This window comes from Streptomyces herbicida (genome assembly GCF_032656585.1).
In the GTDB taxonomy this organism is placed as follows: Bacteria; Actinomycetota; Actinomycetes; order Streptomycetales; family Streptomycetaceae; genus Streptomyces; species Streptomyces herbicida.
In genome coordinates this window covers 1-56,508 of sequence record NZ_JAUYWJ010000038.1, presented here as the reverse complement: position 1 = coordinate 56,508, position 56,508 = coordinate 1, and the positions used below count along the sequence as shown (strand labels likewise).

Genomic DNA, 56,508 nt, shown 5'->3' with positions numbered 1-56,508 from the left:
GGCGGCCGTCATGCCGCTGATCGGGCCGGCCCTCGCGCCGCCGCCCGCGGTGCCCTCGCGAGCACCGGGGGTGTGCGGTGTGACCCGTACCCCCGGGGTCCCGACCTTCGCGCTGTGACGTGCCCGGGGGCACCGGCCCCGGCGAGGGACGCCGCGTGATCACGCTTCCGGCAATACAGCCCAAGCCCCGGCGGGCTCTCGGGTGGATCACGACCGATCCAGTTGACCTGCAGGCAGGCGAACTGCAGGGGCGACATATGGCGGGGTCAGGGGAAGACCCGCATCCAGGCTCTCTTTGGCGGGCGACGGTGACGGTGAGGGTGGCGTCGGGGGCGGGCGGCAAGGCGTGTGCGAGGGCGGTCTTGCTCGGCGGGTCGATGGTGAGCTGGTAGCGCATCTTGTCGGCGGCCTTCCCTGCGCTGACATAGGGGACTGATGCAGAACTCTGGCCGAAAGCGCCTATCTCCGTGAGACCGCGGAAATCGGTAGGCACTGAAGGAGGCAGACATGCGCCGTACCACCGTGCAGAGGATCCTGAAGAGAAAAAGCCGCCGGACCCGCGAGGAAACCGACGAACGCCCCACCAGACGGCCCGAGGTGCGCAAGGACATCGCACGTACCTGGTGGCCCGACGGCTAACGCCCTGTTCTTCGACGGCAACGGCATCGCCTCCTGAAGGCGGCCTCCGCAACTGCCGGCGGGATCGACCAGGCGGTGTCGACTCCGGCGCAGTCTGCCGGCCTGCATGATCCCTGCGGGCGCGCTTTTCACCGCGGGTGCGCGGAGCAAGACGCTTTCGCGGGAATCTTGTGGCGGGCCGGGTAGCCGGGCTCCGTGGGGGTACGCGTCACAAACCGACCGAATCTCCGCAGGTCGGTGAGGTGGATTGCCGGCCTGGCACCTGGAGAGGGCAGGAGTGAGAGATGTCGAATCCGCAGAGTCCCTCGGCGCGCCGCAGCGGCAAGGGAGGGGCTACTCCGCAGCAGAGCCGCTCGCTGAAGGCCACTGAGCCCGGCCCGAAGGCTCCCAAGAAGGACCGGCCGCACGGCCAGGACCGTGGCAGCAAAGGTGGTGGCGAAGGTGGCGGCACGCCCCCTGAACAGCAGCCCGAGCATCCCTGAAGACGTACCCGTTCATGATGCCGACCAGCAGGCCGCCCGCGCGGCACTGACGGAGCAGGTCGAGGGGCTGCGGCGCGAGCTGGCCACAATCGGCTCGGCGATGTCGGCTCTGCACGAGGAGTGCGAGCGGGACGCGGCCGATGTCGGCGTGCAGGCGACCTCTCTGGAACTGCTCCGGCTCGAGCAGGACCGCGCCGGGGTGGCGCTGTCCCGGAGGCTGGCCGCACTCGGTCGCCTGGACGACCGCAGCTTCGGGCGGTGTCTGGACTGCGGCCGCCAGGTGGGCAGAAATCGCATGCTCGCCGTACCGCACGCGGAACGGTGTGTGCAGTGCGAGGAGACACGCTCCGGCCTGTGACGGCAAGCGATGCCAAGCCCGGTGGGTGGCCTTCGCTGCCCCAACGGTGCCCTGACTCCCGCAGTGTGGCCCATGCGCTCGTAGGGTCCGGGCGCTGGGAGGGCAGACGCCCTCGCGGCCGGACAAGCGGGCGGGTTCCGGGGTCTTCGGGAGCAACTGCCGTCAGTCTTCCCTGCAGGTGTCGGCGGCCCCGTGCCCCGGTCCTCGCGCCCCGGCCGTAGGACGAGCAGGAACGCTGCCGCCCGCAGCGCAGGACCTCCACCCGATGATCTCGGGTATGGCCCGGTGACCTCGGGATACTTATCTGTTATGAGGCTATTGGCGGGGTTGCGTGACGCTGACCGGTCGCTGACCAGGCAGGCGGCCTCCCGTATTCCGTCCCAGATGGGCTCCGTGCTGTCGGCTGTGGAGGAGGGTGCGGAGGGCGCGAAGCTGTGGTTGGGCGCGGCCACGGTGATGGGAACGCTGGGCGGAGGGCGGGGCCGCAGGGCCGCGGCGGAGGGGCTGGGCGCGGTGGTGTTGGCGCAGGTGGTCTTCGCAGGCCTGTGCAAGCGGCTGGTCGGCCGTCGTCGCCCGCCCAAGGAGTGGATCCCGCACGATGAGGTCGAGGACCCGTCGTTCCCGTCCGGGCACGCCGCCGCCGCGGTCGGCTTTACCGCCGCGGTGGCCCCGTCGTGGCCGCTGGCCGGCGCGCTGTGCGCGGTCCCGGCTGCCCTGGTGGCCGTCGAGCGCGTGCAGTCCGGCGCCCACTACCCCAGCGACGTCGCCGCCGGTGCCGCCATCGGACTGATCAGCGCCTGGCTCACCCGGCATGCGTCGCACCTGCTGCTGCGGCACCGGCTGCAATGACCGGGGTCCTGATCGCGGTGCGTCGTACAGCTGCCCGGTCTGCCGGGCGGCCATCGGCTCCAGGAACGCGCCGCGACCGGCGAGCCGCGTGGCGGGCAGCGGTCCGGGTCTTCGCGGGGCGGGGCCGGGATCGCTCGCGACGTTCTGCAGAACGGCCCCCTCAGTGGCTGATGTGGGGCGCGCCTGCATTGGCTGCGGTGGCGCGGGCCGCTCGCGGACCAGAGAGTTCACGGCGGTCTGGGGCCGGGCGACGCGATCGCCGGAGTGCCCAGCACCCAGCTGGCCCGAGGGTTCTGGCCTGACACACGGCGCGGCTGCCGTCCGTGACGTCGCTGCCGTATCAGCATGGGGTGACAGTCCTGACCTGCTGGTGGAGGTTGCTGTGCCGCGCTGGAGATGGACGGGCGTTGCGGTGTTCACCTGTGCCGTGGGTCTTGCCGGCTGCACCACGCTCGGCGAGCGGGAAGCGGCTGCGTCGACGGCGGCCCTGCGCTTCGAGGAGAGCGTCCGGCGGGCCGACGGAACGCGCGCGTGCGCGGCGCTGGCCCCTCAGACCCGGCAGGAACTCGAGCAGTCCGCCAAGGCCCCGTGCGCCGAAGCCCTGCCCGGGGAGCAGCTGACGTACGGGGGCTTGGTGCGCGAGGTCCAGGTCTACGGGCAACAGGCACAGGTGGTCCTCACCACCGACACCCTGTTCCTGTCGGTGTTTCCGTCCGGCTGGAAGGTCACCGCGGCAGGCTGTGCACCGCGCCCGCAGCAGCCCTACCAGTGCCAGATCAAGGGCGGGTGAGCGAAGAATGCGGACCCTTTTCACGCTCCTGCTGCTGACGGTCGGTGGCGGTCTGAGCTACTTCACCGCGATCGGGCTGATGCACCGATGAGCCGCCTGAGGCGGTTCGTGAAGCACAACAGCCTGACCCTGGCCTTCGGCACCGGCTTCCTGCTCACCCTCGCCGGCCAGGCCGTCTCCGGCCACGCCGACTTCAACAACCAGCTCGTCACCGACGGTCTCCAACCGATCGGTTTCCTGCCCTACCTTGCGACCTCCGACTTCGCCGTGGACGTCACCGAGAACTGGCAGTCGGAATACCTCCAGTTCTTCCTCTACATCTTCGGCACCGTCTGGCTGCTCCAACGCGGTTCGCCCGAGTCCAAGGAGCTCCACAAGGCAGGCGTGGAAAGCGACGCCGAGCAGAAGGTCGGCAACCACGCCGGCCCCGCCTCACCCCGCTGGGCAGCCGACACAGGATGGCGGCAGAAGCTGTACTCGCGCTCCCTGGGCACCGTCATGGCCGCCATCTTCGTGTGGTCGTGGCTGGCCCAGTCCATCACCGGCGCCGCCGCCTACAACGAGCAACACCTGCGCCAGCTCCAGGCACCCGTCTCCTGGCCGCAGTACCTGGGCTCCGCGGACTTCTGGAACCGCACGCTGCAGAACTGGCAGTCCGAACTTTTGGCCGTCGCCTCGATGGCCATCCTCTCGGTCTACCTGCGCCAGCGCGGATCCCCCGAATCCAAGCCCGTCGGCGCCGCCCACACCTCCACCGGAGTCGAGGGGTGAAGTGGCTCCACCGTCCATGCCCGCATGCTCGCACCGAGCTCGCGCCCATGCGCCGGTGAGCAGACCCTCGCGCGGTTTGCGCACGACGCCGGGGTGTCGACGAGCAGCGTCATGAGCTACCGGCACACCGCGGCCCACAGCCGCCGGAACACCGCGGCCCACAGCCGCCGGAACACCGGGTCAAGGAGGTGCCTCTCGACATCCACCGCATGGTGGCTGCCCAGGTCGCGGCCGACCTGCTGCGCCCCCCGGCGGTGCCGATCAGGTTCCCTTGCAGGCAAAGGTGGAGGCGATCCACGACCTGGCCCACGACGATCAGGCGGCCGCGGAGGCCTGGTGGCAGTGGAACGGTCCTGGTCGTGGATCATGAGGACCCGCCACTGCCGCGACCAACGAACGCCTGCCCGAGATGAGAGTCCCTGATCACCTGGGCTGCCATCACTCTGATGACCCGGCGGCTCACCCGTCGCAAGAACCGTCCGCCGAACGGCGCGACGCCACCCACGGCTACGTGGTACCGGAAGCCGCCTGATCACACGATCGATCCCGCCTCCCGTTTTACGTTGCCGGATCGTCGCCGGGGTGGGGCCGGTTGCGTGACGCGAACTTGGCTGCTCCGAATCTCGGCGAGATCGTTACTGGCTATGCCTCGGTCGCCAAGGGGCTGCCGGGTTCGTGGCGGAGTTCGTAAGGGCGTCGAGCTGGGCGGCGAGGTCGGGGTGGTCGGGGGTGAGGTGGGGGCGGGTGGCGTTGAGGGGGTGGATGAGGTCGGCCGGGTCGTCGTGGGCGAGGGACGCGTGGAGCTGACTGAGCGGGTGGCGGGCCGCGGCGGGCAGGTCGGTGAGGGCGGTGATCTGGCCGGCGATGCGGCGCAGGTCGGCGGCGTTGCGGCGGGCCCAGGTGGCGGTGGTGCGTTCGGCGGCGCGGCGTTCGCGGGTGGCCTGGACGCGCTGTTCGCCGGTGGTTCCGGCGGGGCCGGGACGGCCGCGCAGGTAGCGGCGTTCGGCGGCCTGGCGGCTGGCGACGCCGAGGGGGCGGGCGAGGTCGGCCCAGCTGGCGCCCGCCTGGCGGGCGGTTTCGATCAGGCCGGTTTCCCATCCGGCGAGCTGCTCGCGTACCTGCCGCAGCAGCAGGAGGGAGGCCAGGGCCTGTTCCGGGCCGACGTCGTGCGTCCCGGCCGTGCCGGGAGCCTCGTGCCGGGCGGCCTGCAGTGCGTCGTCTATGGCATGCAGGGCTGCCGCGGCGGCGAGGAACGACGCCGGGCTTGGTACGTCGGGGCTGGACGATGCCGGCTGGTCGGCCGGGGTCATGGGCACCTCCTCCATCGTCATCCTTTGGACGACACCATGTTTGTCATCCATTGGATGACATGTTACAACGGTGTCAGTGAGGCGCATTGGCAGCAACTGCCCGAACTTCCTGGAGGTGTTTTCCGATGTTGATGCGCACCGACCCCTTCCGTGAGCTGGACCGGCTGGCCCAGCAGCTGATGGGCCCGGGCACCTGGTCGAGGCCGTCCCCGATGCCGATGGACGCCTACCGCGAGGGCGACCAGTACGTGGTGGCCTTCGACATCCCCGGCGTCAGCGCGGACGCGATCGACATCGACGTCGAACGCAACATGCTGACCGTCAAGGCCGAGCGCCGGCCCGCGACGAAGGCCGACGACGTGCAGATGGAACTGTCGGAACGGCCGCTGGGTGTCTTCTCCCGCCAGATCGTGCTCGCCGACACGCTGGACACCGAGCACATCCAGGCCGACTACGACGCAGGTGTGCTCACCCTGCGCATCCCGATCACCGAGCGCGCCAAGCCCCGCAAGATCGCCATCGGCGTCGGATCCGGCCGCAAGGAGATCTCCGGCTGAGCCCGACAGATGAGGGTTGACCAGCGGCGGAGGACGGGTACCTGATCTCGCCCGGGCCTGTCCTCCGCGCCCCGTGGCGGCGCGTCTGCCGGAAGACTTCGCCCTGGTCCTGCTCAACCCGCTGCAGAGCGCCGAGCCGCTGCCCCTCGAGCGGTTCGTGCGCGCGACCGCGGCCTGGATCGAGGGCGCGACCGAACAGACCGCCGCCTGGGACGTCAGCGCCGTCCTGTACACCGTCGCCGACGCCGCCGACGACGATCCCCTCAAGGAGATCCTGCTCCAGCTCCCCGCGGGCTACGACCCTCTCTTCGGCCGCCCCCAGCGCACCTGACCACCCACCCCCGGTGACTGCACACCGGCCACCACGACCCTGGTGACAGAAAGGCAACCACCGCAGTGATGTCCGACCAGAGCGCACCACTCCAGCAGCCCTACGGCAGGGCGTACGAGCAGCTGCTGGAAAAGGTCCGCTACGACGGCGCCTATCCCACCCGCGAGAAGGCCGAGGAAGCCGTCCGCCTCGTCCTCGCCGGACTGGGCCGCCAGCTGACCGGCGACGAACGCGTCGACCTGGCCGCCCGCCTGCCCGTTGAAGCCGCACGCGTTCTCACCGCCCAGATACCCGACACCCAGCCACTGACAGGCTGGACCTTCGTCAAGGACCTCGCCGCCCGCACCGGCGCCTCCCTGGCCACCACCCGCTGGGACACCGGATCCGTCTTCTCCGCCGTCGCGGCCTACGCCGGCCCCGACCTCATCACTCGCATCCTGCGCCAGCTCCCCTCCGGCTACGCGCTGCTGTTCGGCCGCGCCGAACTCACCCAAGCCGCATAGGCAGGCCGCGCTTTTCCGGCGCCACAGCATGCCGGTGACCGTGACGCGTGCACGGGCTGCAAAGACTGCACAGCGCGTCGCGGTCACCGGCGCTGAGTGAGCCGACGCTGGCGCCCGCAGGCACGCACGCGCTGGCTGCGGCTGCTGCGGGAGGTGCATGGGCGAGGCGTGGCTCGACTGGGGCGGGCACAGCAGGGACAGGCAGGTGCCGCCATAGGTGTCGCCGGCTGTCCTGGGGGCAGTCGGAGGCCGGAAGACCGCGACGGCGCCCTACCGCTATGGGACGGCCTGAGCGGCACGGACAGGAGGCGGGCAGCGGTGCGCACCGTCGGAGTGGAGGAGGAGCTCCTTCTCGTCGATCCGGACACAGGACAGGCGAAGGCGCTGGCGGCCGCCGTCCTTGCCCGTGCCGCCCAGGACGATCCAGGGCAGGGCGTGTTCAAGAAGGAACTGTTCGGGCAGATGGTGGAGTTCGCCACGCATCCGCAGGCGGACATGGCGGCTCTCGCAGCGGAGATCGTGCGCTGCCGGAAGGAGGCGGCGCGCCTCGCCGGCGGAATCGGTTGCACGGTCGCCGCACTGGCCACCTCCCCCCTGCCGGTCAGCCCGTCGATCAGCGTGAACGAGCGCTACCGGTGGATGGCCGAGCAGTACGGGATCACCGCCCGCGAGCTGGCATGCGGCTGCCATGTCCATGTGAACGTGGCCTCCGACGAGGAGGGCGTGGCCGTGATCGACCGGCTGCGCCCGTGGCTCGCCGTCCTCTGCGCGCTCAGCGCCAACTCACCGTTCTGGCAGGGCCAAGACACCGGCTACGCCAGCTACCGCAGCCAGGTGTGTCCGCGCTGGCCGTCGGGCGGGCCGACGGAGCTGTTCGGCTCGGCAGAGCGGTACCACCGGCAAGTGGCGGACATGACAGCCACCGAGGTCATCCTCGACGAAGCCATGGCGTACTTCGATGCGCGCCTGTCCGCGCGCTATCCGACGGTGGAGATCCGGGTGGCGGACGTGTGCCTGCGCGCGGACACCGCCGTGCTTGTCGCCGCGCTGGCCCGCGCCCTGGTGGAAACGGCCGCACGCGAGTGGCGGGCCGGGCGTCCTCCGCTGGACCACAGTGTCAGCCTGCTGAGGCTGGCCGCCTGGAAGGCCGGCCGGTCGGGCCTGGACGAGGACCTGCTCGACCCGGCGACGATGCGGCCCCGGCCCGCCGCGAAGGTGCTGCGCCTGCTGCTGGAGCACATCCAGGACGCGCTCGCCGACAGTGGTGACGCGGCCTGCGTCGAAGCGGCGGTGACGCAGCTGCTGTGCCGGGGTAACGGCGCCCGCGAGCAGCGACTGCTGATGGAGCGCACCGGCAGCCTGCGGGATGTCGTCACCGCGTGCGTGCGGCACACCCAGCAGTGAGCCCGTCAGAGGATCAGGAGCGAGTGCGTCAGAGGATGAGGACGAGGGCGTACACCAGGAAGAAGGCGGCGACCAGGGCGACGAGGACGAGGATCAGCGCCAGCGGTGCCTTGGCCCAGCCCTTGGGCGGGTTGTGCGTCTCGCGGGGCCCGGCCTCGGGCAGGCTGCTCTCGGCGGGCGGGGTCTCGCCGGGCGGGACTCCGCCTCCGGGTTCCAGCCCGGTGGTCCGCTCGGGCTCCGGATCGGGGTTTACGAAACTCATGTGCTCCGAGTCCCCCGGACACGCGCGGATCATGGGCCGATCACGAACTTGCTTGTTCCAGCCGTCTTCGTACATGGCGAAGGCCGCCATCGGATGCGGTCATGACGCGGCCGGCCCGGGATGCAGGACGTTCTGCAGGCGAAGGCCCGCTGAGCCGGGAAGTGCCCGGGGCCAAGGCACGCACGGGCTTCCGCCTCATCAAGGCCCCCGAGAACGACGGCGGAGCGAAGGGTCCCGCTGGGGGCCGGTCCGTACGAAGCCGACCCGCGAATGCGTGTCGTGTTCGGGGGATGCGACGGAGGGCGGCTGGCGGTGGCGGGCCAGCAGGTCTGGCTGGTGGGGCGGCGTTGGGAAGGGGTACCCGGCCGCGTAGGACACATCGGACTGGGAGGTCAGATGATGATGGCGAAACAGCACCCTGATCCATCGCGGCGCGATGTGAGTCGGCACAAGGGAGCCCATCACGGCTGGGCATCGGACGTCGATGAGACCCGGCAGGAAGAAAATCCCAGTGCCCACCGCTCCTTCCACCCCGAGAAGCACGCTCCGGAGCGCGGCGAGGGCGGGGAGATGTCAAAGGAAGAACGCAAGGGCATCTCGGCAGACCCGGGTAGAAGTACCGGCCATCGCGGCGAGGACCGCGCGAAGAAGAGGTCCGAGAAAGGAACGCGGGACACGGGGCCCCGCGGGCGGTCGCAACGCCCGAGCGGCGCCAAAGACGCATCCGCCTACACCGGCGTAGACCCACAGGAGACCGAACGGCCGCCGGACTGAGCGCGACGGCCAGCACTCCCATAGCGGGCAGGACGCCCGCGATGACCAGAGGACGAGGAGGCAAGCAACTCCACGGCCGAGAGCCATGGCGTGCATGACTCCTGGCCCGGCCGAGAGACCGAGCCGCCCGGCCCGTGACCGTACGGCCCGGTCGTCGACGGCGACGGCAGGCCCGTCGGCGTTGTGTGCCTCGGCGGCCTGGCCGCTGAGGGGGACTCGCAGGCGTGGCATCCTCCTCGACTACGCCCGCCGGCTGAACCTGCGCGACCAGGACGACGCGACCAGGACGAAACCCCCTGGTGTCCTGGACGACCCCCGAGGACGCCTGGAGAGACTTCACCGACCTCACCCGCGGCCGCACCTGCGACCAGAGCGCCCTGACCTACGACCAGCTCCGCAACAGCGCCGGCATCCAGTGGCCCTGCACCGACGACGCTCCCCACGGCACCCAGTGGCTCTACACCGACCACACCTTCCCCACCAGCGCGGAGAACTGCGAGGACGACGGGCACGACCTGACCACTGACGCACAGAACGAAGCCGACGAAGACCGCGCCCACGACCCGGCCGGCCGCACCGTCCTCAAGGCCGCCCCCTCGGCTCGCACCCCGGCGACGGCTCGGAGCCAGCCGTCGATACTGACCTGGCTGTCAGGGTTGCAGGAGGGTCTTGACCATGCCGTCCTCCTTGGCCTGGAACATGGCGTATGCCTTGGGGCCGTCCTCCAGAGCCATGGCGTGCGTCTTGAAGGTGTCGACTCCGAGGGGGTCCTCGTCCGTGAGCAGGGGCATGATGTCCTCCACCCAGCGCCACACGTTCGCCTGCCCCATGCGCAGCTGGATCTGCTTGTCGAACATCGTCAGCAGGGGCAACGGGCTGACCGCTCCGCCGTAGACCCCGGAGACCGAGACCGTTCCGCCCCGGCGCACCAGGCCGATTGCCGCGTGCAGGGCGCCCAGCCTGTCCACACTCGCCTTCTCCATGAGCGGCTGGGCCACGACGTCGGGCAGGTGCCCCACGAGCCAGTGCGCCGCCTTGGCGAATGGGGCCCCGTGGGCCTCCATGCCGACGGCATCGATGACGGCGTCGGTGCCGCGCCCCTCGGTGAGTTCCCGGACGGCTTCGGTCAGGTCCTTGTCGTGCTGGCGCAGGTCGAGGCAGGTGACGCCCCGTGCGGCGGCGCGTGCCAGGCGTTCGTCGACGAGATCGATTCCGATGACCAGACGGGCTCCTCGGTGCTGGGCGATCCGGGTCGCCATGTCACCGATGGGGCCCAGGCCCAGGACGGCCACCGATCCGCCTGCGGGGATGTCCGCGTATTCGACGGCCTGCCAGGCGGTGGGCAGGACGTCGGACAGGTAGACATAGCGGTCGTCAGGGGCGCCGTGCGGCACTTTGATGGGCAGCCTGTTGCCGAACGGGACGCGCAGGAGTTCCGCCTGGCCGCCCGGCACGTGCCCGTACAGCTTGGTGTAGCCGAACAGCGAGGCCCCGGTACCGTACTCGTGGACCTGCGTCGTCTCACACTGGGAATACAGTCCCTGGTCGCACATGAAGCAGTCGCGGCAGCAGACGTTGAAGGGGATCACGACCCGGTCACCGGGCGTGAGGGCGTGAACCTGGGGACCGACCTCCTCGACGATGCCCATGGGTTCATGGCCGAGGATGTCGCCGGGCTCCAGAAACGGCCCGAAGATTTCGTACAGATGCAGGTCGGAGCCGCAGATCCCGCTGGACGTGATCTTCACGATGACGTCGTCAGGCTGCTCGATCTTCGGGTCGGGAACGGTTTCAATGCGTACGTCCCGCTTTCCCTGCCATGTCAGTGCGCGCATCGTCCACTCCTTGGCTCGCGGCGGTCGTTCGGGTCCGGTCCATGTGCGGGCCAGCCGGTGCCGAGTTCCCCGGCCGCTGCGCTCCGACACGGAATGGCGGGCCTGCACGGCCCGTGTTGAGCGTGGCGGCACTCCGGTCATGGCCTCTGCGTCCGTTGGCGGGAGTGGCGGGGGTGAGGTGACAGGCCGTGTGGAGGGGTACCCGGTCGCCGGGGGATGTCGGTCGGACCGTGAAAAGAGGGGGCTCGTTGTGGCCCAGCGTGTGCGTGACGTCATGACCAGTGTTCTGGTGACTGTGGAACCGGTGGCATCGGTGGCTGCCGTGGCGCGGCAGATGCGTGACCAGGACGTCGGCGTCGTTCTGGTGACCGAGCAGGGACATCTTCGGTGTCTGGTGAGTGACCGCGATCTGGTGGTGCGTGCCCTTGCGGAAGGCGTGGATCCCGAGCAGACGACGGTGGTCCAGGCGTGCAGCGAAGACCTGGTCACCATTGCCCCGGACGACAGTCTGGACCAGGCGGTCGCGTTGATGCGCGAGCACTCCGTCCGGCGGCTGCCGGTGGTCGAGGGTGACAGGCCGGTCGGCATCGTCTCTCTGGGGGACCTGGCGATCGAGCGGGGCGAGGGCTCGGTTCTGGGGGACATCAGCGCGGCCAAGCCCAACGTGTAGCCCGCCCTTCCCGCGCCGTCGGCCGCCGGATCCTCGGGATGCGCCGCGCGACCGGAGGCGGTGGGCGCTTCGGCCGGAGCGGACGACGCGCGTGAGGCCGGCCGACGTCTACGTTCGGGGTGTACCCGCCGCGGCTGCGGTTGAGGACTTTGCCGCGTTCGCTGTCTTCACTTGCGCGGCCGAGGTGGAGGAGCCGCACGGTTCGCGGGGACTATTTCTGCACACGCTGCCGGTCAGCGACGTCGCCCGGGCGGCTGAGGGGCTCGCCCTCAGCGGCCGTGGACGGGCATGGTCCTGGAGTCCGGCTGCGAACGGCCCCGAGGCGCGGCGGGCGGTCCGCGCCGCGTTCAGCCGACCTTGCGTCCTTGCATTGGTGCGGTGTCGGCACCCGCCCCGTGCTGCAGGCCGTCCAGGAACTCTTGCAGTACCTCGGTCGCGGTGCACTCTGCCCGCCAGCCCAGTTGGGCATGCGCGCGCGTGCAGTCCATCAGGGGGAGGCGCAGGACCGCGTCGAAGAGGTGAGGGGATGCGGGTAGCAGGTGGAGCCCCCAGGCGGCGGCGATCGCGGATCGGGCGCCGGTGCGTGGCAGCCGCACGCGGCGGGTGCCGAGCATCTCGCCGAGCAGGTCGGCGTCGACCGGAGGGTCGGCGGCGAGGTTGAAGGCGCCCCGGGCCCGGGGTGAGCGCAGTGCGAGGTGGTAGGCCCTGGCGGCGTCGTCGGTGTGCAGGGCCTGGACCCGCAGGCCGGGGATGTCGGGCAGGAAGGGAAGGAGGTCCGGTCGTGCCAGGGGGCCCGGGAGGAAACGGCCGCCGAAGATGCGGCGCTGTTCGCTTGCCGATTCCCGTTTGAAGAGGAAGGCCGGTCGCATGCGCACCACACGGGTCTCGGTGTGCTCGTGCTCGAAGGAGTCCAGGACCCGTTCCAGGTAGGCCTTCTCGCGGCAGTACGCGGCGTCCGGCCAGCCGTGTGTCGGCCAGGACTCGTCGACGGCCTGGTCCTTGTCCTTGGGCCCGGGTGAATATGCGCCGACCGACGAGGCATGTACCAGCACCGGCACCCGCGCGCGGGCCGCGGCCTCGAAGACCCGGATGCTGCCGAGGACGTTGGTCTGCCAGGTCCTCGCCGGATCGTGTGTCGGCTGGAACGCCCACGCCAGATGGACCACTGCGGTGGCGCCCTGGCACACCTCGCCCAGGTCGGTTTGTTCGGCCGCCACGTCGACGGCGTGCCACTCGGTCTTGGCGGGCGCCCAGCCATCGGGTGTGCGCCGGGCCACGCCTCGCACCCACTCGACTTCCGGGTCCGCGGAAAGGAGGCGTACCAGGCTCGTACCGACATTCCCGGTCGCCCCCGTGACCACGACCCTGCTGCCTGCTTCGCTGCTCACCTTCGCCTCCTCTTCGCGGCGGCTGTGGCCGGACGGCCGAGTACCCGGTCACCGGGGGCGGCACACGGCGAGGAGCGACGGGGAAGGGGAGCGTCCGCACGGCCGGGCAGCCGACGGGCTGAGCCCCGGGTCGCGGCAGGTCGGAGGACCACTGGCGGGCGGTGTTGCAGTCTGGCATGCGGCGAGACCACATGGCCCCGCCGCTCCGCCTACCGGCTGTTTCTGTGCGCCCGGCCCGGGTGCGGGGCGGCTTCCCATCGGTGAGGCTGGTGCCATGTCCGAGCGCCGCGTGATTGTCTACCCGCCGTCTGAAGCCGGTGGCCGCAGGGTGGGCATCGACGACCGCGTCCTCGGCGTGGCCTACAGCCTCCATGACCTGACCGTGTTCCTGCAGAACGCCGGCCTGACCGGCTGGGACGAGCTGGACGTCCTCGAGTCGGATCTCATCGAGTGGCATGAAGGCGGGCCAGAAGTGTGGACCCCCTGACCGCGCGGGCACTGAATCTCGGCATCTCGGCCGGGATGCGTCTGGCCGAGGGCTCGGGTGCAGGAAACGCCGACTGCCCCGGGGTGATGGCGGAAGTACCGGGTACTCGCCCGCCGCGCGGAAGACGTCTGAGCGTGACCCGTCTGAGGAGGCTGCTTCGTCCGCAGCCGACGAGGCGTTGAAGGAGTTCGAGGAGCAGGGCCGGAAGGACGATCCGACACGAGTACGCCCTCCAGTCAGGGCTCCGGCGACCCGGTCACCCCAAGCCCTCGGGCCAACGAGAAGACCGCGCAGGGACGGCCGTCCGCGCCTGGGGAATGAGGCGGGGAGGGACCTCCCTGTCCCTCGGAGGAACAGGCGTCGCCGCGCTGCTGCCTCGGGTACCCGGCGCCGGGCCCAGGCGGAAGGCCGGTAGGCCCGGCGCGATCGACCGCTAGTAAGGAGGAACGATGAGCACGGTCAGGGAAGCAGTGGATGTCGAGGTTCCGCTTCACACGGCCTACGACCAGTGGACCCAGTTCGAGGAGTTTCCGTACTTCATGGAGGGCGTCGAGGAGGTCAGGCAGCTCGACGACCGGCACAACCACTGGACCACCAAGATCGGCGGGGTGCGGCGCGAGTTCGACACGGAGATCGTCGACCAGTTGCCGGACGACCGGATCACCTGGCGGGCCATCGGCGGAGACACGCAGCAGCGGGGATCGGTCCGGTTCGAGCGCCTGGACGACACGCACACCCGGGTGGAGCTCACGATGGACGTCGAGCCCACAGGCGTCGCCGAGAAGGGCGCGGACATGCTGGGTGTGATCGACCGGCGGGTCAAGGGAGACCTGCGCCGTTTCAAGGACTACATCGAACACCGCGGCGGCGAGACCGGTGCCTGGCGCGGCCGCATCCGGCCCGAGGACCCCGGCTCGCCCCTCTGACGCCTGCACGTCGGCGCCCACGGGTGGCGAGACAGGACACAGGCAACGACCGTACGCGTCCACTGACCTCGATCGGCCGCGGATCAGCCCTCCGCGACCACCCGTACGGTGTTCAGCTGCTGGTCGGCGGCGTCGGGCAGGAACATGCCCGCCGTGACTCCCGTGGTCAGGTATTCCAGCACCGGCTCGGTCAGGCGTTCGCCGGGCAGGACGACGGGGATCCCGGGCGGGTACGGGGTGATCATCTCGGCGGCGATCCGGCCGCAGGCCTCGGCGACGGGAACTTCGGCGTGCTGCGCGAAGTAGGCGTCGCGAGGCAGCCGGACCTGGTTCATCCGCAGATCGGCGGGGGAGGGGACAACGACCTGCGGGGCATGACTCAGGTCGGTGGAACGGTCGGCCAGGTCGTGCAGGGCGGTGAGGAGACGAGCCGTGGTTTCTTCGTCGTCGGCGTGGGTGAGCTGGGCGCTGATGCGCCGGTGATCGAAGAGGTGGGCATCGATGTGATGGTGCTCGCGCAGCCAGTCGGCGGCCCGGTAGCCGGTGGTGCCCAGTTCGCGGATGTCCATGACGACCGGGAGGGGATCGAAGCCGGCGGCGAGGTCGGGACCGCAGAAGTCCGCCGCGTCGTTGACGTGGAAGCCGTCGATGGCCTCGATGGCGGTGCGGGTGCGTGCGGCCAGTTCCAGGGCCCGCCCGATGAGCTCGCGGCCGTGCTGGACCATCTGCCGGCGCCAGGCGTCGATGCCCGCGTACAGCAGGACGTTCGGGCTGGTCGTGCCCAGCAGGTCGGCGCGTGAGGCCAGTTCGGCGGGATCGATGAGGTCACCCTGGAGGTGGAACACCGAGCCCTGCTCCAGGCCGCTGCCCATCTTGTGGATGCTGGTCACGCAGATGTCGGCGCCCGCGTCCATGGCCCACGACGGCAGCTCGTCATGGAAGGGCAGATGCGCTCCCCACGCCTCGTCCACGATGAGCGGCTTGCCGCGGCGGTGACACACATCCGCGATGCCCGCGAGGTCGGCCGCCGATCCGTAGGGGGTGGGGCTGGTGACCAGGGCCCCGTCGGCATCGGGGTCCTCGGTGAACGCCTTGTCGTAGGCGGCCGCCGACGGGGGATGGGCGATGTGCCGCACAGCGTCCCACTGGGGCTCCACCCACACCGGCTCGACGCCGGAGAGGATGAGCCCGGCGATGACCGACTTGTGCGCGTCGCGTCCGACGACGAGCCGGTGGCCGGGGCAGGTCACCGCCAGCATGGCGGCCTTGACCGACAGGGAACTGCCGCAGGTCGAGAAGAATGTGTGGTCGGCGTGCACCGCGTCGGCCATGAGTTCCTCGGCCCGCTCCAGTACGCGGCCCCGGGTGAGCCGGTCGTCCAGCCCGCCGTTGGCCAGGACGTCGCCGAAGAAGACGGCATCTCCCAGCACCGCCCGTGCCCGGGGGTCCGCGCCACGTGCCTGCTTGTGACCGGGTGGCGTAAATCCCAGCTCGTCGGCGTCGTGATACCGGGCGAGTGCGTCGAGGACGGGCGCTTCATCGTGGTTCAGACCCATGGGTGGAGCGGTTCCCGAAAGCGCGGCGGGCATACCTATCAGGCCGTCCGTAACGCATGTGCCTGCCGCGCGCGTCGGGTGGCTTCCCGTGGGGAACTCGGTGCTGCGAACACAGACCGACGTGAAGGGCGCGCACGCTCACGGCAGGGACAAGGGCAACGAGGGCAGGGGAGAGAGCGATGGGGTGCCGCCGGATCAGCACCGACCATCCGTGAAACCGGACCGAGCGCCTTCACGGCACCGAGACGGGGATCTCCGTACTCAGGAAAGGAACAAGGACCATGCCGGCCGGATCCAGCTCCAAGCGGGAGCGGCAGTACGAACACATCAAGAAGAGCGCCGAGGACCGCGGCGAGTCGACCAAGCGGGCCAAGGAGATCGCCGCGCGGACCGTTAACAAGGAACGGGCCAGGTCCGGCGAGTCGAAGACCGCCGGCAAGACCTCCACGCGTGATTCCAAGTCGGCGTCGCAGCGCGGCGGTCAGCGCTCGCACAGCGGCGCGGAAGGACCCACCAGGGACCAGCTGTACGAGGAGGCCAAGAAGCGCGACATCCACGGCCGTTCCTCGATGACCAAGCGGCAGCTGCAGAACGCGCTCGGCCGCTGATACGAGATGCCTCCCGGCCCCGGCCACCAGGACCGTAGGGCGCCATCCGGGGCCGGGAGACGCCCTACGGTCCTGGTGGCCGGGCGAGGCAGGCGGACCTTCCAGCCGCAGTGCGTCGGCGAAGGCTGTGTGAGTGAGGTTGCCGCGCTCATGTCGTTGGCGAGGCCGAATTCGTCCGCGAACAGGCGTGAGGAACGGCTGGAGCTGCACGCGCCTGATGCAGCAATGCGCCTAGGTGCCAGGAAGCCCGAACCCCGCCCGCAGCGTGGGCCGCTGGCGATCAGGTAGACGTCCGACCGGGTGGACCACGCGCAGGACCGCGCACCGTCAACCCGGGAGGGGAATCACTGTGTGCTGGACAGCACGGAAAACGACCAACGAGAGGGATATGCGATGGGACATGGCGGAAATGTGCTTCAGGAGCTGATGGCCGACCACCGCGAGGTCGAGGAGATGTTCGGCCGGATCGAAGCGATGACCGGCGGCGGGCAGGAACTACGTGATCTCGTGGACGAGGTCACCATCGAGCTGGTGCGTCACTCGGTCGCCGAGGAGCAGTACCTGTATCCGGCGGTCCGCGAGTACGTCGAGGGCGGCGACCGGCTCGCGGACAAGGAGCTCGCTGATCACGGCCGGGTCGAGAAGATCCTCAAGCAGCTGGAGCGGACGGACACCGACGATGCCCAGATGAGCCCGCTGCTGCAGCAGCTCATGGACGAGGTGACCGCCCACGTCCAGGACGAGGAGAACAACCTCTTCCCGGCGCTGCGCCAGACCTGCACCCCCGAGATGCTGGACGATCTCGGGGACAAGATCCGCAGGGCCAAGGCCATGGCCCCGACCCGCCCGCACCCCGCCGCTCCCGACACCCCGCCGGCGAACAAGCTCCTCGCCCCGGGCGCCGGCCTGGTGGACCGGGCCCGCGACTTCGTCACCGGCCGCGGCAAACCCTGACCCACGGGCCGCCGGCGGGCGAAACGGAACAGTGGATCCGCTGGCCGCTTGCCGCTCCGCGCCGGGGGCGGCCGCTGCGCGCCGGGGGCGGCCGCTGCGGTATCCGTCCTGGCCGAGGACCACTTCGAGCGAGCGCGCCGATGTGCGTGCCGGGCCGGGCCGGACGCGCTGCGGCTGGGTGGCGGGGCGGCCGGCGGGCCCGTGCTCGACGCCGAGACCGGCGCCGTGCTCGGTGTGCCTACGCGCCGTCCTCCAGGCGGCGCCGGTCTTCCTCGTCCCACTTTCTGGTGTCGCGGGGCTCGGTGTAAGGCTCCGCGTCCGGCGGGTAGCCGCCCGCAACCGCCCGCTGGCGCAGGGTCTCCGCGTCGAATTCCAGGCCCAGCAGGATCGCCAGGTTGCTGATCCACAGCCACACGAGGAAGACGATGACACCGGCCATGGTGCCGTAGGTCTTGTTGTACGAGGCGAACTTCGCGACGTACAACGCGAAACCGGCGGAGGCGATCATCCAGATCAGCAGGGCAAGGAAGCTGCCCGGTGTGATCCAGCGGAACCCCTTCACCCGCGCGTTCGGGGTCGCCCAGTACAGGATCGCGATCATCACGGTGACCAGTACGACCAGGACGGGCCACTTGGCGACCGACCACGCCGTCAGCGCGGTGTCCCCGATCCCGAGGGCGGTGCCGGCCTGCCGGGCCAGGCCGCCGGTGAAGACCACGATCACCGCACTGGCGACGGCCAGCACCATCAGCACGACCGTCACCCCCAGGCGGACGGGCAGGATCTTCCACACCGGGCGTCCCTCGGGCACGTCGTAGACGGCGTTGGCCGCGCGGATGAACGCTGCCACATATCCGGACGCCGACCACACCGCCAGCGCGGCACCGACAATCGCCATGACCGACCCGATGCCGGCGCCGCCTTGGAGCTGCTTCACCGCCCCGGTGATGATGTTCCGGGCTGAGCTGGGAGCAAGTAGCTTGAGGTTGGCCAGCACCGTGTCGGTGGTCGACTTGCCGGTGACACCCAGCAGTGACACCAGAACCAGCAGTGCGGGGAACAGCGAGAGCACGCCGTAGTAGGTCAGCGCCGCTGCGCGGTCGGTCAGTTCATCGTCCTTGAACTCGCGCAGTGACCCCCTGAACACTGCCCCCCAGGCCCGCTTCGGCAGCTTCGTCGGCGCATCCGGCGCCCGCCGCTCCACCTCGGGCCCCGGCCCAGGTGCCGTCGCCGCCTCGTCACTGCGGTGGCGCGCATTGCGCCCCGGTAGATGCAACTTCGCCATACCTGCCGGGTAACCCTGACAGGGCCTCCTACGCGTTTCGTGGCGCGTGGTGGGACGTGGCTGGGGCAGCACATCACAGGCCTCGGGGGGGGCCAGGGTCAGCGGGGATGGCCCCGACCCCTCCACTTGCGGACAAACGTGGTGCCGCCTGCGTCTGCCAGCTCGGCGCGGATCTCTGGGGGCATGCCGCCGGTGCGTCCCCAGACGAGGATGAGGTCCGCGACGTTGCGCAGCTTGATGTTGGTGTGCTGGGAGACCTCCTTCAGCACCTGCCACCCCTGGTCCGGTGTCACGCGGCCCAGTGCGACGACCATCCCGATCGCCTGGTCCACGACGGCATGGGAGGCGACCGCCTCCTTCAGTTGCCGGACTTCTTCCTGCAGCTCGAAGATGCGATGGGCTTCGCCCGTGTCGCTCTCGCCCGTACGTCCATCGTGTCACACGACCTCAGCGGTGACACGGACCAGGCCCCTTCGGCACGCGCAGTCGTTGGGGCCTGCCGGATGCGTGCTGCGGGCGTGTCAAGGGCGCTCGGGCGCGTGGGTGTGGTGACATGGCGGACAGCGATCCCGGCCGCATGAGGGCCGGGATCGCTCACGACGGCGTTTCTGCGCCGCGGCCCGCGGCCGTGGCTGACACCTGCAGGCACAGGGCAGGCGCTGTTCAGCGGTGCAGGGAACCGTTCTGTGCCATGGCGGCAGCCAGTTGTCGGCGGGCTACATACAGGGCTGTGTCCAGCTGGCGGGTGCCGGTGAGCACGCACAGGGTGTAGGTGGCGTCCTCGAGCTGACGAGCGATCTGCGGGTCGCCGCCGGATGCCGCCTGCCGCCTGAGCGTCTCGCACCGTTCGACCAGATCCCGCAGGAGCGGAGGATACGCCGTCAGCATGGTGCCTGCCTCCGTCGCCGTCCGTCCGGACGATCCTTGCTCACTCATACGGTCGCAGCCGTCAGGACCTGGCGCACCTCGGGACTGGGAAGCCTTGGGAGCCGGACGGATGGGGCCGGGGGCGCACCTGCGGCCTGGTGGTGGCCGCTTCGTCACCAGCAAGTACTTCCGTGGTGCCGTCGGCACCCCGCAGTGCGAGGTCGGCCTCAAGCAGCTGATCGACCGCATCGTGAAGACGTACCGGAAGGCCGGTGAGGACTACAAGTACTTCGCCTCGCCCGCCGACGCCGAGATCTTCGAGCACGAGCTGGCGTACGCCGCGTCACCCGACTGACCGCCACCGCGAGCACTGCCGCCATCCGGGCTCCGGCCCGGCCGGCCAGAGCCAGCGCGAGGGCCAGCAACAGGTGGTGCAACAGCGGGGTTCTCCGCCCGTAGCGGATGGTCAGGCCCTCGACCTGCTCAACGAACGTACGGCGCGGGCATGTCGGCTGATCGCAGATGAAACGCCGCACCAATAAGTCGATGACCACCGGACGGCCGGCAAGACCGGTATCGGCGAGGTGCCGCTGATAGCGGCCGTGGACACGGTGCGCCGCCACGCCGCAACTGGGGCAGTCCACGGCACGGTTGTCCGGAGTCCGCGCGGTGACGTGCACCGTGCCACTCTCCACGAACACACGCTCCACCAGCACCGCCTTCAGGTGCGGAAACACGATGTCCAAGAGTTTCGTCACACATAGGTGACGATGCCAGGTAGATGACGCTCCGTCACGCTCCACAAGAACCTTGCCTGAACCGCTTTCACAGATCCACATCAGCGGCTACCCGGCACGCTGGAACAAGACCATCACCGACGTGGAACAGTGAAGCTGTGACCACTCCCCGGGCTGCTGCGCAGCGGCCCGGGGGCTGCGCCGGCCTCGACCGACCGAACCCTGAGGGCGAGGCACTGGGAACCGGCACGAGGCACTGGGAACCGGCCGAACTCAAGCGTCTGGTCCTGGAGTCTGACGACGCGCAATCGACCGGCAGTTCTTCGCCCAGCCCCGCCGAGGAGAGGCAGTCTGCCCGGGCCGCCGACGTCCCTCGGCCAGCAGCAGGACACATGATCGACCGCGCGAACTCGGCCAACGGGAAGATCTCCCGGGCGTGAAAGCCGCCCCGGGTGGCGCCCGGCCTGCGACACTGAGTCCTGCCCCGCCGCTCCCCCGTCGGCGGGGCATCTACACTGCAGCGCGGCCGGGACGACCGTACGTGAACGAAAGCGGCAGGACATCATCTCTCCGCCGCGGCACACCTCGAACGATGTGGGGCAGCAGGGGCTCTTGGCGGCCAGGCGGCGCCTGGGAGCGCCTCCTCTATGAACGGAGCGCACAGGCGACTTCGGTCAGCGGTGGGGTCCCCATCTGTCTGCTGCTGGTCCAGTGCTGTGCGGAGCGCCTCGCGGGCCTGAAGGAGCTCCCACACCATCTCCTGCCCTGCATTGGCGTTGCCTTGATGCTGGGTCACGGTCTGTGCCTTCCTCGGCGATGTGAGGCCCAACTACCCCGCAGCGGCCCGGTCACAGCAGACCGGAACCGCTGTCACCCGCGAAGCCCGCCCCGCCGCTTCCTCTTCGCCGCGCACGTCCCGCTGCTCGCGCATTGAACCGCGCCGCCAGCCCTCGCCGAGGGAAAACGGATGCCCGCCGACGGGGCCCCGGACTATGGTGCACCTCGTTCAGGTGCGCAGGCTCCGGTTCCTTCGATTTGGGTTCGCAGCAGATCCGGCGCCGACTTCGACCTCTGGACGCTCAGGCACGAGCCGCCCGCCACGGGGGAATCCGGCGGGCGGCTTCGTCGGCCTTTCGCGTCTCCTAGAAGCTGTGTCAGAACCTCCGCGACGTGGGCCGGGGCGCCGTAGATGCCTTCGAAAGCAAGGACGTCGTCCATGGCGCGAGTCGGGCCGCACTCCGTGATCAGAGGCGGTGCACGGGGGCCGTGCTGTCGACCCAGTGCCAATTCACCGGCTGCCACTGCCGCTTGAGGGTGGTGCGCTCCTTGGCGTAGGAGCGCAGCGCGTTTTCCACCACCTGGCCGAGGTCGTCGAGGGAGGCGGGGCACGGGATGCGGAGCATCAGGTGTTGTGTGCGGTGAACGAGGATCAGCTCGCCGACGGGAGTGCAGTCCGCGAGCGTGAAGTGTTTGAGTAGCTTGTACCGCTTGTCTTCCAGGTCGAGGCGTTGGGCGCGGATGCCCGTGGATGTCCAGGCGAACAGCCCGTACCGGTTGAGGTGGTAGATCCGCTCGCGTGCGGGGTCGGCGGCGATCTCGAAGCAGAAGCCGGTGAAGGGGCTGTCGCGGTACTGGTGCATGCCGCCGAGCTGGCCTACGATCTCGCCCTTGTCGCTGACCAGGACGAAGGCGAACCGCTGGCCGCGGCTGCCGCCGCGGGCGATGTGTCCGTAGACGGGGACGACGAACAGGTCCTCGCGGACCACCGCGGGCCGACCGAGCCGCGCGTTGTGCCAGTCCCACCCCGCAGCCTGTTCGAGCTCGGTGAGGTGTTCGGTCAGCGAGGGCCGCGGCCGGTGGTCCATGCCGACCGCCTCGCCGTTGAACAGGAGGTCCGGCCTCAGGTCGGCCTCGGTGTGCTTGACGGGGTCTGCCTCCATGGATGCCAGGGCCCGCAGCGTTGGCTTCGAGGCGGGGGTGAGGGCCTGGGCGGTGATCGAAACAATGTTGTTGATCAAGTTGGCGTAGTTGTAGACCCCGTACTCTCCGCTCGTGCACAGCAGGCGGCCGGCCGGGGTCGTGCTGATCCAGCTGGCGAGCGGGTCACGCGGGCCGTCGTCGTAGCTCATGTGGGGCATGCCGTGGTGCGCGGTCACCGCCGTGAGGTCTGCGGTGATCAGATGGGTGTGGTCTCCCGACCCGGTGGCCGCGAGTGTTCCGTCGGGCAGGACGCACAGTCCCTTGGCCCACCACAGGTCTTCGCCCAGCCCTCTCGTGGGGCCTCCGAGAGTCGTGTCCTGATGCAGGTACTCGCTCTGCCCCGAGAGCGCGGTGGCGAGCAGGGTGCCGTCAGGGGCGTACCTGGTCACCAGCGAGTAGCCGAAGTTCACCTTCGCCGGGTCGGCTTCGTCGTCCGCCACGCCGTAGGTGTGGCGGTGGACGCTGTAGAGGGCGTAGATCTCGCCGGAGGGCGCGGTGGCAACGTCGGCGACCGTCACGCCCCAGCCGTCGGTGTTTTTCGGCTCGAGGTCGACCGCATGGTGAGCGACGAGTGTGGACGGCAGCGACACGGGTATGGCGTGAGTCATCACGCCATTCTCACCGGCCCCACTGACAACACCCGTGCGTCTTGACCCTCAACTCAACCCCGCATTGCTGACGCGCCAGCGGCAGGCGTCCTCGGAATCCCAGGTTCATGCTGGCCCCGCCTGACGACTACCGCTCGCCGCCAGACCGATCGCGATGATGCTGGTGTGGCTCCTAGGCTGTGTGTTCTCGGGGCGTACTGCGGAGGTGGGTCATGCCCCGGACGATCTGGAGCGGCGCGATCAGCTTCGGTCTCGTGACCGTTCCCGTCGATGTGGTGTCCGCGACCGAGGATCACAGTGTGCGCTTTCACCAGTACCACGTTGAGGACATGGGGGGTGCGGGTGCGCAAGGTGTGTGAGCTGGAGGATCGTGAGGTCCGCCAGGACGAGATCGGCAAGGGTTACGAGCTGACCCGGACGCGGATCATCCCGGTCTTGGACGAGGAGCTGCGGAATCTTCCGTTGCCGTTGGCGAAGGCGATCGAGATCCAGGGGTTCGTGCCGTGGGAGTCCATCGATCCGATGGAGCGCGGGAGGTGGCGTGCTCGGCGCGTAGCGGGTCAGCAGGCTGCGCGGGACCCGGACGAACGTCTTGGACGCTTTCACGTCCCGCAGTTGCACGAGGTGCTCGGGGTCGGACTCCCGGTCGCCCTGCACGAGGATCTCGTCGGTGCCCTCGATCTCGTAGAGGGTGGGGCAGCCGCCATCGTCGCTGGTCGTGCCAAGGAATCTGAGCATCATCTCGACTCCGCGTCCTGGCGGTCGGGCGTCCAGAATGCGCGGGATGGCGCGCGACTGCCCGAGGATTGCGGCAGATTGCGCATTGAAGCCCCGTCGGGGCGGTTGCGCGCAACCGCGATCGGGCGCCTGTCCAGTCGGTCGTAAGGCCTCCGTGCAGGCACAGCGGGCAGTAGCCCCTGTGCGCATCCGATGCGCCCCGTGATTCGCCGCATCGCCTCGGGGATTCGCTGCATCGGCGCCAGGGATACGGCGTATCCGCCACGATGCGCACGGCGCGTTTTTCTCTGGACCACCGAACTCGGTCCAACGCGTCCCAACGGCGCGCGCCAGGTACGCAGGGCCGGGGCCGCGACGACCTGGACGACCCGTGTCGCCACCGGCCGCAAAGCGACTCGGGGCCCCTCGCTGTCGCCCAGAAGCAGGTGAACAAGCTGGTCAGCCGCGAGCGAGCGGCCAACAAGCATGGCTTCGCTCCCCTGGAGAACTGGCGGAGCCTCACCAAGGTCCGCATGAACGCCCGGCACGCGACCACGCTCCTGCGGATTCGCCTCGTGCTGACGAACGCCGAGAGCCGGCGCTGACGGATGATCACCTGCCGCCGATCACGACCCCGATCGGCACGAGCGCCGCAGCCCGACCTGTCAGCCCCCTGACTTGCAATTTCACGTTGAATCAAGCTCTATGCGGGCCAGAACTGGAGGACGTGTTCCTCTACCTCGTATGCAGCGATGAGGAGGCGACCCTTCCAGTGGTAGGGGGGTTCGAGGCCGGGTCGGTTGAACAGATGCTCTGGTGGCATGGGGTCTTGGAACATGTCGTCGGGGTCGGTGCCGGTGGTGAAGCTGGCCGGCGCATTGGTGGCGGTGCAGGTGAAGGTTTCGGTGTGGGTCCACTCTCCCGGCAGCGGCTCGGGTTCCTGGTCGTAGACGAGGAGGCTGATCTTGACCGGCTCCCACTCGCTGGATCCTGCGGTGATGGTGAGGCAGCTCTTGCTGTCGGTGGCGGTGATGCGGGAGTGGGAGGTCATGGAGGGCAGGGCGACGCCCTCGGGGTCTCCCATGTCGATGACGTAGAAGGCGTGGTTCAGGGTGGCCATTCCGGTGTACTCGTCTGTGGGCCGGATCTTTGTCATGGCCGGTTTCCTTCCGGGGGCGGGGCAGGCTCCCTCACATGTCGTGAGGGAGCCTGTAATTATGGACAGCCGTCGTTAACGGCCTGCCTGCACGTAGAACTTGTCGCCGGGCAGGATGTGGTAGCGGCCGAAGAAGGTGCGGAGGATGCCGCCCTGCTGGCGGTTCTCCTTCAACGGCACCCACTTGATAGACCGGTTCGGCGGGTTGTAGGTGGTGCCGCCCTGCGTGGTTTCAGCGAAGGGGTACTCGTCGCAGGAGGGCTTGGTGCCGTCGTCGTGGGGGTCAACGGTCCACCAGATGTCGCCCGGCTTGGGGTGGACGCTGGGCCCGCAGACGGCCCTGCGGTTGGCGTCGACCTGGTCCTTGGTGGCCCGGGTGAGCGGAACCGTGGAGCCGGGGTAGCCGATGTGGAGTCCGGCGTGCTGAACCTTGCGGATGTTGTCGCCGATCCCCGGCAGGTTTGCCATGTCGGACAGCTTGGTCCAGTCCTTCTCGACCGAGAGGGTGCCCGTGTAGACGCAGCCTGCGCCGTACTGGCGGTCCTCGTCATCGCATCGGTACTTGAATCCGACGTAGGGGAAGTCCCCGCTCGTGTAGCCCGGCTTCGTGAAGTCGAACTCGTACCGGGTTTGGCTGGTGCGCGGGTGGCCTGCGCTGACGGTGAAGGTGTGGTCCGCCGATCCGGTGTGGACGTGTCCGTTCAGGGTGAACGGGGAGGCAAGGCCGCCGCCCGCATGGACCTGGCAGCCGGATCCGCAGGAAGGGTGGAAGGTGGTGCTGATGCCGCCGGCGCTGCCGGTGAGGGTGGCCTTGCCGACGGTTATCTTCTCTGACCACTTGACGCGCTTGAGGTTCAGGTGGATCTCATGCCACACGGTGAACGAGGCAGTGCCGACAGTGCGGCCGTTCCTCTTCACGTTGACCTTGATGGGCATGTGGTAGCAGTTCATCGTGCGGTTGACCGCAGTGGTATAGGGGTTGGGGTACTTGCAGTACCCGGCGGGCTCGCCCGCCCGCGGAGTGGCCGCGTTGGTCTTGAAGGTGTCGGCGGTGAAGTCGGACTTCACCGCGCCGGTGGTGACGGTGATCTCGTTCTTTCCGCTCGTTTCGCTGTAGGGGGCGGAGGCGGCGATCGTGCCGCTGGCGGCGAGCAACATGGCCGCGGCCGTAGTGATCAGCTTGCTGCTGGTTTTCACTTGGTGGCGCACGAATCTCTCCCCGTGTTGGCCGATTCTGAGTGACGCCTGTGACAGGTCTGTCACTCGTGGTGATCACATCACAGATCGAAACGTTCATGACAGGCAGCCCTGAGACGAACTAGCGTTCGATATTGGCCAGTTGGCAGTGGGGCACGAGGTTTGTGATGCACGGCCGGTGGGGTGCCCGCGCCACGGGGGAGCGGATGTTCGCGTTATGGGTCGGCTCGTGGGGAACTCTGCCGGACGCGGCGGTCACGCTCCGGGAACGCGCTGAGGTCCGGGAGCTGGTCATGGCGGACTGGTCCTGAGTCGAGGGGTCCGGCAGACGCCGGGCCCCTCGGTGTTACCGCCTGCTCCTGCCGATGCGGCAGCCGGTCGGTGCGCGGTCTGGCGGCGGTCAGCACGCTTCGTCACCACCGACAGTGCGACGGAGTCGTTGAGTTGGCGCACGGCTCTCGATATGACGGAACGTCAAGAACCTTTCCCCACAGGCTTGGACAGATTCAGCCAGCCCCTGCGTGACGTGTGCCACGCCTGATTGACCACTGCGCTTGGTTGATCGTTTACTGTGCGGGACCATTTTTACAAATTTCATACGTGGGGGAGACTCCGTGAAGCCGGAGTGGGGATCCGTGGCGCCCGTGTGCAAGCCGCGAAGAGCGAAACGCAGACTCGTGGGGGGCGTGGCGGCTGCGCTGGTGCTGTCGGTGCTGCCCGTGTTGCCCACGGGGGTGCTGGCCCTGGCGGCGGCAGCCGAGGCGTCAGCCGGGCCGGGGGACGAGCCGACCGCTTCGGCTCAGGCACAGGCGTCCGGGGAGCCGGTGGAGGTGACGGCGGACCGCACCGAGTACTCCACGACCCTGGCGAATCCGGACGGCTCGTTCACGCTGACGCAGTCCACGACGCCCCAGCGGGTGAAGGAGAAGGACGGCGGTTGGGGCGCGGTCGATCCGGTCCTCGAGCGCCGCACGGACGGCCGGATCGCGCCTAAGGGTGCCGTGGTGGACCTGTCGTTCTCCGGCGGTGGTTCGGGCTCGGACATGATCCGTCTGGGCAAGGACGGACGGTCCGTCACCCTGGGCTGGGCCGGTGCACTGCCGCAACCGACTCTGGACGGCGCGACGGCAACCTACCCGAATGTGTTTGACGGGGTGGACCTGCAGCTGACGGCCACGGCCGAGGGCTACCGGGAGGTCCTGGTCGTCAGGACGCCAAAGGCTGCCCAGAACCCCGCCCTGGACCAGGTCAAGCTGGCCGCGTCCGGGGACGGTCTGTCCGTGGTGCCGGGCGCCGGAGGCGGCTTGCGGGCCATCGACGACGACGGCAACGCCGTCTTCCGCGGCCCGGCCGGACAGATGTGGGACTCTGCCGGTGACGGCTCGTCAGGCCCCCAGACGCAGCTGACGCGCACCGGCGCCGCAGCGTTGACGGTTGGCCATCCGCAGGATGATCCGTCGCAGCCCGGTAAGGGCGATTCCACTGCGGTGCTGCCGGTGAGGGTCGACGACGGCACGGTCGCTGTGCACCCGGATCTCGACCTGCTGCGCGGCAAGGACACCGTCTATCCCGTCTACATCGACCCGTCTGTGGGACTGGGTGTCTCGGAGCGTACGAAGCTGTCCTCCGACGGCGACAAGTTCTGGATGTTCGACGGCGACAAGGGTGTCGGTAAGTGCGGCACGGCAGACGGCTACTACTGCGGCGGCGGCTACGTCGACCGTATGTATTTCGAGTTCGCGCCGACCAAGCTGGCCGGCAAGCACGTCCTCGATGCCACCTTCCGCGCCCGTGAGACCTGGTCGTTCAACTGCGACAAGCATCCGGTCGATCTGGTGCGCACCGACAACATCTCGGAGGGCACCCGCTGGCCGGGTCCCAAGCAACTGGACCTGATGGGCGACCAGGACGTGTCAGCCGGTCGGGGTGATCTGTGCAGCCCGGATCAGCCCGACAAGTGGATCGAGTTCAACGACAACTCGAAGGAATCCGACGAGAACCTGACGAGCACGGTCCGTTCCTTCGCGGATGGCAAGTTCAGCCGACTCACGCTGATGCTGCGCGCCAAGGACGAGAGCGACCCGCGTGCCTGGAAGCGGTTCGACGACAACGCCGAGCTGTCGGTGGACTTCGCCTACAAGCCGGGCGTGCCCACGAACGTTGGCGTGATTCCGGGCGTGAGTGCCACGGCCTACTGCAACAAGTCCTCGTCGAACCCGCTCGTGGCGACGATCAAGACTCCGATGGTCCAGGCCAGTGTGCAGACGCTGGTTCAGCCGCACAAGGGCGACCCAGCAGCTGCGCTGCAGGCCGAGTTCGTTGTCGAGCGCGGTGATGACGCGGCCTGGCACCAGGTGTGGACCGGATACAGGCCGGACAAGGGCTGGGCTCCGGACGGGACGCTCGAAAGAATGGCCACCAGCGAACGCGCGGACGGGGGCCTGTACCGATACCGGGCTCGCACGCAGTCGCACTGGTCCTATGACGGCAAGAGCGGTGACCTGTGGTCGTCCTACAGCCCCTGGTGCTACTTCAAGATCGACTCGTCGGCGCCGAAGGCACCACGGATCACTACCGGCTCTCCGTACACGGAGTGCACAGCGAACCTCTGCGAGGGCAAGGGCGGTCCGGGCGATCCCGGCTCGTTCACGTTCCAGCCCAACACCGCCGACATCGACGCAGCCGGGCACACCGACATCACCGCCTACGAGTACAAGCTGTTGTCCACGCCCACAAAGACGGTCTCCGGGAGCCTCAAGGCCGACGTCAAGGATGTCAGGCCACCGCTGTCCGGCACGCAGGTGCTGTCGGTGCGGGCCAAGGACGTGCACAACCGGTGGGGCACACCCGCGGAGTTCGCCTTCAAGGTAGCCCCGGCCCCTGGCGCCGTGGGGCGCTGGCACTTCGACGACGCGGCACCCGGCTCCGGGGCGGCGCTGGCCAAGGACAGCGCGACGGAGGGCACCCGGCATGACGCCACGCTGCAGACGGCGGGTGCGGGATGGTCCTCCCTTGCCCGCCGCGGCGATGCCGACTACTCGTTGTGGCTCAATGACGGCTCGGACGACACCGTGCGCTCGGGCTATGCCGCCACTGCCACGCCGGCGGTGAACACGAAGGACTCCTTCACCGTCTCGGCCTGGGTGTACCTGACGGACGCCTCGCAGAACCACGTGGTCCTTTCAGCGCCAGGCACGTCCGGCTCGGCGTTCACGCTGTACTACTCCGCGTCCTACAAGAAGTGGGTCTTCAACCGCACTGCCGGAGACGTCAAGGACAACCCGGTGTATCTGCGGTCGATCGCCGACGCAGGACCTCCGCCGCTGAAGGTGTGGACACACCTGGCGGCCGTCTTCGACACCAAGAACGACGCCGACAAGACGAACGACACCATCCAACTGTTCGTCAACGGCCGCCCGCAGGGCAAACCGGTCGTGCTGAACACGCTGTCCACCGCCTACCAGCCGTGGACGTCGACGGCCGGTCTGCAGTTCGGCCGCTCGCTGGCCGGCGGTGATTGGGGCGAAAACTTCCGTGGCCGCATCGACGAGGTCACCACGTGGCAGTACGCGCTCAACCCTGAGCAGATCGTCGAGGATGCGCAGCTTGCACAGGACGGCGTAGCGGCCAACGAACTCGTCGCATACTGGGACGCCACCGCAGCCAAGGGCAGCGAGATCCCAGAGAGCACCGGCTACCCGGTGCCGTCGATGAAGCTGGCGCCCAGCGGGACCTCGGTGAACGAGGACGACAACGCCCTCTTCCTGGACGGCACCGGCCAGTACGCCGCATCCACGGGCCCGGTGGTCGACGAAACCGGATCATTCACCGTCTCCGCCGGCGTCCGTCTGGACTCGCAGGCCCTGAAGGCCAAACCGGTCGGCTACAAGGCCCAGGTCGCAGCACAGCGCATGGGCGGTGAATCGTCCTGGGCCCTGTGGGTGGTCAAGCCCGCCGACGACACCTACCAGTGGAAATTCACCCGCACCGCAGTGGACTCGACCGGCAAGGTGACCCAGAACGCGGAAGTACCCGCCGGGGACGTGGCCGTCACCGACTCATGGGTGCAGATCACCGGCGTGTTCGACGCCCAGGAGGGCTGGGAGTGGACCGACCCGTCCGACGCCACCAATACCGAGACCCGCTACGGCAAGCTCCACCTGTACGTCGGTGAAATCGACCAGCCGGCCGACAACGCGGCCACCCTCACCACACCGCAGCAGGGCAGCGGCGAGCTGAGCCTGGGACGCGGCACGACCGCCGGCACCACCGGCAACTACCTGCTCGGCGGCTTGCAGGAGCTGAGGATCTGGACGGGAGCCATGAACGCGGACCAAGTTCGCTCCCAGGTCCTGGGCAGCCCCGACAGCGCCTGAACAAACGCCACGACGAGTGGCCCGCTCACCGAGCGGGCCACCCGGGCGGCCGCGCCCCTGACCGGCTGCCTCGCGCTCTGCATTGTTCGTTCCCAACGGCACTCGCCCGGCCGGCACACCCCGGGCGCCTCGTAGGAAGACCCCTCATGAACCCCTTTGGCATACCCAGACCTCCAGCAGGTCGCGGGACCGGACCCGGAAAGCGCTGGTTGCGGCGTATCGCCGCAGCAACCGGCCTGGCACTTGTGCCGGGCCTGCTGACTCCCGTCGCTTTCGCCGCCGACACCGACCCACTGGGACGTCCGCACCTCAAGGCCCCGCACGCCACCAAAGTCAGCCCGTTCACCGCCACGGTGAACAAGAAGGCCGCGGCCGAGGTGAAGAAGGCCGCCGAGGCCGACCGGGTGGCAGCTGCCCGAGCCCGCCACGACCAGCAGCGCAAGGTCACCTGGCCCACAGCCGGCACAGCATCGGTCAGCGTCCCCCACAAGGGAACCCGCCAGGCCAAGCCGGGCTCGCTGCCCGTCACCCTCACCGCACCCGGCAAGGGTAAGACGGCCCAGTCCGTCGCAGTCCAGGTCCTGGACCAGAAGACGGCCGCCAAGCTCGGCGTCAACGGCGTGGTCCTCAAGCTCACCGGCCCCAGCGCCGGGGGCAAGGCCCGACTCGGCATCAACTACTCCGCCTTCGCCTCCGCCTACGGTGGTGACTGGGCCGGTCGCCTTCAACTGATGCGCCTGCCCGACTGCGCCGTGAAGGACCCGTCGGCCGCGAAGTGCCGTAAGCGCATTGCACTGGATTCGGTCAACAACCGCGAGAAGGACAGCATCGCGGCTCCCGTCAGCTTCGCCTCCGGCGGGCAGACGATGATGCTCGCCCTGGCCGCGGGTGCGAAGTCCGGCGCTGGCGACTACAAGGCAACACCGCTGTCCGCTTCCTCCACATGGGAGGCCGGCGGCTCTTCGGGATCGTTCACCTGGTCCTACCCGCTGCGTGTGCCACCCGCGGCGGCCGGCCCCCAGCCGGATTTGTCGATCTCGTACGACTCCGGTGCCGTCGACGGTCAGACGGCGAACTCGAACAACCAGGGCAGCCAGGTCGGCACGGGCTTCGATCTCACCTCGTCCTACGTCGAGCGCAAGTACGGCTCCTGTGACGACGACGGCCAGGACGGCAAGTACGACCTGTGCTGGAAGTACGACAACGCCTCCCTCGTCCTGAACGGCAAGGCCACTGAACTCGTCAAGGACGACACCACAGGCAAGTGGCGGCTGAAGGACGACGACGCCTCCACCGTCACTCACTCCACCGGCGCCGACAACGGCGATGAAGGCTCGACCGGCCTTGACGGTGACGGGGAGTACTGGACGGTCGTCACGGGGAATGGCACGAAGTACGTCTTCGGCCTGAACAAGCTCGACGGCGCCGGAGCCGGCGACCGCACCAACTCGGTATGGACGGTGCCCGTCTTCGGCGACGACCCGGCCGAGCCCGGCTTCACCGCCGGCGACACGTTTGCCGAACGATCCAAGAACCAGGCGTGGCGATGGAATCTCGACTACGTCGAGGACACCCACGGTAACGCCATGTCGTACTGGTACACGGCCGAGCACAACAACTACGACAAGCTCGGCGACGACAACACCGGCACCGACTACGTCCGCGGCGGCTACCTGAAGGAGATCCGCTACGGCCAGCGGGCCGACGCCCTGTTCTCGGGATCCCCGGCCGCATCCGACAAGGTGGTCTTCTCCTACGACGAGCGCTGCTTGGCCTCCGGCACCGGCTGCGACTCGCTGACCAAGGACACCCGGGACAACTGGCCGGACGTGCCGTTCGACGCGATCTGCAAGGACGGCGACAAGTGCACCGGCAACGTCGGCCCGTCGTTCTTCACCCGCAAGCGGCTGACGGCCATCACCACCTATGCGTGGAACGCGGCTGCCTCCACGCCTGCCTTCGAGGCGGTGGACACCTGGGCTCTCAAGCAGTTGTACCTCGACCCGGGCGACACGGGTGACTCGACGGACCAGTCGCTGTGGCTGGACGAGATCAAGCACACCGGCAAGCGGGGCACCGACCTTTCCCTGGACCCGGTCAAGTTCAGCCATGTGATGATGCCCAACCGCGTCGACGGCACGGCCGACGACATCCTGCCGCTGAACAAGCCGCGCCTGAAGACCGTCACGTCCGAGACCGGCGCGCAGACGATCGTCACCTACCTGGACGCCGACTGCACCGCAGCAGGTGCCAAGCCGAAGGTGGACGAGAACACCAAGCGCTGCTACCCGGTGTACTGGTCGCCCAATGGTGAGAAGGACCCGATCCTCGACTGGTTCCAGAAGTATCCGGTCAGCGCGGTGTCCACCACCGACCCCTTCGGTGGCTCGGAAGAGGTACAGCACAGCTACCAGTACACAGGCGGTGGCGCCTGGCACTACGACGAGGACCCGCTGACCCCGGCCAAGGAGCGCACCTGGTCCATCTGGCGCGGCTACCAGCAGGTCTCCCACGTCACCGGCGTCTCCGGGCAGACGCAGAGCAAGGAAGTCACCGTCTACCTGCGCGGCATGAACGGTGACCGCGTCCTCGGCTCGGACGGCAAGACCCTGGATCCGGACAAGCGTAAGAGCGTCGAGGTCACCGGTATCAAGGCCGACAAGATCACCGACTCAGAGCAGTACGCGGGCTACACCCGCGAGTCGGTGACCTACAACGGGGATGCGGAAGTCGGCGGCACGGTCAGCGACCCGTGGTCGAAGCGGACGGCGACCCAGCACAAGTCGTACGCGGACACCGAGGCGTACTACGTGCGCACCGCCGCCACCCACAACCGCACCAGCATCACCAGCAAGATCACGCCGTACGACCGCGTGCACACGGTGAAGACGACCTACGACGACTATGGCATGGCCGCAGCCGTCGAGGACGAGGGCGACGACGCGGTCAAGGACGACGAAAGGTGCACCCGCACCTGGTACGCCCGCAACGACGACAAGGGCATCAACTCCCTTGTCTCCCGTACCCGCACGGTAGCCGCCCCCTGCGCGACCGCGGATTCGGCGCTCGACCTGCCCGCCGACTCCAAGCGGGCCGGCGACGTCATCTCCGACACCGCGACCGTCTACGACGACACGACGGCCACGACCTGGTCGGCCTCGCAGAAGCCCAGCAAGGGCGACGCCAACTGGGCTGGCCGCGCCAAGGGGTACGGCAGCGGCGACGCTCCGCTCTGGCAGAAAGCGTCGACGACGACGTACGACGCCCTCGGCCGCCCCAAGATCGTGAAGAACACCAAGGACCTGACGGTCTCCTCCACCACCTACACGCCCACGACGGCCGGCCCGCTGACGTTGACGGCGGTCACCGACGCCAAGACGTACAAGACCACTACGGCCTTCGACTTCGCCACCGGTGCGACGCTGAAGGGCACGGACCCCAACAACAAGGTCACCGAGAGCGAGTACGACAGCCTCGGCCGCATCACCAAGCTGTGGCTGCCCAACCGCTCCAAGGCACTGGGCAAGACCCCGAACTACATCTACGACTACAAGGTCACCAGCTCGGACATGTCCTGGGTCTCCACCGGGACCCTCAAGAACGACGGCTCCGGCTACGACACCTCTTACGAGTTCTACGACTCGCTCCTGCGCTCGCGCCAGGTGCAGACGTCGACACCGCAGGGCGGCCGGCTCATCTCCCTGTCGCTCTACGACGCACGCGGCCTGGCAGTCAGCCAGCAGTCCGACATCTGGGACAGCACGTCACTGCCCAGCTCCAAGGCCGCGGAGATCTCCGGGGGCCAGGCACCCATCCAGACCGACACCACCTACGACGGGGCAGGCCGCGCCACCAAGGCGGTGACGAAGGTCCACGGCGTCACCCGCTGGACGACCGACACCAGCTACACCGGTGACACCGTCGCGACCACCGCGCCGACCGGCGGCCAGGCGACCGCCGTGGTCACCAATGCACTGGGTCAGACGACGCAGCGCCGCGAGTACGCCGGCCCGACGCCGACCGGCACGACCTACACCACGACCGACTACACCTACACCCCTGCCGGGCAGCAGGAGACGGTCACCGGCCCTGACCAGAGCAAGTGGTCATACACCTACGACCTGTTCGGCCGGCAGGCCACGGCGACCGACCCAGACAAGGGCAAGAGCAGCACCGAGTACAACGACCTGGACCAGGTCGTGAGTACCACGCCGAACGACGACGCCTCGAAGAAGCTGCTGTTCGAGTATGACGACCTCGGCCGCAAGACGGGCATGTGGCAGGTCGACAAGAGCGACGCCAACAAGCTCGCCGCCTGGGGCTTCGACGCGGTGGCGAAGGGACAGCAGGACACTGCCACCCGGTACGACGGCGGTGTGACCGGCAAGGCGTACACCGAGAAGGTCACAGCCTTCGACGCGATGTATCACGTGACCGGCAGTCAACTGGTCCTGCCTGACACGGAACCCCTGGTCTCGGGCGGGTACGTGCCGAAGACGCTGTCGTTCAGCACGGGCTACAACCTGGACGGCACAATCAGTCAGTACTCCGCACCGGCCGCGGGCGGCCTGGCCGCCGAAACGGTCTCCTACACCTTTGGCGCCCTGGGCCAGCAACTCACCGCGAAGGGCACCACCGGCTACCTGCAGGGCGCCGCATTCTCCCCACAGGGCGACCTGCGCCAGCTCACCGTGGGGACGGACGGCGCGTCCTCGGCGAAGAAGGCGTACCTCAACTGGGACTACGAGGAGGGCACCCGCCGCCTCACCCGCTCCTACGTCACCGATGACGTGCACGGCTACATGCCGCAGGAACTGAAGTTCACCCAGGACGACGCCGGCAACGTCACCTCCATCTTCGACGCCACCACCCAGGGCGGCACGGCCAAGGCCGACTACCAGTGCTTCGCCTACGACGGCAACCGCCGCATGACCGAGGCCTGGACCCCGAAGACCGCGGACTGTGCGGCCTCCGGCCGCACCGTCTCGAACCTCGACGGAGCCGCCCCGTACTGGACGTCGTACGCCTACAACGACGCGGGCCAGCGCAAGACGGAGACCCAGCACGCCACGTCCGGCGACAAGACCACGACATACACCTACGACGACACGACGGACAAGAAACCGCACACGCTGGACAAGACCACGGGTGCCCGCGCCAGCACCTACCGCTACGACAGCAGCGGCAACACCACCTCCCGCCCCGGCCCTACCGCCCAGCAGACCCTGGCCTGGAACACCGAAGGCGACCTGTCCAAGCTGACGGAAAACACGAAGGAGACCAGCTACCTCTACGACGCGGGCGGCGAACTCCTGATCCGTCGGGCCAAGGGCGACGGGGACACCATCCTCTACCTGGGCGCCGGCACGGAACTCCGCCTCACGACCAAGGGCACCACGAAGACCGCCTCCGGCACCCGCTACTACACCGCGAACGGCCAGACGATCGCGGTCCGCACGGCCACCTCCGGCGTCTCCGGCACGAAGCTCAGCTTCCTGGCCGCCGACCACGACGGCACCTCAAGCATCGCCCTGGACGCCAGCACCTACGCGGTCACCAAGCGCTACAGCACCCCATTCGGTGCTCCGCGCGGCGCCAAGACACCGTCATGGCCGGACGACAAGGCATTCCTGGGTAAGTCGGCCGACGACTCGACGAGCCTCACACAGGTGGGGGCACGTGAGTACGACCCGGTGAACGGGCAGTTCATCAGCGTCGACCCGGTACTTGCCACGGACGCACCGCAGTCGCTGAACGGATATTCGTACGCAAGCAACAGTCCGGTCACCAGTGCCGACCCGACCGGAATGTGCGCCGACATCGACTGCCCGACGCGCCCCGGACCCGACTACGAGAACACCACACCGGGCCACACTCCTGGGAAGAAGAGAAAGTCAGCCAACAAGCGCTACGCCGACAACAAGGAAAGCTACAACGCCGGAGGAACCGCAAGCACGGACAGCTCAGGGAACACGGACAGTGGCCCCTACTACGACTGCAGCGGGACGGGGCTCACAGAGGTCTGCAAGCCGATCACAGGTCCCGGGGACTCCAGTTCGAACGCGGGCAATTACCTGTCCAGCCTTGTGCACGACGGCGATTTCTGGTCTGGACTGGCGCAAACGGCGGGCGGCGCGCTCACTGACGTCTTCGGCACGGGGCTTTTTGCCTCCGGAGTCGTCGAGTGCGGCGTAGGGGTTCTGTGCGAGGCGGGTGTCCCGTCTATGGCAGCAGGCTCCGGAATGATTTACGTCGGAACGGGATGGTTCAACTCCGGTTCCGACAAGCTCGGACGGGCTTTCCGTGAAGCGGATGGCGCAGCAAGCGGAGGCGCAGCTCCTAAGCCGGGACCGCGCGGTCTTCCAGCAGGTGGAAAGATGAATCCTGCTAAGATTCGATACACTCAGGACAGCATCAAGGGATCATACAAAGATGGCCGCTCCCTGGACGAGACGATCGCGGAGTTGCAGTCTGGCGAGAAAAGCGCCGACGACATCCAGCCGATCCGTGTATTCGAGCGTGATGGAAACATATACTCACTGGACAACAGGCGTCTTTACGCGTTCAAGCAAGCTGATGTTCCCGTACGGTTCGTGAAAGCATCACCGCGCGAGGTTGAGCAGGAGTCATGGAAATTCACGACGAAAAATGACGGGGCGTCAATTCGAGTTAGGTAGAGTAATGAACTTCTGGCAAGAAGCTCACTCTGTGCATGATCGGCAGAGTTTGTCGGCGTTTCTCGCAGCGGTCTCTCGGGATTTTCAAGAAGATCCTGAGCGTTGGGAGAATAGAGAAATCTCAACATTCTTGGAGGCGATGGCGGCGTGGGTGATGGACTGCGATGAGATTTTCCGGAGGAATGGCGAGTCAATTCCTTCGAATGAAGCATGGGCGACCGTCGCGAAAGTAGTCGCCGCTGCCCGAATCTACGAGTAGCCCCGGAAGGGCGAGCCGGGCCGTAAATTCAACGCGGGCTGAGGGCGCTCAATGTACCCTCAGCCCGCGTTGTCGACGCCTCCGAGCTCACCCCCACTGAGAGCCTTGCTGCTCCGGGGATGCGGCTTTGCTGCGGATGCTGGGGTGCGCACATGAAGGGGGACCTCGTGTCTGTTTCCGTTTCTGTCGCCGTCCGTCGCCTGTCTGCCGCCGCTGCCGTTGCGGCCGCCTGCGTGGGGGCGGTGGCGCTGCCGACCACCACCCGGGGCGCGCCGACCGGGCCCAGATGATTATCAGTGCCGTGCAGTACGACTCCCCGGACCGGGACGACCGCTCCAACCGCTCCCTCAACAAGGAATGGATCGACCTCACCAACACCACCTGCCGGGCGGTGAACCTGGACGGCTGGACCCTGTCCGACGAGGACGGCCACACCTACACCTTTCACCACGTCCGCCTGGACGGGCGTGCCACCGTGCGTGTCCATACCGGCGTCGGCCGTGACAGCCGCACGGACGTGTACCAGGACCGCCGCACCCACGTGGCAGAGTGGCCGGGCCGACGTGGGGTGGAGCAGATCGGTAGCTCGCTGGGCTCATAACCCAGAGGTCGCAGGTTCAAATCCTGTCCCCGCTACGAGAGTCGAAGGGCCTGGCAGGCGCCGGGCCCTTCGACGTTCCCGCCCGCTGCGGCTTCGGCAGGAAGCCGGTCGTCTGTGCGGTCTGGTCCGGCGGTCACTCGTGTGGCCCGTCCGATGTGCCTGCCCGTCAGGTGGTCTCGTACGTTCGTGGTGCCCGGCTCTGACAGGACTGTAGGGTTCACGGCCCCGCGCCCGGTTCGCACGCCGCGTGGGGCCGTTCACCGTTCGGCGGGGAGCCCGATCGGGGGCCTGCCGGGGGCCGCCCAGAGAGCCGCTGTGCGGCAGTCTTGCGGGCTTCACCACACCCTGGACTTCATCCGGGGTGGTGTCTGGCCGGCCGCCAGCCGGGCGTACAGGTTCCGAGGCCCTGGCTCAGGTTGGGAGGGTCCGGCACGGCCGGCACCTGGCGGGCCACGGCAGCCTTCTCGGCAGGATGCGGAGTTCCTCGGGCTTTTCACGGTCGCGCTGTGCCCGCTCCAGCCGGGGCAAACGGCGTGCGGGGCGGCTCATGCCGCTGGACGGGAACACCCCGCACGCCGAGCAACTGGCCAAGTGCAAGTCCCGCCTCCCGCAGATCTCCGAGACGGACAGAGGGTTCCGGAACAGAGAACGGTCTTGGGAGGAAGTACGGCGGTGTGCCCGGCGCCCTGTACGAGAGGCGTGCACGTTGCCCGGCCGAAAGTCCGGCGCGGGACTGGCACCTGTGGAGGGCGCGTCTGAACTGTGAGGTGCCGGGTCGGGGGCGTGCGAGGGCGTCAGCCGTTTCCGCACGACGGGGTCTGTTTCACCGACAGGACACCGGGTGTGCCCTCGGTGACACCCGTGATTTCCAAGGTGGCGTCGCGACTGCCCACGCTCATCACGGTCCAGTCGTTGGACAAGCGGGAGAGCCCTTTGCCGTCCCGTTTCCAGATGACACCGTCCCGGTCGCGGAACGCCATCCAGCGGACGACGCCGGGTGGCCGGTCACTCGGCGCGTACGGCGGCCCCTGACCCGACTGTCCGGCCCACACTTCTTCCTTCATGACCGTTTCGGAGCACGGTGCCAGGACCGGGAGCTGGAGCACATGATCCGGACCTGCTTCTGCAGGCGACAGGAGCAGATCTGCTTCCGACACCGGATCCGGCGAACTGTTGATGACATGCAAGCGCTTGACGAAGGGCGTCGGGTATTCCGTCCAGTAGGACACGCGCAGGGCCTGGGCACGGGTTTCCTGATCGGCCGCCTGGTGCGCCTGTTCCAGTTCGCCCTGCGAGACGAGCGCGTCGTAGAGCGTGGACACGCCCGTGAGCAGCAGTCCCGCGAGAGCGGCAACGACCGCCGTGATGGTCCCGGCCCTGCCCCAGTCGATGCGGCGCCACCACTGCCGGAGTCCTGCCGGCCTGCGGGGCCGGGCTCGGGGCCGGACCCGGCCCGGTCCCGGCCGCCGCCGGGCCGGTCGTACCGTCCTCGCCCGTTGCCGGCCGCTGCCCACCATGCCACCCTCCCCCTTGCGTCCGTCGGAAAGTGAGGACGCACGGGCTCTCTGCCCGGATGCGCTGCGCCCTACAACACTGGGTGCTGGGTCGGGCCTGGTGGTCAGCAGGCGTTGTTCAAACTCGTCGTAGTGATCACGGGCACGTTGCGCCGAACCGCCGTGCTGCCGGTGTGGGATGCCAGATCGTTGACGAAGTCCCAGCCGGTGAGGGGGGGGGGCAGGGATCTAGGAGGTGAAGGTGACGGCATCTCTCACGGATGCGTGCCCGAGGTGTGCGTGGACTGCGGGGTTGGGTTCACTGACGACCGATGGAGGGCCAGCCCAGCACCGTGGTCGACCGGGGCTGCGGTGACAGCCACCCGCACTTGTGCGACGACTGCGGGATGCGGGCGGGCGTCGTGGCTCCTGCGGCGGCCTCCGCGCGGCCGCCGCAGTCATTGCTTTACCGCTCTGTCCGCCGCCTCGAACGGCGAATGCTGCTCCTCTGCGTCAGCGGCAGGGGTCGTCGACGTAGTAGTCGCTGCCCGCCCACCAGACCAGGTCTGACCATGTCTGCGGGCCGACGATGCCGTCGCGGGTGATGTAGTCGCAGTACTGGAAGCGCTTGACCGCGCTCAGCGTCGTCGGCCCGAAGCTGCCGTCAACGCTCACTTTGGTGTGCTTCAAGGACCTGTTCAGCAGGCACTGCAACGTGTACACCGCCTGGGCGTCCGAGGTCCACTCGCTGATCGTGGGCTCGTTGGTGGAGTGGCCGCCGCACGAGGCCGTCGCGGAGGGGCTGAGCACAGCATGGGCTGGCTGCGGCTGGGCCTGGGCAGCGGTGGCGGCCGGGGCGGCGGCGATCAGGCCGCCGCTGAGCAGGGCCGCGCCGGTGAGCACTGCGGTACGGGAGAGCAACGACATGTTTACCTCCGGTGGAAGGCGGCCGGACGCCTGAGATTGAGGCAGACGTCGGGGCCGGATGCGGGACATGGTCCGATGGGCGGCGCCGTCCCGCGTGAAGCTGTCCGGCGCCGACCGGGCATCAGGTTTCCGGGCCGGCGCGTTGTTGCGCACCCCCGTTCCATGGCGTGCAACAAATCTCCGAGACGCTTTTGCACCTGGGGATTGACCGGAAAACGCAGCTCAGAAAGGAAGCAGCTTGACGGCCATGCGTAGGTTGAGGCCCGCGACGTTGTACTGACCGGGAGAGGCGAGGCGGGAATGGGCCGTCGTGAACGCCAACTGGATCCGGCGGCGGGTCCGGTTCAGTCGTTCGCTTTCGAGCTGCGCAAGCTGCGTCAGGAAGCGGGGGCTCTGACTTATCGGGCCATGGCGCAGCGCACGGGCTATTCGATGGCGACGCTGTCACGGGCGGCGTCGGGGGAGCGGTTGCCGTCCCGCGGTGGTACTGGCGTATGCGGGAGCGTGCGGTGCGGATGCCTCAGAGTGGGAACAACGCTGGCATGCGGCGCCCCGGGGAGTGGCCGCCGAGTCGCAGGACGGCGACGATACGCAGGCCCCCTACCGTGGGCTGGCCCGCTTTGAACCTGCCGACGCGCAACTGTTCTTCGGCCGGGACGAGCTCGCCGCCCAGCTTGCCGAGCGGTACATCGCCCACCGTCTGGTCGCTGTCGTCGGGGCGTCCGGGAGCGGAAAGTCCTCCCTGCTACGGGCAGGACTGATCCCTCTCCTGCAAAGCAGGTGCCTTGCGCGTGCTCGCCAGGCGGCCGTAGTCGGTTCATTCAGTAGTTGGCCCGCGGTGCTGCCGACCATCTCGTCGTCGATGTGCAAGCCGGGAAGTCGCTAGAACCTCATCCAGATCATTACGGCTGCGCAAGGTGTCCGGATGGCTTGCACCCAAGACCCGCGTACGGGCCTCAAGGGTACGTCGGTGGAGGTCAGCCGCCTCCGCGTATTCCCCCATCTTGAACAGGGCATTGGCAAGACCACTGCGGGTACGCAGGGTGTTGGGATGGTCGGGACCGGAAATCCGCAGTCGGTCCTCCAGGGTCCTCCGATGCAGATCAGCCGCCTCCGCATACTCCCCCATCCCAAACAGGGCGGTAGCGAGGCTATTGTGGCTTCCCACAGTTTCGGGATGGTCGGGACCGGAAATCCGCAGTCGGTCCTCCAGGGTCCTCCGATGCAGATCAGCCGCCTCCGCATACTCCCCCATCCCAAACAGGGCATTGGCAAGACCACTGCGGCTACGCAGGGTGCTGGGATGGTCAGGGCCCAAGATCCGGAGCCGGTCCTCAAGTGTCGTTCGATGCAGATCAGCCGCCTCCGCATACTCCTCCATCTCTGCGAGCACCCAGGCTAAGTCCGCACGACTGACCAGGGTTTCGGGATGGTCGGGACCCAAGATCCGGAGCCGGTCCTCCAGAGTCCTCCGATGCAGATGAGCCGCTTGCGCGTACTCACCCATCTTCTGCAAAGCCCAAGCCAGGTTGTTTCGACTGCTCAGCGTTTCGGGGTGGTCGGGTCCCAGGATTCTCAGTCGCTCGGCCAGGGTCTGCCGGTGCAAGTCAACCGCCTGCGCGTACGCGCCCATCCCGACTAGAGCGATGGCAAGCCTGTTGCGAGTGTTCAGCAACTCGGGATGGTCGGAGCCCAGAAGGCGAGTCTGTGCGCTGCAGAGATGTTGATGAAGACTGTGTTCCGACGTGTAGGCACCAGCGGTGTGCAATACACGAGCGAGAGCATTGATCGTGTCCCGGGCACCACTGAGCGTCTGCAACGTGCTGTGGTCGAGGAGGATTCTCACGTGCGGCGCCAGAAGCAGGGCGGTGGGCCAGCCGGAGCGCCCGGCTTCCACTACGTCACGGACGGCTTCAGACAGCCGGCTAATAAGAGCTCGATGCCACCGCATTGAGCCGCCGGGCTCTGCCCTGGCAGCAAGAGCGCTGATCTCCCGGATGAGGGGGTGCAGCACCACCTGAGCGCTGGCTTCCTGAGCTGGCTCCAATCCGGTTCCGGGGTCAGGCAAGCCAAGGAGTCCGTATCGGTATAGCCCGGCAAGAGCGGCCTCCAGGCCAACAACGGTGACCGTCTCGTCGGTCGCGGCGGCCAACAGGTCCGGAGTAATCAGTGTCACTGGGATGGGAGCCTGGGCCAATAGAGCAAGCATCCGCAGCAGCGGACGGGCCAAGGTGTTGCCCTCAGTGGTGAGCTGGTCGAGAGACAGCTCCCAGGTGTGGCGGACCACGCTGCGAGCGACATCCGGATCGGAGGCGTTATGGTGCTGCGCGCCTAGTAGCGTAGGCAACTCGGCGTCCAAGGCTTGACGGTACTGATCGAAAGACCGGTAGCGGCTGGTAGCAGTGGCGAGATAGGAGCCTGCGGCATGCAAGGCGAGCGGCAAGCCTCCCAGCCGGGCTGCCAATTCCCGGGCCTGCCTCTCAGTTCCAGCTCGCGGAGCTAAATCCATAAGGACTTGACCTGCATCCGATACGGCCAGCGGCTCAAGCCGCAGCAGTTCCGCACGTGGCCCCCATGTCTGATCACCGGTGTCTCGACTGGTTACCAAGAGCAGACCACCTCCGTTAGGGCGTATCCAACCCCGGTAGTGCGCCACCGGCTCACCACCAAGGTCCACTGCCTGCGGCTCGTCCACATTGTCAAGCACAATCAGCCACCGTCGCGAGGACTCTAGCTGTTGCCAAATCACATCAGGCAAGCTCTCATGGCCAACCCGAGCTGACTCCAGAGCTTGCTCCGAAAGCCCACAGGCCAAGGCCACCTGTGTCAGCTGCTCAGTAAGGTGCACTGGGTTGCGCCATCGCAGCCAGAACACCGTCCAGCCTCTCTCTTCAGCGTGCACCGCGAGCTGCGCAGCCAGCGTTGTCTTACCCAGACCCCCAGCCCCGCAGACCACGGCAAATCTGCCCTGTGGCCGGCGCAGTGTCCGCGTCAGAAACGCTAGTTCTGTCTCCCGTCCGCGTACCCGCTCCACATGCTGACGCCGAAGCGAGGCGTATTGGGTCGAAGCCAGTCTGTTTACCGGCGTCAGATGCCCCGCCAGCGACCTGCCATCTAGTCGCCGGCCCCACAGCAGCAGTCCGACACTGACCGAGACCAACAACCCGAAGACAGGCCACACCACCCACGTGTGCGCAGCCCATCGCGGAACCGTGTCACTCGCGTAGTTCGTTACAGGTCCTAGCAGCGCCGTCACCAACCCGGCAGCGCCCGCCACTCCAGACCCAGCCCAGGCGCCACGTCTGCGTACCATGTCTCGCCCCCGTCTCTCACTCACAACGTGTCAGAGTGTGGAACCGGGCAACAGAGGATCGTTGAAAACCACCGAGAGCACGACCAAGTGAACACCGGAAGTGACGCTGCGCCGCGTGGCCCCTCACGAGCCCGTCTCAGTTTCCGTCTCGTTCATCCCCGTGCACGGCCGTCCGGAGCCGTTTCCTCTGTCCCGGCGGGCACAGCATCCGTACGGCATTGAACGACCCCAAACGCATTCGGATCACGCCCCGACCAGCACAGACAAACCTGCAAAGCGAGGCAGCCACCCACCGCGCCGGCGGCTCTCCGCATCCTCACCCCCGGCCCACGGCCTCTGTCCGCCATCACAACCGTGATGAGAGCGAGCAACGAGCGCGGGGCCACAATCGTCGTGGTCGACCAGCTCGAGGAATTGTTCACCCTTTGCGCCGACCCCGCTGAGCGACAGGCCTGCCTGGACCTGATGCTGACCGCGCAGAACCCAGAGCCGGTCTCCGCCGCCCGCGTCCACGTTCAGCATCGCCACCATCGCCCCTCCCGTACAGTGCGGCGCCGATCCTGTCCGGCGCCGCGCGTACGTCCAGGCCAGCAGCCGGCCCCGACCAGACCATCGACCATGAAGGCCCGACCAGCGTCACGATGCGATAACCCCGCCCCCGACCACGCCCGCAACCGGTCCGGGGACCCCTCCGACAACCCCGCCGACAACTGTCCGCCCTTCCCTGGCATCTGACGGCGTATCCGCAGGTCACCAAGCCTTTTGGGCGTGGTCGAGGTGCCCGACATCCCCTCTCTGCACGCCCACAACGCTCTCGCCCAGAAAGTAAAGAAGGAAGGAAAGGGGGGCGGGTGTGGTGCGGTGGAGCCTCGGGGGGTTCGGGCGGCCTTCAAGGGTGTTGCGCGTCGGCAGGGCCTCCGCGCTCCGCGCCGGACGAGCTGGCGCACCATGAGGACCAGTGCGCTGGCCGGGCGCGGCTGCGCGGACAGACGTCAGGGCGCCGCCTGCGGGGCGGCCCTGCGTCGTCCGGGTCCTGCCCGTGCTCGTACAGGGTGCGGGCCTCGGCGACGGCGCGCTGCCAGCCACGCTCATGGCCGCCGTGCTCGCTCAGGACGTGGAAACCCCGGGTTGCAGCAGGGGCAGCGGCGGGACCGGTATTGGCTTGTGCCATGTGGTTGCCGGGCGCGAGGGTTCAGGACACCACGGGAGCGGCGTCCGTGACCTCGCTCAGCCGGACCGTGTACAGCCCGCGGGGCTCGCTCTTTACCTCCGTCACCTTGAGCTGGGTACCCGGCGTAAGGATGTATTCCTCCTCGCCGGTGAAGGCGGAGAAGCTCTTGATCCCGACCGCCCGGGCCGGCGTCACCTCGAAGAGGGTCCGCTTGCCGCGACTGCCCAGGAACGCCCTGGCCACCTTCAGCTCGGAGGTACACGAGGAGACGCCCCACCAGGTCACCGTCCGGCCCACCGGGTACTGCGCCCGAAGGTCCAGCGACACCCCGCGCCACAACGGCTGCGTGTAGGCCGGCAGCTCCGAGACCGCCGAGAACAGCAGCCGCAGGTACGGCAGGTAGGGCGTGACCCTGGTACGGTCGGGGGAGCGCAGAACGCTGTTGATCTCGCGGTAGAAGGCTGACTCACAGGTGTAGAGGTGGAGCGCGGCGATCGCGTCGGCGGACAGGCCGCCGCCAGCCGCCTGGTCCGCACGCTGCTTGCCGAAGTCGCGGGAGCGCTGGATGTGCCCGGCGAGCCCGGACAGTGCCGCGGAGACCGGGGCGACGGCGTCCTGGAAGTCCATCAGCGGGGTGTCGAAGACACCGCTGATCGTGGGCAGGACCAGGCCCTCGTCCTTGACGCTGGTGAGGCGCTCCAGGTACAGCTGGTGCAGGTTCATGGTCGACTCGATGAAAGCGCCCATGCGCGCCGAGACACCCCCGTCCACACCGCCCACGCCGGCCGCCGGCTCGTTCCACCCCTTGCTCGGCAGCCAGTCGATGCGATCGGCGCCCAGCGAGGTCAGGGCGCCGTTGACCTGGGCGAAGTGGTCGCCCTCGCAGAAGATGTCGCCCTGTGCCGCCGGGTTCGCGTGGTCGAGGTGCCGGACCTCGACGTCCGGGTACTTCTGCTGGAGCCGCAGGACGACCCGCTTCAGGCTGCGGGCGTGCGCCCCCCACCACGCGAACACGACTCCGCGGTCCTCCTCGGTCGCGTCCTGCTTGGCCTTGAGGATCTCCTCGACGATCCGCTCGGCGACCGGCCGCCAGAACGCCGTGTGCTGGTCGGCCCCCATCGCCCCGTCGCCGCTCGCGGTCAGCGACGCGTTCAGCAGGAGCACGCCCTGCGTCAGCATCGCCTGGAACCACTCCGGCGGCTGGACCGTGTCCCGCTCCTTCAGCAGCGCCCGCACGTCGCCGATCGGGGTCTTCTTGGCGATGCCGTACTTCCACATCGCCGCCGCCTTGATGAGGCACCGGATGCTGACGACCCGGCCGAACTGGCTGTCCTTCCAGTCGCTGAAGGTGTTGTCGAACATGGCTATGCCGGTGGCGCTCTCCGGCCGCGGGTACGGGTTCTGACCGAAGACCACGACCTTCCACTTGTGCGGCGGGTTCGGCTTGAGCGCCTGGAACGTCAGCTCGCGGACCGGGACCACCTCGTGGCTGCGGTCCTTCCCGATGAACCGTGCGGCGTCCGGCTGCGCCTCGATGACCGGCTTCAGCAGCGGGAGCCAGGCCTCCCCGCCGCCGTCGAAGAGCTCGTTCAGGGCGAGGGGGTCGTTCGCATCGGGCTGGGGCTGCAGCGGCTGGTCCGGAGCCGGGACGCCGGTCGTCGATCCGGCCATGGCGCAGGCGCCTTCGCTCGTCGTGGCAGAAGGAGAGGAGGGGGCGGCGCAGGGAGCGGGAGCGGCAGTTTCGGGCGCCGACATGGGGGCGACGGGCGTGACGGCCGTCGGCGGCACGATGCGCACCCGCTGGTCGACGGGCACGGTCTCGATCCCGTGGAGCTGGGAGATGATCGTGGACCGCAGCTCGTCGTCGTCCTCGAACCAGTGGTCGTGAAAGAGCGTGTAGCCGGTCCACATCAGATTGGCGCACACCCGAGCCGGCACCTGGCCGGTCTGCGCTCCCATCCCGACCAGCGCCACGGACCGGATACTGCCCGGCTTCTTCCGGTTCTGCCGGTGGACGGCCTGGAAAGCGGCCGCGCACGCCAGCGCCACGTTCAGCGTGGCGCTCACGTTCTGCGAGGACCGCACCATCGGCGGCGTCGATATCACGTACCGGGGGACGGTTGCGCCGGACGGGACGCAGACCGCGCTGCCCACCGCCATGGGCCCGGCGAACCGGTCGCGGATCGCCCGCTGGACGCGCACCTGGATGCCGGACCCCAGGTACCGCTTGATGACGGCGTCGACCCCGCCGTCCATCCGGCCCCGGGAGTTCGTCGGGGTGACCCAGGCGTCGACGTCCTCGTCGAGGATCGAGCCCTTGCGGATCTCGATGCCGGGAGTGTCGCAGAACGCGGCGCGCCACGCCTCCACCACACGCTCGTTGACGTCCGTCAGCACCACCCTGAGCGCGGGCAGCACACTGCTCTCGGTCATCGTCCAATCCTGTCGTGCAACAGCGGTTCCAAGACCTCGAACGTATCTCCCACCACTGACAACGCAGCCCCGACAAGGGGCCGGTGACCTGCCGTCATGCTCCGCCACGGATCCTCGACCCACCCGGACGGATGGCCGTTGTCCCGGCCCCCGCGGATGCCGCTGCACTTCCAGCTACCGAGCGGGCTGCCGTGGTCGACCGCGATCAACGGCCCCAGCCAGTCGCGCCCCACCTGCGCGCCCAGCCGACGGCAGAACTGCCCATCGGCACCCATCGGCCGCGGCTCCTCCCCGCCGCCGCTCCAGGCCAGGCCGGCCATCGCCGGATCCAGCAGCGCTCCGGCGACGGCCACCACCTCAGGAAAGACCGCCGCGTCCCGCCCCACGATCCGCCATCTCTCCAGCTCCGCTCCGGCGTTGCCGCCCGCCACCTGGTGCAGGCGGCGTGGCCAGATCTCCTCCTGCTCCCAGTACAGGGCCTGCGCCCACCAGTGGGCGACCACCGCGTGCGCCACAGCGAGCACCGCCTCCGGCTGCGCCCCGGCCCGCACTGCCCGTCGCACCAACGATGCACACTGCCGCTGCGCCGCCACCACCTCCGGGACACCGCGCACATCGAGGTGTTCCAGCGGCTGGTCGGCGTCCGCGTCCAGCAGCCAGCGCCCGTGCCGGACACAGACCCGCTGCCAGCGCGGCGCGTACCGCACCACGCGCACCGCCTCTCCGGTGCGCCCGGCCGTGCACAGACGGCAGCCGAACGCGGCCGGCCCCGCCGCACGCCACCGCGCCTGCGCCACCCCGGCCTCCTCGCCGGTAGTGATTTCAGCGTCATCCACCGAGAAGGCCGGCAAAGCGCGTGCCAGCACCTCCGGCGCGGCGCGGCACAACTTGGCCAGCACCTGCCGCCCGGCCGGGTTGAGCACGAGCTCCGCATCGGCCCGCACCCCGCCGCCGTCGTGCCGGGCAGGGGAGTTACGGCACATCCACAGGTGCAGCACGTCCCTGAGCGCCAGCCCGTAGCGGGCCGCGACGCGATGGATCAGCGACGCGGTGGTCTCCCCGGCCAGCCGCACGGTCCGCAACGCCCCTGCTGCCACGGCTCTCCCCGGCGCTCGTTTCCCGCCCATGCGTACCCCGGGCGGACCGCACGGGCAGCCCCGGGCCCCTCATCTACCGGCGGCATTTCCGCGGCCACCGCCAGCCAGAGCCGCTGCTCCAGCAGACGAGCCGATGAACCGCACACCGACATCCCTCACACGCACCCGGTACACCCGGACCGTTCCTCACCGCTCGTGCTGCTCACGGCGGCCAGTGAAGAGCCGACCGCCGTACCTGCACAATGCGCAGATGGAGAGACCCCCTTACCGGGCGAGAACCTCCCGGAACACGCCAACGGCAAGCTTCCACTCTGGTATGACTGCTAATCAGCACACAGGCGCCGTAGACACGGGCTTTCCACCGACCGCGGAGCCGCGCAGGTTCGTTGGACGCTGCGCAGTTTCACTGGTCCGCTGTCAGGGACCAGTTTTTCTGCGTAGTGGGCAGGGCTGTGAGCTGGGACTGTGCAGGTGTATTGGTTGGGGTTGGGTGCTTGATCACCCACTGATGGTGAGCAGAGTTGGCGGTCGGCCGGGTATTTGACCTGCGGTGATGCCATCGGTTGGGGGCGTTGCGCAGGTTGATTGGGTGCTGCGCAGTTTCGGTGGTCGTCGGGGTGTGGACGGCGGCGGTGTGGTTTTTGGTTCTTCGCTGTGGGCTGTGGGGGACTGTTGATCTCTGGCAGCGGGGTGAGTTGGCTCGAGAGTTACTCCGGCTTGGTGGGGGCTTCTTCCAGCGGTAGGTGGTCCCGGTAGTAGGTCGACTCGAGCCACTCCTCGATCACGATGAGCGGACGCGTCAGGTGCGCGTTGCCGACCTGTTGTGAGCGCAGGAGGAGCCCGAGATCGGTCAGTGCGAGTGAGCCGTCGAGGGTGTAGAGCAGGCAGTTCCCGTGTTCAGCGGCGTAGTCAAGGAGCCATTGCTGTGTCTGCTTGGGATCGCGCCCGGTCAGGGGGACATCGGCGAGGGCGACTTGCGGGCCGGTGGCCGCATCCAGCGCGACGCATGCCAGCTTTGCGGCGTCGTAGAACACGCTCACCCCGTCGGTGAAGTCTTCCTGTGCGTATGGGCCGCCCACCCGTTGCCGGGGTCCGGATACCTGGAGTGCGTCGGCGACCTCGGCCGGGCTCATTGCGAACCGCAGTGGTCCCACGCCAACTCCGGGAAGCAGCTCCCAGTGCTCCCGTTCCTCGCCCGTCCTCACGTTCCCCACCCGTGGGCCTCCTGTTTGTCTCCCTGCCACCGACAGCCGCAGCCGTTTCTCCAGCCGGGGGCTGTGCACTCTACGGGCCACCACGGACATCGCTTCGACGTCTCGTTCTCCGGGCCGATCAATGTGACGCACCGCTTTGGACGGGGCGCTCACCGACCACGCCGTAACCCTGGGGTGGGGTGGTTAGTTGCCTAGCCCGCGCTCGAGCATGTGGGCGGTGTCCTGTCCCAGCTGGGCGGTCTGGCTGGCGAGTGTGAGTACGGCGTGCATCTTGTTGATCAGGTTTGCCAGGCGCTCGAGGAGTTGGGCGTTATGGAGTCGCTGGATGAGGTTGGGGCGGCGGAGGAGGGCGCCGTGTGCGGCGTCGGTGGCAGTTTCTATGGCGTAGCGGCCCCGGAGGCGGGCGCTTGCTGGATGGCGGCGAGCATGTCGTTGAGCCGGGTGAGGAGGAACTGCTTGTCCGCCTCGTCGAGTTCGGATGCGAGTACGGCCTCGATGAGGTCGTTGATCATGGCGGTGAGGTTCTGGCCGTCTGCTTCGGTCAGTCCGGTTTCGACGTGGGCGCTGCGTAGTTCGTGGACGCAGCCGAGCAGGCTGTAGATCGCGGCGCTGCTGTCCGCGTCGCCGTCCTTGCTGAAGTGCTGCCACACGTGGGAGACCTGGTGGGCGACCTGAGTGGACGCTCGCATGGCGGCTTCGACGCTGGCCAGGGGGCCGAGCAGGTAGTCCTGCCGTACGGGATCGGTCACCACGGCGGCGATGGCCTGGCGGATTTGCTGGGGCAGCGTCATCGCTGTGGCGAGCCGTTCGAAGAATTCAGGGCTGTCCGTAGCGAGGGGCGAGTCCTCGTAGGTGAGCGCCCGGGCCCAGGCGTTCCAGTTGCTGGAGTTGGGGCCCAACTCTTTGCCGGCCTGGCAGAACTCGAGGAGAAGGTTGTGCAGTCTCTCGGCCGGGTTGTCGACGCACTCTGTCACTCCTTCAGCCTAGTGGGGAGGACGGCGGCAGTGGGGTGGGTGGTAGCCGAGTTCGGTGAGTTCGGTGGGGCCTGGGTTGTAGGGCTTGTGGCGGTAGGGCCATGGGCGGTGGGGGAGGGGACGGCGGCCGGGGGTGTAGTGGGGGCGCTCGAGGAACTGTGAAGGGTAGTGGGTGGGGTCGGTCAGCCAGGTTCGGCCGAGGAGGGCGGCGATGGTGGTGTGGAGGGAGTGGGGTCGGCCGGGGTGTTCGAGGATGTGGAGCGTGCGGGGGTGGCGGGTGAAGAGCTGGGCGAGGGCGATGGTTTCGGGGTAGGTGATGGCGTCGCGGGCGAGGGCGTACCACAGGCGGGTGCGGGTGGTGCTGACGCGGCGGGTGCGGGCGGGCCAGATGCGTTCGTCGGCGGGTGCGGTGCGTCGCCAGTGTTCGGTGAGGGCCATGGCGTAGGTGAGGCCGTGGTCGGCGGCCTGGCCCCAGCGTCTGAGCAGGCGGGTGTGATCCTGGTGGGCGGCGAGGATCTCGGGGGTCCGGGTCAGGTCGGCGTGTTCGGTGGGGAACGGTTTTCCGTTCAGGGTGTGGGTGCCGAGCATCCAGATGCGGTGGCGGCGGCAGATCAGGGCGGTGCTGGACAGGTACTGCTGGACGGGGTGGGCGTGGCCGGTGCGTGTCAGGGTGCAGTGGGGGCAACCGGTGACGGCGTGTACGGGGGCGAGCCGGAGCCGGGCTTTGGGGGGTGCGGTGGGGGATTTGTCGCGGTGCTTGCCCCACTGGGGGAGTGCGTGGGTGAGGCGTGTGTTCTCGATGCCGGTGAACTGCGTGATCAGGTGGCGGCTGGCGGGGTTCAGATAAAGCTCGATCGTGGTGGAGGGGCTGCGGGGTCGGGTGCACTCCGGGTGGGTGTGGGGTGTGGGGATGCCGAGGGCGTGGAGTAGTTCGGTGGTGGTCAGGTGGTGGCGCTGGGCCAGGCGCTGGATGTAGGAGGCGGTGGTCTCCCATTGCATGGGAGCCACGCGCAGCGGACTGAGGTAGCGGTGGCGGCGAGTGGGCATGTCAGATGCTCCGGCCGGTCGTGCGGCGGGCCGGTGGCCGGGCGGTTTGTTCGGCGAGTTGGTCGACTTCGATGCCGGCCAGCAGCTGTTTGGTGATTTTCTCGGTGCCGTCGAGGAGCGCGGCGATGGCGGCTTCGCGTACGAGGGCGGAGAGGCTGCCGATCCTGCCGCCGGTGCGCTGGTGGAGGTAGGCGGCGTGCCGGATGAGGGTCCCTGGGCGGTGGTGGTGAAGGCGCAGGGCGCTCTCCATACCGCCGATGAGGCCTTCCGAGGCCGCGGTGTGGGCGGCATGGCCGTAGGCGAGAGGCGGGTTGGTGACGAGTTTGAAGCGTCCGGCGAGCTGGGCTCCGCGTTTCCCGGTCAGCAGCGGGGACTTGTCGACGTCGACCCCGGCGTAGACGAAGGTGGCGGGGATGCGTTCGCTGAGGTGTTTCATCTGGTCGGAGGTCTCGGCGCCGGCGCGGGTGCGGGTGTTGAGCAGGTGGACGTCGTCGACCAGGACGAGCTGGTGGCCAGATCGCGGAGCACACCGCAGACGGCGTCGGTGATCTGCGCCTGGTTCATCCGCGGTGCGATCGGCAGGTCGAGGAACCTGGCGAGTTCGGAGACCAGCATCTTCGGTGTGGCGGCGGGAGGTACGGACAGGAACACCACGGGCAGCCGCCAGCCGGGGCCTTGGTGGCGGGCGCGGTCGGCGAGGTGAAAAGAACGGCCGAGCTGCTGGAGGGTGGTGGTCTTGCCAGTGGTAGGCGGCCCGGAGACGATCAGCCCGCGGCGGGCGGTGCCGTTGTGGCGCCGGTTGAGGATCATCAGGCGCCGCAACGCGAGGGAGATCTTGCCCATGGCAGGAGTGGACAGGATCACGAACCGGGAGTGGTAGTCGAGGCGTTCGTCGAGTGTCCACGGCCCCTGACCGGGCAGCTGTGCTGGTTCGGCGTCGATGAACTGCATCCACTCCCGCCAGGCGGTTGGTGAAGCGAATGGATCGGCCGGCTCCACTGCTGGCGGGTCGGGGGTCACCACTGCTGTGCCTCCTGGTGGGCGTCGAAGATGTGCCACGGGCTGACGGCGATGTCGTCGTGTGGCCCGTCCGTCTGGCCGTGGTCCTGCTCGCCCTCCTCGTCATCGCCGGTGAGACCGGGATGCGGCGTGAGCCCGCTGCGCCCAGCTATGACCGCCAGGGGGCCGGCCCCGGATGAGGCCGAGCCGCCGTCCGCCCGGGGAACCTGAGGGCCGCGGCCGCCAGCCGTGGCCGCTGCGGCACGCCGCAGCAGCGCGTCGGCTGAGGGCCGCGGCCGCCAGCCGTGGCCGCTGCGGCACGCCGCAGCAGCGCGTCGAGCGCGCGGGCGAGGTGTTCCTCGTGCTCGGCGCGTCCTGTGCGCTGCGCGACGACGGTCCGGATGTGCCGCCAGGCTGTGTCGGAGAAGGGCCGGCTGACCAAGGTGCGGTGGATCCAGCCCACCTCGGCCCACCCGGTGGGCAGGCGTACCCAGCAGCGGACCGGCTCGTAGGGGTTGTAGTGGACCTCCCACTTGCCGTCTGGCGCGGTGGAGCGGTGCCGATGGCCGCCCAGCGCCGTGCTGTCGTACGTGCGGTAGTCGAACCGGATCCCCTCGGCGCCGATGGCGCACCGCCGGGAAGGGAGCAGTTCGATGTAGTCCGCCGCTTTCAACGAGACGGGGACGTGCCCGCTGATTCCGATCAGGGCCGCCCACATCTCGTTGGGCGAAAGCGCCAGCCTTGGCATCAGAGGATGGCGCAGCTCGCTGTGGCGGCGCTCCTGCCACCCGCTGACCACCCACTCGTCCAGCAGCTCCTGCAGCTGGGGCAGGGTCCAGCACGCCTCGTCCTCGATCCGCCGGCCACGCGCGCCGATGTGTGAGCCGGTGTAGCCCGCAACGTACTGCGCGAACAGTGTCCCGACGGATTCGAAGCCGCGCTCCACATGGCCCTTCGCATGGCCGGAGGCGGGCGGACACGGCTGGACCGAGATCCCGAGATGTTCGGCGGCCGCGAGGAAGCACTGCGAGACGAACACCTTGCCCTAGTCGATGACGACGGTGCACGGAAAGATCACCGGCCGGGCCGCGGCACCACGCATGCGGGCGTCGATGCCGACGAGCCGCTCGTAGGGAATCACCGAGGAGGCCATGGCCAGCACGTCGGGCCAGCCGGGCCGCAGGGGCTCGGGCACGACGGTGTGCGCGAGCAGGATGGCCGCGTCCACCGCCTTCGTGCCCCGCGGGCGCAGCACGGCGGCGGTGATGCTGCGGGTGGCCACGTCCATGGCCATGGTCAGCTCCAGCCGCCCGGTGCCTCCGTCCTCCAGCACGGCCAGCACGTCCAGCGGGGTGCTGTCCATCATGACGAGTTCGCCGGGCCGCGCCACAACGGTCGGTGTGAACGGTGGCTCGGGCCGGGAGATCCGCCAACGCTGCTGCACCGCGGTGCCCAGCAGCCCCTGGCCGTCGGCGACTGCACGCACCAGCCGGTTGAACGTCGTCACCGGCGGCACCGTCACCACGCCCGCTCCGTAGGTGTCCTCCAGCAGCCAGCCCACCTGCCGCCGCAGCCGGCCCAGCGTGCCGGTGGACCGCTCCTGCTGCGCCTCAAGAACTGTCCTGATCGCGGCGACCACTCGTTCATCGGCACGTCCCCACGGCGATCGCACCCGGCCGGCCCGTCCGTCGACCAGGCCCCACACGCCCTGCCTGCGGTAGCGGGCACGCCTCCGCCGGACGGTGGCCACACTGACCGGCTGCCCCTGCGCGGTGAGTTCCGCTGCCTTGGCCGCCTCCCGCTCGGCGAGGCTGCGCGCTGCGGGGTCGAACTCTTTGCGCGGTGCCTCTGCGCCACCAGGCTCGGGATGACCGGTCTCGACCTCGCGGATGTGCCGCTGCCAGGCGAGTGCCCTCTCACGTACGTCCGCATCGAGGCCGTCCAGCAATCCCCATCCAGGTGCCCGGTGTTCGGCGCAGCCGTTGACCACTTCGAAGTCCGCGTCGGCGTACAACTGGGTGAGCAGCAGGACCTGGACGGCCCCGTCCTCACCCACGATCCGGCACCGGGGTCCGTCCAGCCCCGCCAGCATGAACACACCTCCGGCAAAACGGACTTGGTCACCCACCTCCACTGCATGGCGCACCGTTCACCGTGCTTTCTGGCCGGCCGCGGCGATCAGGGTTCCGGCAGTGAGCGGCCGGTCCAGCGAAGCAGTCAGCCTCCCGCTCCACAGGCCGTGATAGACGGCAGGCAGCGTCTGGATCACATCCCCGAGCGCAGCAGCACCTTCGGCCAAGGGGCGCGGATACGCGAAGGCCTTAACCAGCACGCCGGGACGGACCCCGCCTGCGCAGCGGGGGTGGCGGTAACCCGACAGCCACCGCACGTTGCCCACCACCACCGGATCCCCCGAAGGCTCCACCCGGTACTGCCATCCCACCTCCTCCGCGCACCGCCGCAACACACCTACCCTGCTGGCCAGTTGGCGTGACAGCCCACCCGGACCGAGACAGTCAACGAGCACGTGCCCCCCGTCGGCGCCGCGCGCAGCCAGAACTCCAGCGGACAGCACGCCAGCCCCACCACCTGAGGATCCCGATCGAGCAGCATCAACCGGTCCCGCATCGCCGCGCTCCCATAGCGCACCAGCCGCCCCGTGGTAGCCGCCCACCACCACCCCGGAGCCAGCCGCTTACCCCGGCGCACCGCGAAGCCACCCACCGGCGCGCAGTCTGCCGGGACCAGTTCCGCAGCTACCGCCAGCCATGGGCGCTGTATCAGCCAGCCATCCGAGCCGATGAACCGCACATCGACGTCCCCCACACGCACCCGGACGCATCCGGACTGCTCCACACTGCTCGTGCTGCTCACAGCGGCCAGTGAAGAGCCGCCCGCTCTACCTGCACAATGCGCAGATCGAGAGACCCACTCAGCAGGTGAAAACCTCCCGGAACACGCCAACGGCAAGCCCGCGCTCTGGTAGGACTGCTGATCAGCAAGCAGGTGTCGCAGGCCGGGTTTTCCTCTGGACACGGAGCGATGCGCAGGTTCGCTGAACGCTGCGCAGTTTCAGTGGTCGGCGACAGCGAGACGGCCCTGTGCGCCCGCCGCGAGGCCCTTGATCCAGATTCGATCCGCCGCATATTTTGAAGCAAGTCGAGTCTGTGAACCGGGGGTGGGTCAGCTGGGGGCGGGGTAGAGGGCGCCCGCCCGCGGCAGTCGCCGGCGCATCTGGTCGGTGTCGTCGAAATCGAACGGCTCGCCCATGCCCTGGTCTCCGTCCGCCTCGTTCGTGGTGTGCGCGCTGCTGCAGTCTCCCATGCTTCCCAGAAGCCGTCTTCGTTACCAGTGAGCTGCGCGTACGCACGGCAGGACACGAAGCTGAAGTCCTCGGCGAACACGGCCTCCTGGTCGCCGGTGGCTGCCGCGGCCTGTACGGCGGGATGTTCGGCGAGTTCGTCCGGGCACGCATTCGCCCGGTTGTACCAGTGGGGTCCGAGGGCTACGAGGCCGGCGGTGAAGTCGCAGAACCGGTCATCAGAGCAGCCTCCGCCGATGAGGTAGGCGGCTGCCCATACGTCCCAGCGGTGGATCGCGTGGCGCAGCTGGGTGAAGCGGTGTTCGAACGCGAGGATCTCTTCCGCGGGCATGGCTGCCAGTTGGGCGGCGACCGCGTCATCAAGAGGCTCACCGCTGTCTTCGGCGGTGCCGAGTAGGCGCCAGAACGCTTCGGTGTCCATGACGGGGAGTCTCAGCACCCCACCTCCTGCTGCTGCGAGGGCCGTAGGCCCGTCCCGCGCGAAGCGCGGGGGAGGCTGGAGCGCAGCGGAAGCCGGCAGCCGGGACTGCGTCCCGGCTGCGGTCCGCGTAGCGGACCGTTCGTCTCCGGAGCGCAGCGGAGGAGACGTCCAATCTGGTGCGCA

Annotated in this window: 49 protein-coding genes, 1 tRNA gene and 5 pseudogenes (1 of these 55 only partly in view); 27 read left to right on the top strand and 28 right to left on the bottom strand. The window is 68.6% G+C overall.

All coding sequences use genetic code 11. The features are described from left to right. The 6 genes from Q8A52_RS45375 to Q8A52_RS45350 all read left to right on the top strand — a co-directional run. Window positions 1–118 carry the final stretch of a uridine kinase family protein gene (locus Q8A52_RS45375; RefSeq protein ID WP_316763749.1) on the top strand. The gene continues 524 nt to the left of window position 1, outside the view, so 118 of the gene's 642 nt are visible here — the last part of the coding sequence; its start codon lies beyond the left edge, outside the window; its stop codon occupies window positions 116–118. Between the two features lie 389 nt (window positions 119–507). Next, window positions 508–639 carry a hypothetical protein gene (locus tag Q8A52_RS45370; protein WP_316763747.1) on the top strand — a complete coding sequence of 44 codons (132 nt, stop codon included), beginning with the start codon at window positions 508–510 and terminating at the stop codon, window positions 637–639. Between the two features lie 417 nt (window positions 640–1,056). Beyond that, window positions 1,057–1,479, top strand: coding sequence for a TraR/DksA family transcriptional regulator (locus tag Q8A52_RS45365; protein WP_316763745.1), 423 nt, complete (start codon window positions 1,057–1,059; stop codon window positions 1,477–1,479). 384 nt (window positions 1,480–1,863) lie between these two features. Then, complete coding sequence (locus Q8A52_RS45360) at window positions 1,864–2,328, top strand: phosphatase PAP2 family protein (protein WP_316763742.1); 465 nt, start codon at window positions 1,864–1,866, stop codon at window positions 2,326–2,328. Window positions 2,329–2,710: 382 nt separating this feature from the next. Further along, window positions 2,711–3,118: a hypothetical protein gene (locus Q8A52_RS45355; RefSeq protein ID WP_316763739.1), complete on the top strand. Its 408-nt coding sequence runs from the start codon at window positions 2,711–2,713 to the stop codon at window positions 3,116–3,118. A gap of 87 nt (window positions 3,119–3,205) precedes the next feature. After that, window positions 3,206–3,889, top strand: coding sequence for a DUF6766 family protein (locus Q8A52_RS45350; RefSeq protein WP_316763737.1), 684 nt, complete (start codon window positions 3,206–3,208; stop codon window positions 3,887–3,889). Window positions 3,890–4,524: 635 nt separating this feature from the next. On the opposite strand, the gene Q8A52_RS45345 is transcribed toward Q8A52_RS45350, so the two are convergent. Further along, complete coding sequence (locus tag Q8A52_RS45345; RefSeq protein WP_316763736.1) at window positions 4,525–5,199, bottom strand: type III effector protein; 675 nt, start codon at window positions 5,197–5,199, stop codon at window positions 4,525–4,527. Window positions 5,200–5,324: 125 nt separating this feature from the next. Here Q8A52_RS45345 and Q8A52_RS45340 point away from each other — a divergent pair, with 125 nt between their 5' ends. From Q8A52_RS45340 to Q8A52_RS45325, 4 genes and pseudogenes are all read left to right on the top strand, one after another. Further along, on the top strand, window positions 5,325–5,756 hold the full coding sequence (locus Q8A52_RS45340; protein WP_316763733.1) for an Hsp20/alpha crystallin family protein: 432 nt from the start codon (window positions 5,325–5,327) through the stop codon (window positions 5,754–5,756). A 73-nt stretch (window positions 5,757–5,829) separates the two neighbouring features. Beyond that, a pseudogene (locus Q8A52_RS45335) lies at window positions 5,830–6,087 on the top strand (DUF2267 domain-containing protein); the annotation flags it as partial. 68 nt (window positions 6,088–6,155) lie between these two features. Then, the gene (locus tag Q8A52_RS45330; protein ID WP_408649370.1) at window positions 6,156–6,590 is read left to right on the top strand and encodes a DUF2267 domain-containing protein; all 435 of its coding nucleotides are present in this window, start codon (window positions 6,156–6,158) and stop codon (window positions 6,588–6,590) included. Window positions 6,591–6,908: 318 nt separating this feature from the next. After that, entirely contained in the window at window positions 6,909–7,994 is a 1,086-nt protein-coding gene (locus tag Q8A52_RS45325) for a glutamate--cysteine ligase (protein WP_316763728.1), read from the top strand. A gap of 28 nt (window positions 7,995–8,022) precedes the next feature. Here Q8A52_RS45325 and Q8A52_RS45320 read toward each other — a convergent pair whose 3' ends face one another. Together Q8A52_RS45320 and Q8A52_RS45315 are read right to left on the bottom strand one after the other, a co-directional pair. Then, window positions 8,023–8,256 carry a DUF6480 family protein gene (locus Q8A52_RS45320; RefSeq protein ID WP_316763724.1) on the bottom strand — a complete coding sequence of 78 codons (234 nt, stop codon included), beginning with the start codon at window positions 8,254–8,256 and terminating at the stop codon, window positions 8,023–8,025. Between the two features lie 1,424 nt (window positions 8,257–9,680). Continuing rightward, window positions 9,681–10,865 (bottom strand): alcohol dehydrogenase catalytic domain-containing protein, encoded by a 1,185-nt coding sequence (locus tag Q8A52_RS45315; RefSeq protein WP_316763721.1) that lies wholly within the window; start codon window positions 10,863–10,865, stop codon window positions 9,681–9,683. A gap of 250 nt (window positions 10,866–11,115) precedes the next feature. Between Q8A52_RS45315 and Q8A52_RS45310 the strand changes: the two genes are divergently transcribed. Further along, entirely contained in the window at window positions 11,116–11,535 is a 420-nt protein-coding gene (locus Q8A52_RS45310) for a CBS domain-containing protein (RefSeq protein ID WP_316763719.1), read from the top strand. A gap of 347 nt (window positions 11,536–11,882) precedes the next feature. On the opposite strand, the gene Q8A52_RS45305 is transcribed toward Q8A52_RS45310, so the two are convergent. Next, a complete protein-coding gene (locus tag Q8A52_RS45305) occupies window positions 11,883–12,923 on the bottom strand; it encodes an SDR family oxidoreductase (RefSeq protein ID WP_316763718.1) in 1,041 nt (346 codons plus the stop codon). Between the two features lie 274 nt (window positions 12,924–13,197). Here Q8A52_RS45305 and Q8A52_RS45300 point away from each other — a divergent pair, with 274 nt between their 5' ends. Continuing rightward, entirely contained in the window at window positions 13,198–13,410 is a 213-nt protein-coding gene (locus tag Q8A52_RS45300; RefSeq protein WP_316763716.1) for a hypothetical protein, read from the top strand. Window positions 13,411–13,859: 449 nt separating this feature from the next. Then, window positions 13,860–14,336, top strand: a complete 477-nt coding sequence (locus tag Q8A52_RS45295) for an SRPBCC family protein (protein WP_316763713.1) — start codon at window positions 13,860–13,862, stop codon at window positions 14,334–14,336. Between the two features lie 83 nt (window positions 14,337–14,419). Here Q8A52_RS45295 and Q8A52_RS45290 read toward each other — a convergent pair whose 3' ends face one another. After that, window positions 14,420–15,892, bottom strand: coding sequence for an aminotransferase class I/II-fold pyridoxal phosphate-dependent enzyme (locus Q8A52_RS45290; protein ID WP_316763710.1), 1,473 nt, complete (start codon window positions 15,890–15,892; stop codon window positions 14,420–14,422). 281 nt (window positions 15,893–16,173) lie between these two features. On the opposite strand from Q8A52_RS45290, the gene Q8A52_RS45285 reads away from it, so the two are divergent. Further along, window positions 16,174–16,500, top strand: a complete 327-nt coding sequence (locus Q8A52_RS45285) for a plasmid stabilization protein (protein WP_316763707.1) — start codon at window positions 16,174–16,176, stop codon at window positions 16,498–16,500. A gap of 393 nt (window positions 16,501–16,893) precedes the next feature. Then, window positions 16,894–17,454, top strand: a complete 561-nt coding sequence (locus tag Q8A52_RS45280) for a hemerythrin domain-containing protein (RefSeq protein ID WP_316763703.1) — start codon at window positions 16,894–16,896, stop codon at window positions 17,452–17,454. 238 nt (window positions 17,455–17,692) lie between these two features. Here Q8A52_RS45280 and Q8A52_RS45275 read toward each other — a convergent pair whose 3' ends face one another. The 3 genes from Q8A52_RS45275 to Q8A52_RS45265 form a co-directional block, all read right to left on the bottom strand. Beyond that, on the bottom strand, window positions 17,693–18,739 hold the full coding sequence (locus Q8A52_RS45275) for a YihY/virulence factor BrkB family protein (protein ID WP_316763702.1): 1,047 nt from the start codon (window positions 18,737–18,739) through the stop codon (window positions 17,693–17,695). Between the two features lie 98 nt (window positions 18,740–18,837). Further along, complete coding sequence (locus Q8A52_RS45270; RefSeq protein WP_408649373.1) at window positions 18,838–19,131, bottom strand: ANTAR domain-containing protein; 294 nt, start codon at window positions 19,129–19,131, stop codon at window positions 18,838–18,840. 271 nt (window positions 19,132–19,402) lie between these two features. Continuing rightward, entirely contained in the window at window positions 19,403–19,627 is a 225-nt protein-coding gene (locus Q8A52_RS45265; RefSeq protein WP_316763700.1) for a DUF5133 domain-containing protein, read from the bottom strand. 151 nt (window positions 19,628–19,778) lie between these two features. Between Q8A52_RS45265 and Q8A52_RS45260 the strand changes: the two are divergent. Beyond that, window positions 19,779–19,946: pseudogene (locus Q8A52_RS45260) on the top strand (hypothetical protein); the annotation flags it as partial. A gap of 232 nt (window positions 19,947–20,178) precedes the next feature. Here the strand turns inward: Q8A52_RS45260 and Q8A52_RS45255 are convergent. Together Q8A52_RS45255 and Q8A52_RS45250 are read right to left on the bottom strand one after the other, a co-directional pair. Continuing rightward, window positions 20,179–20,445, bottom strand: a pseudogene (locus tag Q8A52_RS45255) (hypothetical protein); the annotation flags it as partial. A 1,142-nt stretch (window positions 20,446–21,587) separates the two neighbouring features. After that, the gene (locus Q8A52_RS45250; RefSeq protein WP_316763698.1) at window positions 21,588–22,931 is read right to left on the bottom strand and encodes a WD40 repeat domain-containing protein; all 1,344 of its coding nucleotides are present in this window, start codon (window positions 22,929–22,931) and stop codon (window positions 21,588–21,590) included. Window positions 22,932–23,143: 212 nt separating this feature from the next. Here Q8A52_RS45250 and Q8A52_RS49525 point away from each other — a divergent pair, with 212 nt between their 5' ends. The 3 genes from Q8A52_RS49525 (at window position 23,144) to Q8A52_RS45235 (ending at window position 24,253) form a co-directional block, all read left to right on the top strand. Next, window positions 23,144–23,290 carry a hypothetical protein gene (locus Q8A52_RS49525; RefSeq protein ID WP_456300756.1) on the top strand — a complete coding sequence of 49 codons (147 nt, stop codon included), beginning with the start codon at window positions 23,144–23,146 and terminating at the stop codon, window positions 23,288–23,290. After that, window positions 23,268–23,816 carry a Ku protein gene (locus Q8A52_RS49520; protein ID WP_456300755.1) on the top strand — a complete coding sequence of 183 codons (549 nt, stop codon included), beginning with the start codon at window positions 23,268–23,270 and terminating at the stop codon, window positions 23,814–23,816. Before Q8A52_RS49525 ends, Q8A52_RS49520 begins: the two co-directional genes overlap by 23 nt. Before the next feature lie 278 nt (window positions 23,817–24,094). Continuing rightward, window positions 24,095–24,253, top strand: coding sequence for a hypothetical protein (locus Q8A52_RS45235; protein ID WP_316763696.1), 159 nt, complete (start codon window positions 24,095–24,097; stop codon window positions 24,251–24,253). 98 nt (window positions 24,254–24,351) lie between these two features. On the opposite strand, the gene Q8A52_RS45230 is transcribed toward Q8A52_RS45235, so the two are convergent. Together Q8A52_RS45230 and Q8A52_RS45225 are read right to left on the bottom strand one after the other, a co-directional pair. Continuing rightward, complete coding sequence (locus tag Q8A52_RS45230) at window positions 24,352–24,804, bottom strand: hypothetical protein (RefSeq protein ID WP_316763692.1); 453 nt, start codon at window positions 24,802–24,804, stop codon at window positions 24,352–24,354. Between the two features lie 75 nt (window positions 24,805–24,879). Next, window positions 24,880–26,013, bottom strand: a complete 1,134-nt coding sequence (locus Q8A52_RS45225) for a NucA/NucB deoxyribonuclease domain-containing protein (RefSeq protein WP_316763689.1) — start codon at window positions 26,011–26,013, stop codon at window positions 24,880–24,882. Window positions 26,014–27,647: 1,634 nt separating this feature from the next. Here Q8A52_RS45225 and Q8A52_RS45220 point away from each other — a divergent pair. The 5 genes from Q8A52_RS45220 (at window position 27,648) to Q8A52_RS45205 (ending at window position 37,949) form a co-directional block, all read left to right on the top strand. Continuing rightward, window positions 27,648–30,377, top strand: a complete 2,730-nt coding sequence (locus Q8A52_RS45220) for a LamG domain-containing protein (protein WP_316763778.1) — start codon at window positions 27,648–27,650, stop codon at window positions 30,375–30,377. 146 nt (window positions 30,378–30,523) lie between these two features. Then, window positions 30,524–37,054 (top strand): RHS repeat-associated core domain-containing protein, encoded by a 6,531-nt coding sequence (locus Q8A52_RS45215; protein WP_316763687.1) that lies wholly within the window; start codon window positions 30,524–30,526, stop codon window positions 37,052–37,054. Beyond that, on the top strand, window positions 37,026–37,313 hold the full coding sequence (locus Q8A52_RS49515) for a DUF7660 family protein (RefSeq protein ID WP_456300754.1): 288 nt from the start codon (window positions 37,026–37,028) through the stop codon (window positions 37,311–37,313). The genes Q8A52_RS45215 and Q8A52_RS49515 overlap by 29 nt, the downstream gene beginning before the upstream one ends. Window positions 37,314–37,449: 136 nt before the next feature. Then, on the top strand, window positions 37,450–37,914 hold the full coding sequence (locus tag Q8A52_RS45210; protein WP_408649372.1) for a lamin tail domain-containing protein: 465 nt from the start codon (window positions 37,450–37,452) through the stop codon (window positions 37,912–37,914). Next, window positions 37,876–37,949 (top strand) — tRNA-Met (locus Q8A52_RS45205). Before Q8A52_RS45210 ends, Q8A52_RS45205 begins: the two co-directional genes overlap by 39 nt. A 759-nt stretch (window positions 37,950–38,708) precedes the next feature. Here Q8A52_RS45205 and Q8A52_RS45200 read toward each other — a convergent pair. Together Q8A52_RS45200 and Q8A52_RS45195 are read right to left on the bottom strand one after the other, a co-directional pair. Next, window positions 38,709–39,236: a hypothetical protein gene (locus Q8A52_RS45200; protein WP_316763686.1), complete on the bottom strand. Its 528-nt coding sequence runs from the start codon at window positions 39,234–39,236 to the stop codon at window positions 38,709–38,711. Window positions 39,237–39,920: 684 nt separating this feature from the next. Further along, window positions 39,921–40,334: a peptidoglycan-binding domain-containing protein gene (locus tag Q8A52_RS45195; protein ID WP_316763684.1), complete on the bottom strand. Its 414-nt coding sequence runs from the start codon at window positions 40,332–40,334 to the stop codon at window positions 39,921–39,923. Between the two features lie 300 nt (window positions 40,335–40,634). On the opposite strand from Q8A52_RS45195, the gene Q8A52_RS45190 reads away from it, so the two are divergent. Both Q8A52_RS45190 and Q8A52_RS49510 read left to right on the top strand, forming a co-directional pair. Continuing rightward, complete coding sequence (locus Q8A52_RS45190) at window positions 40,635–40,958, top strand: helix-turn-helix domain-containing protein (RefSeq protein WP_456300753.1); 324 nt, start codon at window positions 40,635–40,637, stop codon at window positions 40,956–40,958. Continuing rightward, window positions 40,894–41,220, top strand: coding sequence for an nSTAND1 domain-containing NTPase (locus Q8A52_RS49510; RefSeq protein ID WP_456300752.1), 327 nt, complete (start codon window positions 40,894–40,896; stop codon window positions 41,218–41,220). Before Q8A52_RS45190 ends, Q8A52_RS49510 begins: the two co-directional genes overlap by 65 nt. Here Q8A52_RS49510 and Q8A52_RS45185 read toward each other — a convergent pair. Together Q8A52_RS45185 and Q8A52_RS49375 are read right to left on the bottom strand one after the other, a co-directional pair. Then, window positions 41,152–42,693 (bottom strand): tetratricopeptide repeat protein, encoded by a 1,542-nt coding sequence (locus Q8A52_RS45185; RefSeq protein WP_316763681.1) that lies wholly within the window; start codon window positions 42,691–42,693, stop codon window positions 41,152–41,154. The genes Q8A52_RS49510 and Q8A52_RS45185 overlap by 69 nt on opposite strands. Continuing rightward, window positions 42,694–43,647, bottom strand: a pseudogene (locus Q8A52_RS49375) (AAA family ATPase); the annotation flags it as partial. 312 nt (window positions 43,648–43,959) lie between these two features. Here Q8A52_RS49375 and Q8A52_RS48940 point away from each other — a divergent pair. Then, complete coding sequence (locus Q8A52_RS48940; protein ID WP_332845906.1) at window positions 43,960–44,382, top strand: nSTAND1 domain-containing NTPase; 423 nt, start codon at window positions 43,960–43,962, stop codon at window positions 44,380–44,382. Window positions 44,383–44,839: 457 nt separating this feature from the next. Here Q8A52_RS48940 and Q8A52_RS45180 read toward each other — a convergent pair whose 3' ends face one another. From Q8A52_RS45180 to Q8A52_RS45125, 12 genes and pseudogenes are all read right to left on the bottom strand, one after another. After that, on the bottom strand, window positions 44,840–47,251 hold the full coding sequence (locus Q8A52_RS45180) for a macro domain-containing protein (protein WP_316763678.1): 2,412 nt from the start codon (window positions 47,249–47,251) through the stop codon (window positions 44,840–44,842). After that, window positions 47,248–48,324, bottom strand: coding sequence for a TniQ family protein (locus Q8A52_RS45175; protein ID WP_316763676.1), 1,077 nt, complete (start codon window positions 48,322–48,324; stop codon window positions 47,248–47,250). Before Q8A52_RS45175 ends, Q8A52_RS45180 begins: the two co-directional genes overlap by 4 nt. Before the next feature lie 731 nt (window positions 48,325–49,055). Beyond that, complete coding sequence (locus Q8A52_RS45170; protein ID WP_316763673.1) at window positions 49,056–49,562, bottom strand: hypothetical protein; 507 nt, start codon at window positions 49,560–49,562, stop codon at window positions 49,056–49,058. Between the two features lie 377 nt (window positions 49,563–49,939). Further along, complete coding sequence (locus Q8A52_RS45165; RefSeq protein WP_316763671.1) at window positions 49,940–50,536, bottom strand: hypothetical protein; 597 nt, start codon at window positions 50,534–50,536, stop codon at window positions 49,940–49,942. Between the two features lie 9 nt (window positions 50,537–50,545). Next, complete coding sequence (locus Q8A52_RS45160; protein ID WP_316763668.1) at window positions 50,546–51,583, bottom strand: TniQ family protein; 1,038 nt, start codon at window positions 51,581–51,583, stop codon at window positions 50,546–50,548. A gap of 1 nt (window position 51,584) precedes the next feature. Beyond that, window positions 51,585–52,019 carry an ATP/GTP-binding protein gene (locus Q8A52_RS45155; RefSeq protein ID WP_316763666.1) on the bottom strand — a complete coding sequence of 145 codons (435 nt, stop codon included), beginning with the start codon at window positions 52,017–52,019 and terminating at the stop codon, window positions 51,585–51,587. Beyond that, a complete protein-coding gene (locus Q8A52_RS45150; RefSeq protein ID WP_316763664.1) occupies window positions 52,016–52,534 on the bottom strand; it encodes a TniB family NTP-binding protein in 519 nt (172 codons plus the stop codon). Before Q8A52_RS45150 ends, Q8A52_RS45155 begins: the two co-directional genes overlap by 4 nt. Window positions 52,535–52,751: 217 nt before the next feature. Further along, window positions 52,752–53,621 carry a hypothetical protein gene (locus tag Q8A52_RS45145; RefSeq protein ID WP_316763661.1) on the bottom strand — a complete coding sequence of 290 codons (870 nt, stop codon included), beginning with the start codon at window positions 53,619–53,621 and terminating at the stop codon, window positions 52,752–52,754. A 6-nt stretch (window positions 53,622–53,627) separates the two neighbouring features. Next, window positions 53,628–54,674 carry a hypothetical protein gene (locus Q8A52_RS45140; RefSeq protein ID WP_316763658.1) on the bottom strand — a complete coding sequence of 349 codons (1,047 nt, stop codon included), beginning with the start codon at window positions 54,672–54,674 and terminating at the stop codon, window positions 53,628–53,630. A gap of 57 nt (window positions 54,675–54,731) precedes the next feature. Then, window positions 54,732–55,109, bottom strand: a complete 378-nt coding sequence (locus Q8A52_RS45135; RefSeq protein ID WP_316763776.1) for a hypothetical protein — start codon at window positions 55,107–55,109, stop codon at window positions 54,732–54,734. A 656-nt stretch (window positions 55,110–55,765) separates the two neighbouring features. Next, complete coding sequence (locus tag Q8A52_RS45130) at window positions 55,766–55,906, bottom strand: hypothetical protein (protein WP_316763781.1); 141 nt, start codon at window positions 55,904–55,906, stop codon at window positions 55,766–55,768. Window positions 55,907–56,001: 95 nt separating this feature from the next. Then, a pseudogene (locus Q8A52_RS45125) lies at window positions 56,002–56,325 on the bottom strand (DUF4240 domain-containing protein); the annotation flags it as partial. Window positions 56,326–56,508: the final 183 nt, after the last annotated feature.

What these genes read in the sequence shown, in the direction of transcription:
- Q8A52_RS45370 (WP_316763747.1), top strand. Translation starts at nt 508, where the DNA reads ATGCGCCGTACCACCGTGCAGAGGATCCTGAAGAGAAAAAGCCGCCGG.
- Q8A52_RS45360 (WP_316763742.1), top strand. Translation starts at nt 1,864, where the DNA reads ATGGGCTCCGTGCTGTCGGCTGTGGAGGAGGGTGCGGAGGGCGCGAAG.
- Q8A52_RS45350 (WP_316763737.1), top strand. Translation starts at nt 3,206, where the DNA reads ATGAGCCGCCTGAGGCGGTTCGTGAAGCACAACAGCCTGACCCTGGCC.
- Q8A52_RS45345 (WP_316763736.1), bottom strand. Translation starts at nt 5,199, where the DNA reads ATGACCCCGGCCGACCAGCCGGCATCGTCCAGCCCCGACGTACCAAGC.
- Q8A52_RS45340 (WP_316763733.1), top strand. Translation starts at nt 5,325, where the DNA reads ATGTTGATGCGCACCGACCCCTTCCGTGAGCTGGACCGGCTGGCCCAG.
- Q8A52_RS45330 (WP_408649370.1), top strand. Translation starts at nt 6,156, where the DNA reads ATGTCCGACCAGAGCGCACCACTCCAGCAGCCCTACGGCAGGGCGTAC.
- Q8A52_RS45320 (WP_316763724.1), bottom strand. Translation starts at nt 8,256, where the DNA reads ATGAGTTTCGTAAACCCCGATCCGGAGCCCGAGCGGACCACCGGGCTG.
- Q8A52_RS45315 (WP_316763721.1), bottom strand. Translation starts at nt 10,865, where the DNA reads ATGCGCGCACTGACATGGCAGGGAAAGCGGGACGTACGCATTGAAACC.
- Q8A52_RS45300 (WP_316763716.1), top strand. Translation starts at nt 13,198, where the DNA reads ATGTCCGAGCGCCGCGTGATTGTCTACCCGCCGTCTGAAGCCGGTGGC.
- Q8A52_RS45295 (WP_316763713.1), top strand. Translation starts at nt 13,860, where the DNA reads ATGAGCACGGTCAGGGAAGCAGTGGATGTCGAGGTTCCGCTTCACACG.
- Q8A52_RS45290 (WP_316763710.1), bottom strand. Translation starts at nt 15,892, where the DNA reads ATGGGTCTGAACCACGATGAAGCGCCCGTCCTCGACGCACTCGCCCGG.
- Q8A52_RS45285 (WP_316763707.1), top strand. Translation starts at nt 16,174, where the DNA reads ATGCCGGCCGGATCCAGCTCCAAGCGGGAGCGGCAGTACGAACACATC.
- Q8A52_RS45280 (WP_316763703.1), top strand. Translation starts at nt 16,894, where the DNA reads ATGGGACATGGCGGAAATGTGCTTCAGGAGCTGATGGCCGACCACCGC.
- Q8A52_RS45275 (WP_316763702.1), bottom strand. Translation starts at nt 18,739, where the DNA reads ATGGCGAAGTTGCATCTACCGGGGCGCAATGCGCGCCACCGCAGTGAC.
- Q8A52_RS45265 (WP_316763700.1), bottom strand. Translation starts at nt 19,627, where the DNA reads ATGCTGACGGCGTATCCTCCGCTCCTGCGGGATCTGGTCGAACGGTGC.
- Q8A52_RS45250 (WP_316763698.1), bottom strand. Translation starts at nt 22,931, where the DNA reads ATGACTCACGCCATACCCGTGTCGCTGCCGTCCACACTCGTCGCTCAC.
- Q8A52_RS49525 (WP_456300756.1), top strand. Translation starts at nt 23,144, where the DNA reads ATGCCCCGGACGATCTGGAGCGGCGCGATCAGCTTCGGTCTCGTGACC.
- Q8A52_RS45230 (WP_316763692.1), bottom strand. Translation starts at nt 24,804, where the DNA reads ATGACAAAGATCCGGCCCACAGACGAGTACACCGGAATGGCCACCCTG.
- Q8A52_RS45220 (WP_316763778.1), top strand. Translation starts at nt 27,648, where the DNA reads ATGTTCGACGGCGACAAGGGTGTCGGTAAGTGCGGCACGGCAGACGGC.
- Q8A52_RS45215 (WP_316763687.1), top strand. Translation starts at nt 30,524, where the DNA reads ATGAACCCCTTTGGCATACCCAGACCTCCAGCAGGTCGCGGGACCGGA.
- Q8A52_RS49515 (WP_456300754.1), top strand. Translation starts at nt 37,026, where the DNA reads ATGACGGGGCGTCAATTCGAGTTAGGTAGAGTAATGAACTTCTGGCAA.
- Q8A52_RS45210 (WP_408649372.1), top strand. Translation starts at nt 37,450, where the DNA reads ATGCTGGGGTGCGCACATGAAGGGGGACCTCGTGTCTGTTTCCGTTTC.
- Q8A52_RS45195 (WP_316763684.1), bottom strand. Translation starts at nt 40,334, where the DNA reads ATGTCGTTGCTCTCCCGTACCGCAGTGCTCACCGGCGCGGCCCTGCTC.
- Q8A52_RS45190 (WP_456300753.1), top strand. Translation starts at nt 40,635, where the DNA reads ATGGGCCGTCGTGAACGCCAACTGGATCCGGCGGCGGGTCCGGTTCAG.
- Q8A52_RS45180 (WP_316763678.1), bottom strand. Translation starts at nt 47,251, where the DNA reads ATGACCGAGAGCAGTGTGCTGCCCGCGCTCAGGGTGGTGCTGACGGAC.
- Q8A52_RS45160 (WP_316763668.1), bottom strand. Translation starts at nt 51,583, where the DNA reads ATGCCCACTCGCCGCCACCGCTACCTCAGTCCGCTGCGCGTGGCTCCC.
- Q8A52_RS45155 (WP_316763666.1), bottom strand. Translation starts at nt 52,019, where the DNA reads ATGAAACACCTCAGCGAACGCATCCCCGCCACCTTCGTCTACGCCGGG.
- Q8A52_RS45150 (WP_316763664.1), bottom strand. Translation starts at nt 52,534, where the DNA reads ATGCAGTTCATCGACGCCGAACCAGCACAGCTGCCCGGTCAGGGGCCG.
- Q8A52_RS45140 (WP_316763658.1), bottom strand. Translation starts at nt 54,674, where the DNA reads ATGCTGGCGGGGCTGGACGGACCCCGGTGCCGGATCGTGGGTGAGGAC.
- Q8A52_RS45130 (WP_316763781.1), bottom strand. Translation starts at nt 55,906, where the DNA reads ATGGGAGACTGCAGCAGCGCGCACACCACGAACGAGGCGGACGGAGAC.